General features: G+C 71.7%; 41 protein-coding genes, 6 tRNA genes, 1 pseudogene and 1 riboswitch (1 of these 49 running past the window's edge). Of the genes and pseudogenes, 21 read left to right on the plus strand and 27 right to left on the minus strand.

Annotated features, from left to right (window positions below; all coding sequences use genetic code 11):
• Positions 1–444 precede the first annotated feature (444 nt).
• Positions 445–993 carry a MarR family winged helix-turn-helix transcriptional regulator gene (locus tag ACFVYR_RS13585; protein ID WP_384256139.1) on the minus strand — a complete coding sequence of 183 codons (549 nt, stop codon included), beginning with the start codon at positions 991–993 and terminating at the stop codon, positions 445–447.
• A 122-nt stretch (positions 994–1,115) separates the two neighbouring features.
• Here ACFVYR_RS13585 and ACFVYR_RS13590 point away from each other — a divergent pair, with 122 nt between their 5' ends.
• Positions 1,116–2,402: an MFS transporter gene (locus tag ACFVYR_RS13590; RefSeq protein ID WP_384256137.1), complete on the plus strand. Its 1,287-nt coding sequence runs from the start codon at positions 1,116–1,118 to the stop codon at positions 2,400–2,402.
• A 59-nt stretch (positions 2,403–2,461) separates the two neighbouring features.
• On the opposite strand, the gene ACFVYR_RS13595 is transcribed toward ACFVYR_RS13590, so the two are convergent.
• Positions 2,462–4,174, minus strand: a complete 1,713-nt coding sequence (locus ACFVYR_RS13595; RefSeq protein WP_384256134.1) for a SpoIIE family protein phosphatase — start codon at positions 4,172–4,174, stop codon at positions 2,462–2,464.
• 182 nt (positions 4,175–4,356) lie between these two features.
• Positions 4,357–5,751: an NAD(P)/FAD-dependent oxidoreductase gene (locus ACFVYR_RS13600; RefSeq protein ID WP_384256132.1), complete on the minus strand. Its 1,395-nt coding sequence runs from the start codon at positions 5,749–5,751 to the stop codon at positions 4,357–4,359.
• 372 nt (positions 5,752–6,123) lie between these two features.
• Between ACFVYR_RS13600 and ACFVYR_RS13605 the strand changes: the two genes are divergently transcribed.
• Both ACFVYR_RS13605 and ACFVYR_RS13610 read left to right on the plus strand, forming a co-directional pair.
• The gene (locus tag ACFVYR_RS13605) at positions 6,124–6,891 is read left to right on the plus strand and encodes a TetR/AcrR family transcriptional regulator (protein WP_384256130.1); all 768 of its coding nucleotides are present in this window, start codon (positions 6,124–6,126) and stop codon (positions 6,889–6,891) included.
• A gap of 220 nt (positions 6,892–7,111) precedes the next feature.
• Positions 7,112–9,079 (plus strand): sigma-70 family RNA polymerase sigma factor, encoded by a 1,968-nt coding sequence (locus ACFVYR_RS13610; RefSeq protein WP_384256127.1) that lies wholly within the window; start codon positions 7,112–7,114, stop codon positions 9,077–9,079.
• A gap of 10 nt (positions 9,080–9,089) precedes the next feature.
• Here ACFVYR_RS13610 and ACFVYR_RS13615 read toward each other — a convergent pair whose 3' ends face one another.
• Together ACFVYR_RS13615 and ACFVYR_RS13620 are read right to left on the minus strand one after the other, a co-directional pair.
• Positions 9,090–12,665: a BTAD domain-containing putative transcriptional regulator gene (locus tag ACFVYR_RS13615; protein WP_384256125.1), complete on the minus strand. Its 3,576-nt coding sequence runs from the start codon at positions 12,663–12,665 to the stop codon at positions 9,090–9,092.
• Positions 12,666–12,871: 206 nt separating this feature from the next.
• Positions 12,872–14,983: an asparagine synthase-related protein gene (locus tag ACFVYR_RS13620; RefSeq protein ID WP_384256123.1), complete on the minus strand. Its 2,112-nt coding sequence runs from the start codon at positions 14,981–14,983 to the stop codon at positions 12,872–12,874.
• A gap of 999 nt (positions 14,984–15,982) precedes the next feature.
• On the opposite strand from ACFVYR_RS13620, the gene ACFVYR_RS13625 reads away from it, so the two are divergent.
• The 4 genes from ACFVYR_RS13625 to ACFVYR_RS13640 all read left to right on the plus strand — a co-directional run bounded on the left by ACFVYR_RS13625 (position 15,983) and on the right by ACFVYR_RS13640 (position 21,223).
• Positions 15,983–17,425: an MFS transporter gene (locus tag ACFVYR_RS13625; protein WP_384256120.1), complete on the plus strand. Its 1,443-nt coding sequence runs from the start codon at positions 15,983–15,985 to the stop codon at positions 17,423–17,425.
• Between the two features lie 192 nt (positions 17,426–17,617).
• On the plus strand, positions 17,618–18,835 hold the full coding sequence (gene lhgO, locus ACFVYR_RS13630; protein ID WP_384256118.1) for an L-2-hydroxyglutarate oxidase: 1,218 nt from the start codon (positions 17,618–17,620) through the stop codon (positions 18,833–18,835).
• 143 nt (positions 18,836–18,978) lie between these two features.
• Positions 18,979–19,812 carry a tRNA (guanosine(46)-N7)-methyltransferase TrmB gene (gene trmB, locus ACFVYR_RS13635; protein WP_384256116.1) on the plus strand — a complete coding sequence of 278 codons (834 nt, stop codon included), beginning with the start codon at positions 18,979–18,981 and terminating at the stop codon, positions 19,810–19,812.
• Between the two features lie 43 nt (positions 19,813–19,855).
• Positions 19,856–21,223, plus strand: coding sequence for a PrsW family intramembrane metalloprotease (locus ACFVYR_RS13640; RefSeq protein ID WP_384256113.1), 1,368 nt, complete (start codon positions 19,856–19,858; stop codon positions 21,221–21,223).
• A 3-nt stretch (positions 21,224–21,226) separates the two neighbouring features.
• On the opposite strand, the gene ACFVYR_RS13645 is transcribed toward ACFVYR_RS13640, so the two are convergent.
• From ACFVYR_RS13645 to ACFVYR_RS13675, 7 genes are all read right to left on the minus strand, one after another.
• Entirely contained in the window at positions 21,227–22,171 is a 945-nt protein-coding gene (locus ACFVYR_RS13645) for an aldo/keto reductase (RefSeq protein ID WP_384256111.1), read from the minus strand.
• Between the two features lie 54 nt (positions 22,172–22,225).
• Positions 22,226–23,305, minus strand: a complete 1,080-nt coding sequence (locus ACFVYR_RS13650) for a M23 family metallopeptidase (protein WP_384256109.1) — start codon at positions 23,303–23,305, stop codon at positions 22,226–22,228.
• Positions 23,306–23,316: 11 nt separating this feature from the next.
• Positions 23,317–23,479: riboswitch (cyclic di-AMP (ydaO/yuaA leader) on the minus strand.
• Positions 23,480–23,710: 231 nt separating this feature from the next.
• Complete coding sequence (locus tag ACFVYR_RS13655) at positions 23,711–24,868, minus strand: PP2C family protein-serine/threonine phosphatase (RefSeq protein ID WP_384256106.1); 1,158 nt, start codon at positions 24,866–24,868, stop codon at positions 23,711–23,713.
• 207 nt (positions 24,869–25,075) lie between these two features.
• A tRNA-Met gene (locus ACFVYR_RS13660) sits at positions 25,076–25,149 on the minus strand.
• Between the two features lie 47 nt (positions 25,150–25,196).
• On the minus strand, positions 25,197–26,423 hold the full coding sequence (locus ACFVYR_RS13665; protein ID WP_384256104.1) for an alginate lyase family protein: 1,227 nt from the start codon (positions 26,421–26,423) through the stop codon (positions 25,197–25,199).
• Positions 26,424–26,654: 231 nt separating this feature from the next.
• Positions 26,655–27,503 (minus strand): glycosyltransferase family 2 protein, encoded by an 849-nt coding sequence (locus ACFVYR_RS13670; RefSeq protein ID WP_384256149.1) that lies wholly within the window; start codon positions 27,501–27,503, stop codon positions 26,655–26,657.
• 205 nt (positions 27,504–27,708) lie between these two features.
• On the minus strand, positions 27,709–29,265 hold the full coding sequence (locus ACFVYR_RS13675; RefSeq protein ID WP_384256101.1) for an MFS transporter: 1,557 nt from the start codon (positions 29,263–29,265) through the stop codon (positions 27,709–27,711).
• Positions 29,266–29,493: 228 nt separating this feature from the next.
• Here ACFVYR_RS13675 and ACFVYR_RS13680 point away from each other — a divergent pair, with 228 nt between their 5' ends.
• Positions 29,494–30,039 (plus strand): YceI family protein, encoded by a 546-nt coding sequence (locus tag ACFVYR_RS13680; RefSeq protein WP_384256099.1) that lies wholly within the window; start codon positions 29,494–29,496, stop codon positions 30,037–30,039.
• Positions 30,040–30,257: 218 nt separating this feature from the next.
• Here the strand turns inward: ACFVYR_RS13680 and ACFVYR_RS13685 are convergent.
• The 3 genes and pseudogenes from ACFVYR_RS13685 to ACFVYR_RS13695 all read right to left on the minus strand — a co-directional run.
• Positions 30,258–30,464 (minus strand): annotated as a pseudogene (locus ACFVYR_RS13685) (antitermination regulator); the annotation flags it as partial.
• 118 nt (positions 30,465–30,582) lie between these two features.
• Entirely contained in the window at positions 30,583–31,509 is a 927-nt protein-coding gene (locus ACFVYR_RS13690) for an XRE family transcriptional regulator (protein ID WP_384256097.1), read from the minus strand.
• A 96-nt stretch (positions 31,510–31,605) separates the two neighbouring features.
• Positions 31,606–31,679: transfer RNA gene (locus ACFVYR_RS13695), tRNA-Lys, on the minus strand.
• A gap of 461 nt (positions 31,680–32,140) precedes the next feature.
• Between ACFVYR_RS13695 and ACFVYR_RS13700 the strand changes: the two genes are divergently transcribed.
• Positions 32,141–33,757 carry an MFS transporter gene (locus tag ACFVYR_RS13700; protein WP_384256094.1) on the plus strand — a complete coding sequence of 539 codons (1,617 nt, stop codon included), beginning with the start codon at positions 32,141–32,143 and terminating at the stop codon, positions 33,755–33,757.
• A 51-nt stretch (positions 33,758–33,808) separates the two neighbouring features.
• Here the strand turns inward: ACFVYR_RS13700 and ACFVYR_RS13705 are convergent, their stop codons facing one another.
• Both ACFVYR_RS13705 and ACFVYR_RS13710 read right to left on the minus strand, forming a co-directional pair.
• Complete coding sequence (locus ACFVYR_RS13705) at positions 33,809–35,341, minus strand: amino acid permease (RefSeq protein WP_384256147.1); 1,533 nt, start codon at positions 35,339–35,341, stop codon at positions 33,809–33,811.
• 198 nt (positions 35,342–35,539) lie between these two features.
• Positions 35,540–37,678, minus strand: a complete 2,139-nt coding sequence (locus tag ACFVYR_RS13710) for a DEAD/DEAH box helicase (protein WP_384256092.1) — start codon at positions 37,676–37,678, stop codon at positions 35,540–35,542.
• A 368-nt stretch (positions 37,679–38,046) separates the two neighbouring features.
• Here ACFVYR_RS13710 and ACFVYR_RS13715 point away from each other — a divergent pair, with 368 nt between their 5' ends.
• Positions 38,047–38,535, plus strand: a complete 489-nt coding sequence (locus ACFVYR_RS13715) for a hypothetical protein (RefSeq protein WP_384256090.1) — start codon at positions 38,047–38,049, stop codon at positions 38,533–38,535.
• Positions 38,536–38,654: 119 nt separating this feature from the next.
• Here the strand turns inward: ACFVYR_RS13715 and ACFVYR_RS13720 are convergent, their stop codons facing one another.
• A complete protein-coding gene (locus tag ACFVYR_RS13720) occupies positions 38,655–39,005 on the minus strand; it encodes a metallopeptidase family protein (protein ID WP_384256087.1) in 351 nt (116 codons plus the stop codon).
• A 71-nt stretch (positions 39,006–39,076) separates the two neighbouring features.
• On the opposite strand from ACFVYR_RS13720, the gene ACFVYR_RS13725 reads away from it, so the two are divergent.
• From ACFVYR_RS13725 to ACFVYR_RS13740, 4 genes are all read left to right on the plus strand, one after another.
• Positions 39,077–40,627, plus strand: a complete 1,551-nt coding sequence (locus ACFVYR_RS13725) for a metallophosphoesterase (RefSeq protein WP_384256085.1) — start codon at positions 39,077–39,079, stop codon at positions 40,625–40,627.
• An 82-nt stretch (positions 40,628–40,709) separates the two neighbouring features.
• A tRNA-Glu gene (locus ACFVYR_RS13730) sits at positions 40,710–40,782 on the plus strand.
• A gap of 39 nt (positions 40,783–40,821) precedes the next feature.
• Positions 40,822–40,896 (plus strand) — tRNA-Asp (locus ACFVYR_RS13735).
• 24 nt (positions 40,897–40,920) lie between these two features.
• A tRNA-Phe gene (locus tag ACFVYR_RS13740) sits at positions 40,921–40,994 on the plus strand.
• Positions 40,995–41,045: 51 nt separating this feature from the next.
• Here the strand turns inward: ACFVYR_RS13740 and ACFVYR_RS13745 are convergent.
• The 4 genes from ACFVYR_RS13745 to ACFVYR_RS13760 all read right to left on the minus strand — a co-directional run bounded on the left by ACFVYR_RS13745 (position 41,046) and on the right by ACFVYR_RS13760 (position 44,339).
• Positions 41,046–42,176, minus strand: coding sequence for an ABC transporter permease (locus tag ACFVYR_RS13745; protein WP_384256083.1), 1,131 nt, complete (start codon positions 42,174–42,176; stop codon positions 41,046–41,048).
• Positions 42,177–42,209: 33 nt separating this feature from the next.
• Complete coding sequence (locus ACFVYR_RS13750; protein WP_384256080.1) at positions 42,210–43,097, minus strand: cytochrome c biogenesis CcdA family protein; 888 nt, start codon at positions 43,095–43,097, stop codon at positions 42,210–42,212.
• Positions 43,094–43,897 carry a DsbA family protein gene (locus tag ACFVYR_RS13755; protein ID WP_384256078.1) on the minus strand — a complete coding sequence of 268 codons (804 nt, stop codon included), beginning with the start codon at positions 43,895–43,897 and terminating at the stop codon, positions 43,094–43,096. Before ACFVYR_RS13755 ends, ACFVYR_RS13750 begins: the two co-directional genes overlap by 4 nt.
• A 64-nt stretch (positions 43,898–43,961) precedes the next feature.
• Positions 43,962–44,339, minus strand: a complete 378-nt coding sequence (locus ACFVYR_RS13760; RefSeq protein WP_384256076.1) for a hypothetical protein — start codon at positions 44,337–44,339, stop codon at positions 43,962–43,964.
• An 83-nt stretch (positions 44,340–44,422) separates the two neighbouring features.
• Between ACFVYR_RS13760 and hrpA the strand changes: the two genes are divergently transcribed.
• From hrpA to ACFVYR_RS13775, 3 genes are all read left to right on the plus strand, one after another.
• Positions 44,423–48,409, plus strand: a complete 3,987-nt coding sequence (gene hrpA, locus ACFVYR_RS13765) for an ATP-dependent RNA helicase HrpA (protein ID WP_384256074.1) — start codon at positions 44,423–44,425, stop codon at positions 48,407–48,409.
• Between the two features lie 120 nt (positions 48,410–48,529).
• A tRNA-Asp gene (locus tag ACFVYR_RS13770) sits at positions 48,530–48,604 on the plus strand.
• Between the two features lie 127 nt (positions 48,605–48,731).
• Positions 48,732–49,010, plus strand: coding sequence for a DUF6274 family protein (locus ACFVYR_RS13775; protein WP_384256071.1), 279 nt, complete (start codon positions 48,732–48,734; stop codon positions 49,008–49,010).
• A 502-nt stretch (positions 49,011–49,512) separates the two neighbouring features.
• On the opposite strand, the gene bldC is transcribed toward ACFVYR_RS13775, so the two are convergent.
• Both bldC and ACFVYR_RS13785 read right to left on the minus strand, forming a co-directional pair.
• A complete protein-coding gene (bldC, locus tag ACFVYR_RS13780) occupies positions 49,513–49,719 on the minus strand; it encodes a developmental transcriptional regulator BldC (RefSeq protein ID WP_003949541.1) in 207 nt (68 codons plus the stop codon).
• Between the two features lie 520 nt (positions 49,720–50,239).
• Positions 50,240–51,097, minus strand: a complete 858-nt coding sequence (locus tag ACFVYR_RS13785; RefSeq protein ID WP_384256069.1) for a hypothetical protein — start codon at positions 51,095–51,097, stop codon at positions 50,240–50,242.
• Positions 51,098–51,318: 221 nt separating this feature from the next.
• Between ACFVYR_RS13785 and ACFVYR_RS13790 the strand changes: the two genes are divergently transcribed.
• Complete coding sequence (locus ACFVYR_RS13790; protein ID WP_384256067.1) at positions 51,319–52,413, plus strand: Leu/Phe/Val dehydrogenase; 1,095 nt, start codon at positions 51,319–51,321, stop codon at positions 52,411–52,413.
• Between the two features lie 300 nt (positions 52,414–52,713).
• Positions 52,714–52,968, plus strand: a complete 255-nt coding sequence (locus tag ACFVYR_RS13795) for a DUF3073 domain-containing protein (RefSeq protein WP_055568369.1) — start codon at positions 52,714–52,716, stop codon at positions 52,966–52,968.
• A gap of 152 nt (positions 52,969–53,120) precedes the next feature.
• Here ACFVYR_RS13795 and purM read toward each other — a convergent pair whose 3' ends face one another.
• Positions 53,121–54,194 carry a phosphoribosylformylglycinamidine cyclo-ligase gene (gene purM, locus ACFVYR_RS13800; protein WP_384256064.1) on the minus strand — a complete coding sequence of 358 codons (1,074 nt, stop codon included), beginning with the start codon at positions 54,192–54,194 and terminating at the stop codon, positions 53,121–53,123.
• A 37-nt stretch (positions 54,195–54,231) separates the two neighbouring features.
• Complete coding sequence (gene purF, locus ACFVYR_RS13805) at positions 54,232–55,758, minus strand: amidophosphoribosyltransferase (protein WP_384256062.1); 1,527 nt, start codon at positions 55,756–55,758, stop codon at positions 54,232–54,234.
• Positions 55,759–55,923: 165 nt separating this feature from the next.
• Here purF and ACFVYR_RS13810 point away from each other — a divergent pair, with 165 nt between their 5' ends.
• Together ACFVYR_RS13810 and ACFVYR_RS13815 are read left to right on the plus strand one after the other, a co-directional pair.
• Positions 55,924–56,019 (plus strand): putative leader peptide, encoded by a 96-nt coding sequence (locus ACFVYR_RS13810; RefSeq protein WP_384256059.1) that lies wholly within the window; start codon positions 55,924–55,926, stop codon positions 56,017–56,019.
• A 72-nt stretch (positions 56,020–56,091) separates the two neighbouring features.
• Entirely contained in the window at positions 56,092–57,549 is a 1,458-nt protein-coding gene (locus tag ACFVYR_RS13815) for a sulfatase (protein WP_384256056.1), read from the plus strand.
• 91 nt (positions 57,550–57,640) lie between these two features.
• On the opposite strand, the gene ACFVYR_RS13820 is transcribed toward ACFVYR_RS13815, so the two are convergent.
• Positions 57,641–57,671, minus strand: partial view of an META domain-containing protein gene (locus tag ACFVYR_RS13820; protein ID WP_384256054.1) — the 3' portion only. 818 nt of this gene lie beyond the right edge of the window; the window shows 31 of its 849 coding nt (coding positions 819–849); its start codon lies beyond the right edge, outside the window; the stop codon is at positions 57,641–57,643.

Genomic DNA, 57,671 nt, shown 5'->3' on the forward strand with positions numbered 1-57,671 from the left:
CTTCGGTGTTTCTTTTTGTTCTTCGTTCTTGCGTTTCCGACTCTATCAGACTCTTTCGTGTCCGACTTCCTCGGTGCCTTTCCGGTTCCCGCTCCGGCCTTTCGGCTTTCGCGTTTCCCTTTCCGGCGGTTCCGACTCTATCAGATCCTTTCGGGCCTGACTCCCAGTCGAAGTGGGGTTGTCTTCCCGGCTGTTGGGCCGTTCCGACGTCTCAAACTCTAGCGGGTTTTCCCGGCGACTCATAATCGAGTCTTGGAATTGAATTCGGGCATGCCGAATGCGTTCCGTTGGGAGGTTGTGCAGAGTTTGGTTTGCCGCTTCGACAGCGGCGGAAGGTGCCGCCGCAGAACCGTTACGGCTCCGTGGCAACCCGAAGAACTCTACGGATCGGGCAGGTGGCTGTCAACCCCGCCCCGCGCGGCCCGACCGGTCCGCCGGCCACCGTCAGTCCAGGTCGCTGAGGCGGCCGCCGGCGTCCGGCTGGGCGTGCTCCACACGGCGTAGAAGACGAGTCAGTACCTCGCCCAGGACACCTCGCTCGTCCTGCGACAGATCCTGGAGGAGATCCTCCTCGAAGACCGTGGCCAGGCGCATCGCCTCCAGCCACTTCTCGCGGCCCTCAGCGGTCAGCTCGACGATCACGCGGACGCGGTTGGTCTCGTCGCGGTCCCGGGTGACCAGGCCCTCCGCCACCATGCGGTCGATGCGGTGGGTCATGGCGGCCGGGGTGAGGCCGAGTCCCTTGGCCAGCTCGCCGGGGCCCATTTGGTACGGGGCGCCGGAGAGGACGAGGGCTTTGAGGACCTCCCACTCGGCGTTGCTGATGCCGAGGGTCGCGGTCTGGCGCCCGTAGGCGACGTTCATGCGGCGGTTCAGGCGGCCGAGGGCCGAGACGATCTGCTCGACCTGGGGGTCGAGGTCCTGGAACTCCCGCTGATACGCGGCGATCTGTTCTTCAAGTGTCGGCTCGCTCGGGCCGGGGGTGTCACCCATGGCCGCAGTATGGCACGCCCCTACTTGGCATTGAAGTCCTTCAGTGTGTACTGTTTAGATCCTAACTTTAGCTTCGAAGTCTTCAGACCTCACTCCTAAGGCAGGTGAAAGTGACCAGGGCGATGGGCGCAGCGATGCGTCGTATTCAGGCAGGCAGCGCGCTGAGCGCGTTCGGCATCGGGTTCACGGTTCCGTTCCTCTACGTCTATGTGGCGCAGGTGAGGGATCTCGGGGCCAGTGCGGCGGGCATCGTGCTCGCCGCCTTCGCCATGGCCGCTCTGATCGTCCTGCCAGTCACCGGCCGCGTCATCGACCGGCGCGGCCCGCTGCCGGTGCTCGTCGGCGCGGCGGTCGTCGCCTCCGTGGGTGCGGTCGCGCTCGGTGTCGCGAGCAGCGAGCCGACGGCGATCCTCTCCGCGGCGCTGCTCGGCGCGGGCACGGCGGTCATGCAGCCTGCGCTGGCGACGATGATCGTCTGGTCGTCGACGCCGGCCACCCGGACGCGGTCCTTCGCGACGCAGTTCTTCCTGCAGAACCTGGGCCTCGGTATCGGTGGTCTCATCGGCGGCCAGATCGTCGACGAGAGCCGGGTCGGCAGCTTCACGCTGCTGTTCTCCATCGAGTCCGTGATGTTCCTGGTGCTCGCGGCCATCGCGCTGACCGTGCGGCTTCCGCACGCGCCGTCCTTCCAGGACTCGATGCCCAAGGACGCCTCCGCTCCCCGGGGCGGCATGCGGGCGCTCCTGCGGCACAAGGCCATGGTGCAGCTGTGCGTGCTCGGCTTCGTGATCTTCTTCGCCTGCTACGGGCAGTTCGAGTCGGGGCTCTCCGCGTACGGCGTGGAGGCCGCGGGCATCTCGGCCTCGACGCTCGGTATCGCGCTCGCCGCCAACACGGCCATGATCGTGATCGCGCAGTTCGCCGTCCTGAAGTGGGTCGAGCGCCGCAAGCGTTCCCGTGTGATCGCGTCCGTCGGTCTGATCTGGGCCTTCGCGTGGCTCCTCGCCGGGTACGCCGGGGTCGGGCACGGCAGCCAGGCGATGGCGACCGCCGCGTTCATCTCGACGTACGCGCTCTTCGGGCTCGGTGAGGCGATGCTGTCGCCGACCGTCGCGCCGCTGGTCGCGGATCTGGCGCCGGGCGGCATGGTCGGTCAGTACAACTCGGCCTTCGCCCTGGTGAAGCAGCTGGCCCTCGCGGTCGGTCCGGCCGTGGGCGGGCCGATGGGCGCCGCGCTGCACGTCCCGTACATCGTGACGTTCGTGCTCTTCTCGCTGGGCATCACGGTGCTCGCGGTGCGGCTCGGGCGCCGGCTCACCCCGGTGCAGAACCAGCCCTCGCTGGCCAAGAGCCCGGTGGTGGCGCAGGGCGGCCCGGCCGCCACCGCGCCCGCCACGGCCGACGCGTAGGCGTCACCGGTACGGCCGACGCTCTCAGAGCCTGTGTCACAGGGATATGACACAGGCTCTCAGTGCTGCTTCGGCAGCGCGAACTCGCACCAGACGGCCTTGCCGCCGCCCGGTGTGCGGCGCGAGCCCCAGTTCGACGCGATGGTGGCGACGATGGCGATGCCGCGTCCCGCCTCGTCGGCCGGTTCGGCGCGGCGGCGGCGCGGCAGGTGGTCGTCGCCGTCGGTCACCTCGATGATCAGCCGACGGTCGGTGCGGCGCAGTCGCAGGCGCATCGGCGGGGTGCCGTGCTGGAGGGAGTTGGCGACCAGTTCGCTGGCCGCGAGGACGCCCAGGTCGTGCAGTTCCGGTGAGAAGCGCCAGCTGGCGAGGACACCGGTGGCGAAGGCACGCGCGCGTGGAGCCGCTTCCACGCCGCCCAGCAGCTCCAGGGCGGCGTTTCTGAAGAGCTCGGCGTCCGAGCCGGTGCGGGCGGGGTGCTGGACGACCATGACGGCGACGTCGTCGTCGTGGTCGGCCGCCACCCCGAGGGCTCGGATCAGGCGGTCGCACACGACTTGGGGCGTGCCGGTGGCGCCTGCGAGGGCGCGCTCCAGGGAGGCCACTCCCTCGTCGATGTCCTCGCTGCGCCGCTCGACCAGGCCGTCCGTATAGAGGACGGCGGTGGAGCCGGGGCCGAGCGGGACGGAGCCCGAGGTGTGCAGCCAGCCGCCGGTGCCGAGCGGCGGGCCCGTGGGCTCCTCGGCGCGGTGGATCGTGCCGTTCTCGTCGCGTACGAGGATGGGCAGGTGGCCGGCCGATGCGTAGACCAGGCTTCCTTCGTTCGGGTCGTGCACCGCGTAGACACAGGTGGCGATCTGGCTGGCGTCGATCTCGGCGGCCAGGCCGTCCAGGAGCTGCAGGACCTCGTGCGGGGGCAGGTCGAGGCGGGCGTAGGCGCGTACGGCCGTGCGGAGCTGGCCCATGACGGCCGCCGCGCGTACGCCACGGCCCATCACGTCGCCGATGACGAGGGCGGTGCGGCCGCCGCCGAGGGTGATCACGTCGTACCAGTCGCCGCCGACCGCCGCCTCGGTGCCGCCCGGCTGGTAGGTGGCGGCGATGCGCAGGTCGTCGGGCTGCTCGAGCTCCTGGGGCAGGAGGGACTTCTGCAGGGTGACGGCCGTCTCGCGCTGGGCCCGCTCGCTGGTGCGCAGGCGCTCGGCGGCCTCGGCGTGGTCGGTGACGTCGGCGGCGAAGACGAGGACGCCGCCGCCTTCTTCGGGGCCCGCCGCGGAGCCGCCGAGCGGCAGTGTCACGGGGGTGCAGGTGAACGTGTACGAGCGGCCCGAGGGTGCCTTGCGGGACTTGACGGTGCGCGGCTTGGCGCTGCGCAGGACCTGGTCCAGGAGCGGCAGCAGGCTCAGCTCGTCCAGTTCGGGCAGGGCCACGCGCGCGGGCTCGCCGACGGGCCGGGGGCCAAAGGCGGTCACGTACGCGTCGTTGACGTATGCGATGCGGTGGTCGGCGCCGTGCACGAGGGCGACGAGGGCGGGGATGCGGTCGAGCACCTCGCGGGCCGGCAGTTCGTCGAGGCCGGCGAGGCCCGCGATGCCGGTGACGCCGTCGGCGCCGTCCGGGGTGCGTGTCTCCGCTTCGTCGGAGGGCCGCTCGGCGCGGGCGGCGGGGACGGAGCCGTCCCCGCGCGGTGCGGCGGCGACCGCCTGTTCGGTCCGCGCTGCTGCGCGGCGCTGCGTTCCGGGGAGCCGGGCGCTCCAGCGCGTGAAGTTCACTGCGGTAGGCCTCGTGGTGTCGCTTCTGGATCGGGAACGCTTCTGGATCGGGAACACAGCATGTCGAGAGCGGACGTCCCTGGTGTCGGCCTGACGGCCTGCCCATGGTCACACGAACAGTCTGACCGAGGGGACTGACATCCGTCAGACGCCGGTCCTGTGCGGTGAGTTCCTGATGTGGATCAGGGGGACCCCTTCGGGCGTTCGCCACCGGCCGCGAGTTCGAACTCCGCACGGGGGTGTTCGAGCGATCCGAGGGAGACGATCTCGCGTTTGAACAGGCCGGACAGGGTCCATTCGGCGAGCACACGGGACTTGCGGTTGACGGTCGGCACTCTGCTCAAGTGGTAGACGCGGTGCATGAACCAGGCAGGGTAGCCCTTCAGCTTGCGTCCGTAGACGTGCGCGACACCTTTGTGCAGTCCCAGGGAGGCCACGGAGCCCGCGTATTTGTGTGCGTACTCCTGGAGCGGCTTTCCGCGGAGGGACGCGGTGATGTTGTCGCCGAGGGTCCTGGCCTGGCGTACCGCGTGCTGGGCGTTGGGCGCGCACTCCTTGCCGGGTTCGCCGGCGGTGACGTCGGGGACGGCGGCCGCGTCTCCCGCCGCCCACGCGTGCGTGGCGCCGTCCACGGTCAGCTCCGCGGTGCACATGAGGCGGCCGCGTTCGTTCAGTGGCAGGTCCGACGCGGCGAGGACGGGGTGGGGTTTGACGCCGGCGGTCCACACGACGGTGCGGGTGGGGAAGCGGGAGCCGTCGCTGAGGACGGCCACCCGGTCCTCGCAGGAGTCGAGGCGGGTCTCCAGGCGTACGTCGATATTGCGCCGTCGCAGTTCGCGCACCGTGTAGCGGCCCATCTCCTCGCCGACTTCGGGCAGGATCCGGCCCGCCGCCTCGACGAGGATCCACTTCATGTCCTCGGCCTTGATGTTGCGGTAGTAGCGGGTGGCGTAGCGCGCCATGTCCTCCAGTTCGCCGAGCGCCTCGACTCCCGCGTAGCCGCCTCCTACGAAGACGAATGTCAGGGCGGCGTCGCGGATGGCGGGGTCGCGGGTGGAGGAGGCGATGTCCATCTGCTCGATGACGTGGTTGCGCAGGCCGATGGCCTCTTCGACGGTCTTGAAGCCGATGGCGTACTCGGCGAGGCCGGGGATGGGCAGCGTGCGCGCGATGGAGCCGGGGGCCAGCACGAGTTCGTCGTACGTGATCCGGGCGGCCCCGGTGCCTTCCTCCTCGGTGGCGAGGGTGGTGAAGGACGCGGTGCGCTTGGCGTGCTCGATGGACTCGACCTCGCCGATGACGATGCGGCACTTGTCGAGGACGCGGCGCAGCGGGACGACGACGTGGCGCGGTGAGATGTTCCCGGCCGCCGCTTCGGGCAGGAACGGCTGATACGTCATGTACGGGTCGGGGCTGATCACGACGATCTCGACCTCGCCCCGTGCGAGCTCCCGCTTCAGCTTTCTCTGGAGTCTCAGCGCGGTGTACATGCCGACGTAGCCGCCGCCGACGACGAGAATGCGCACACAGTCCGTGGAGGCGGGGTGGGTCCCGCCGGAGATCGCAGCCTTCACCATCCCATGACGCACCCGGCTTTGGAGTTTGTCCACAGGCCCGGCAATTTGTGTGACCGGGCAAGGTCTGTGCGAACGGCTCGGCGCGTGGCCGCCGGGCGGGGAAGGTGTGCAGGTCAGCGGAGGGGAGTTGGGTTCGGGGGTGGGCCGCGACAAGGCCGGAAAAGGCGCGTACTCCGATCGGGGGGCGTGCTGTGCGGAACCCGCCTCTTCTGAATTGACCCCCGCTCAACTATGTTCGTGGGACGTCGGGGTGTCGGGGGATGCGCTCGCCGGGCCGGAATTCCGGTTCGTGGAAGCGCCCGCCCCTCACACGTCGGTAGTCAATGACGGGGAGTGTCTCCGGGGGGAGACGTCATTACCGGGGGAACGTGTATGAGCATTCAGGAGACTCACTGGACTTCCGCCGGCATGACGGCAGCAGCCGTCGGCCCGGGTGGGAACGGACGTGACATGGGGGAAGGAGCGCGCACGACACCGCTGCGTGTCGACGCACAGCGCAATCTCGAGCATGTGCTCAGGGCGGCACGCGAAGTCTTCGGCGAGCTGGGCTACGGCGCGCCGATGGAGGACGTGGCGCGGCGCGCGCGGGTCGGCGTCGGCACTGTCTACCGACGCTTCCCGAGCAAGGACGTGCTGGTCAGGCGCATAGCCGAGGAGGAGACCTCTCGGCTGACCGACCAGGCGCGTGCGGCGCTCGGGCAGGAGGACGAGCCGTGGTCGGCGCTGTCGCGCTTCCTGCGGACGTCCGTGGCGTCGGGGGCGGGCCGGCTGCTGCCGCCGCAGGTGCTGCGGGTGAGCGTCGAGGACGGCGCGGCGGACGACGAGGCGCGGGTGCCGCAGCAGCGGCAGTCGGTCCCGGACTCTCCCGAGCTGCGTCTCGTGGAGCAGCGCCAGGCGCCGGCCGAGGAGTCGGTGTCGCTGGCTGACGACGCGGGGGCGGCGACGCTGCTCGACGTCGTCGGCCGGCTCGTGGAGCGGGCCCGTGCGGCGGGCGCGCTGCGGGCGGACGTGACGGTGTCGGACGTGCTGCTGGTGATAGCCACGGCGGCGCCCTCGCTGCCGGACGCGGCGCAGCAGGCGGCGGCCTCCTCGCGGCTGCTCGACATCCTGCTCGAAGGGCTGCGGTCGCGGCCCGCGTGACCGGACGGGCCGCGTCGGCGCTGCTCCCGTACGGCGGAAGGCTCAATACCGTGCTCGGGCGCGGTCGTTGAGCCTTCCCCGAATGGGTGAACGGTAGTGCTCCATTGCGGGGAATCACCCCGGACGGGTGGTTGCCTGTCATGACCGTCGGCCGTGGCGCGCCCCTGTGGCACTCTTTCCCGGTGGTCGGGTCTGAGTGTGCAACCGGGGGCGTTCCGCGATGAGTGTTGACGGTCGGGACGAGTCGTCCGGCGGCCTGGGCGAGGAGGCTCCCCCGGGCGGCTCCTCTACGGAGACCGGTGCGCCGCCCTCCCGGCAGGTGCCGCCCCAGGGCGGCCCTGGCGGTGGTACGGAGGCTTCGGCCGACGTGGACGGAGGTCCGGCGGGCGCCCCGGCCGAGCCCAGTGTGCCGCCGCAGCGTACGGGCGGGGCGGGCGCTCCGGTGCCCGGCTCCGGTGAGGGGGCGGTGGCCGACGCCGACCTGATCACCCGGATGCGCGGCGGCGACGACTCCGCGTACGAGGAGCTCTACCGCCGGCATGCCGAAGCCGTGCGCCGCTATGCCCGTACCTGCTGCCGTGACGCGCACACGGCCGACGACCTCACCGCCGAGGTGTTCGCCCGCATGCTGCAGGCGGTGCGGGGCGGCAGCGGGCCCGAGCACGCCGTCCGCGCGTACCTCCTGACCACGGTGCGCCGGGTCGCGGCGGGCTGGACGAAGTCGGCGAAGCGCGAGCAACTCGTCGATGACTTCGCGGTGTTCGCGGCGCAGGCGGCGCGCGGTGCCGAGGTGGCCGACGACGACACGCTGGACCTGGGCGCGGACGTCCGGGCGATGCACGAGGCCGAGCAGTCGATGGCCATGCAGGCCTTCCGGAGCCTGCCGGAACGCTGGCAGGCCGTGCTGTGGCACACGGAGGTCGAGGAGGAGTCCCCGAGCGACGTCGCCACGCTCTTCGGACTCGACGCGAACGGCACGCGCGTGCTCGCGAGCCGCGCCCGCGAGGGGCTGAAACAGGCCTATTTGCAGGCGCATGTGAGCGCGACGCTCACCGAGAGCGAGGAGTGTGCGCGCTACGCCGACCGGCTCGGCGCCTACGCCCGCGGCGGCCTGCGCACCCGTGCCGAGCGCGGGCTGCGCAAGCACCTGGAGGAGTGCGCCAAGTGCCGGCTGGCCGCGGGCCAGATCGAGGACGTCGCCAGCGGCATCCCCGCGGTGGTGCCGATCGCCGTCATCGGCTGGTTCGGTGCCGCCGGGTACGCGAAGGCCGTGGCGCTCATCGGCGGCGGTACCGCGGGAGCGGGCGCGGCGGGGGCCGCCGGTGCGGCTGCCGCGGGCGGTTCGTCCGGTGGTTCCGCCGCGGGTGGGGCCGCCGCGTCCGAGGGGCTCGGCGCGCCGGCGAAGGCCGGGATCGCGGCGAGTGTCGTCGTGGCGGCCGCGGTCGCCGCGGCGATCGCCCTGACCGGCGGGAGCGGCAAGCCGAAGGAGGATCCGCCGCCGAAGGCCAAGGAGCCCGCGGTGTCCGAGTCGATCGTGCCGCAGAAGCCGCCGCCCCCGAAGGCGAAGCCGATCCCGCCGCCCCCCGCGCCGAAGCCGAAGCCGAAACCCACGCCCACCCACGCTCCCCCGCCGAAGCCGGAGCCTCCCGCCAAGGAGAAGCCCGAGCCGGAGCCGCCCCCGCCACCGGCCCCGAAGCCCACGCCGAAACCACCGAAGCCGACCCCGAAGCCGCCGCCCCCACCACCCCCGGCCCCCCGGGTCTACCAGTGGAACGAGCTGAAGTACGGCCTCGTGGGCGACGGCACCAAGCCCGAGATGCGGCTCGCCGGGAGCAGCTGGGTGTGGCAGCGCTGGGGCCTCGCGGTCGGCGGCAAGCGGTACTCCCACGGCGTGACCGTGCACGGCAGGTCCTCCGTCACGATCGACCTGAACCGCAGCTGCTCCACGTACGACGCGGTCGTCGGTGTCGACGACATGACGATGGGCCTCGGCAAGGTGCGCTTCTCCGTGTACGGGGACGGGGCGCGGCTGTGGCAGTCCCCGCTGGTCAAGGGTGGTGACCCGGCGGTGCCCCTGCATGTGGGCATCGCCGGACGCAAGACGGTCAGGCTCGTCGTCGACCCGTACACGCCATTCGACGCGACGGCCCTCGCGGACTGGGCGCAGTCGCGGATGACCTGCCGCTAGATGTATTGGCCTAGGCGTCTGTCGGGCCCATTGTCTCCGCGAGCGCCTCGGCCGCCACGGCGAGTACGTCCTCGGGCGTCAGCATGCTGCCCGCGGCGCGCTCCCGCTCGTACCCTTCCGGGCCGAGCGCGGCGAGGGCCTCGCGCTCCGCGCGCTCGGCCTCCGCGGCCTCCGGCATGGCGCGGGCGAGTCCGTTGCGCAGGGACATGGCGGCGGCGAGCACCCGGGCCGCACACGCGTGGTGGCCGAGGTCGCCGAGGAACACGGCGGTGCTGTCGATCAAGGAGGCGAGGATCGACTCGGAGCAGCGTGCCGTCAGGGCCGCGCCCAGCGCCTCGGTGAGCAGCGGCAGTGCCTCGGCCGGTCCCGACTCGGCCGCGACGATGCCGGCCCGCAGCCCCCCGAGGGCGGCTTCGAACTGCGGGGGCGGTGAGCCGTACGCGGACTCGCGACGCGCCTCCTCCCACAAGGCCCTGGCCCCGGCGGTGTTCCCCTCGTCCAGCAGCATCATCGCCCGCAGCAGCCGTACGAAGGCGCGCGAATCCGTCACTCCGGACCGGTCGGCCTCCCGGCTCGCCTCGTCGAGCACCTTGGACGCGACGGCCCGGTCGCCCTGGCGGTAGGAGATCTCGGCGACCCGGGCGAGCAGGAACGGCGCCTCGGCGTACGCCCCCACCTCGTAGGCCAGGCGCAGCGCCTCCTCGTACTCGGCGCGGGCGTCCTCGTAGTTGCTGCGGGCCATGGCCGCCTCGCCCGCCGCGCTGCACACCTGCGCGCGCATCCAGCGGTCGCCGACGCGGCGGCTCAGCTCCCGCAGCTCGGCCAGGTCCTCGTCGACACCCGAGAGGTTGCCGGGCATGTCGACGGCCATGTGGGTGCGGAACATGAGGATGACGCCGAGGTCCCAGTCGCCGCCGTACCTGCGGCAGTTCTCGACCGTCCGGTTCAGCGGGACCTTGGCGTCCTCGTGGGTGCCGCCGGTGAAGAAGATCGAGAACGGCCAGATGAGGCCGGGGAAGCGGGCGGACTCGGGGCCCGGCCGCATGAACGCGCTGCGCAGCGCGGTGATGTACTCGTCGTCGCCCCAGCCGGCGTCCTGGCCCGGCCCCTCGGGCCCCCGCACGGGCCTGGACTCCGCGACCAGGAACAGGTGGAGTATCCGGAGGTTCATCCACGGCCAGTAGAGCGGATCGTCCTCGTCGGGCAGGCCGTCCGGGGCGAGTGCCACGACGCGGCCCATCCAGTCGGCGCCCTCGCCGCGGTAGTTGCGCAGCCACCAGAACCAGCCCGTGTGCAGCACCATCCTGATCGCAGCCGCCGCGTCACCGGACTCGATGAGACGCTGCAGGGCCGCCCGGATGTTGTCGAGCTCGGTCTCCAGGCGGGTGATCCACGGCAGTTGCTCGGCCGAGCGGATCAGGGGGTCGGCCCGTGCGACGAGGTCGGCGAAGAACGCCGAGTGGCGGTCGGTGGCCGCGGCGAGCAGCTCCGGGGTCTCGGCGGAGCGCTCACTGGCGTACTCGTGGATGGTCTCCAGGAGGCGGTAGCGCATACCGGTGTCGCCGGGTCCCGCGGCCGGGACGGCCACGACCAGGGACTTGTCGACCAGGGCGCCGATCAGGTCGGTGGCCGGTGCGGTGCAGACCGCTTCCGCCGCCTGAAGGTCCCAGCTGCCGGCGAAGACGGACACCTCGCGCAGCACGGTCCGCTCGGCCTCGTCGAGGAGTTCCCAGGACCAGTCGACGACGGCCCGCAGGGTCTGCTGGCGGGGCAGTACCGTGCGGCTGCCGCTGGTCAGGAGGCGGAAGCGGTCGTCGAGACGGTCGGCGATCTGGCGCGGGGTGAGCAACCTGAGGCGGGCGGCGGCCAGTTCGATGGCGAGCGGCAGGCCGTCCAGACGGCGGCAGATCTCCGCGACGGCCGCCGCGTCCTCCTCGGGGTCGAAGCCGGCCCGCACCGCCGCGGCCCGCTCGGCGAACAGGCGGTGCGCCGGGTCGGGCGGGAGCGGCTCCACGGGGCGCACCGATTCGCCCGGCACGCCCAGGGGTTCGCGGCTGGTGGCGAGGATGGTGAGGCCCGGGCAGTGCGTGAGGAGGGTCTCGGCGAGCTCGGCGGCGGCGCCGATGACGTGTTCGCAGTTGTCAAGGAGCAGGAGCAGGCTGCGCGAGGCGCAGTACTCGACGAGCAGGGCGACCGGGTCGTCCTGCGGCGCGGTCAGTTCGCTGGTCATCAGTACGGTCTCGCGCAGGTCGAGCGCACTGACGACAGCGCCGGGCACCGCCTTGGGATGGTCGAGCGGGGCGAGCTCGGCCAGCCATGCCTGTGGATGCCCGGCGGCGGCTTCCTCGGCGAGGCGGGTCTTGCCGGAGCCGCCCGGTCCGGTGAGGGTGACGAGGCGGGCCCTGCGCAAGTCCGAACGGATGGCGGCGAGTTCTGGTTCCCGGCCGACGAAGGACGTCAAGCGGGCGCGGATGTTCCCGTTCCGCTCGGCGGGGGCGGAGCGGTCGGGGTGCGGGGAGCGGCCGGGTTGCGGGGAGGGCTCGATGGGCGTCGGCTGACCGGCGCGGCTTGGCGGTTCGGCGGGGGCGGTCGGGTCGGCGGGGGACGGCTGCTCCGTGCGGGGCAGTTGCGCGTGGTGTGCCGCTGGACCGCCGGTGGCGGCCGATCGTTCGCCGGAGGCTGCCTGGCCGATGCGGCCCGCTTGGCCGATGGAGCCTGCCGGGCTGGTGCGGTCCGCTGGGCCGGTGCGGTCCGCTGGGCCGGTGCGGTCCGCTGGGCCCGTGCGGTCCGCTGGACCCGCACCAGAACCAGAACCAGAACCGGGACCGGGACCGGGACCGGGACCGGGACCGGGACCGGGACCGGGACCAGAACCGGCGAGCAACTGCGCGTGCAGCGCCCGGAGTTCCGGGCCGGGGTCGGTGCCGAGGCCGTCGGCGAGCGCGCGGCGCGCCTCCTCGTAGGCGGCGAGCGCGTCGGCCCCGCGTCCGGTATCGCGCAGGGCGCGGATCAGCAGGGCGCGCAAGGTTTCGTCGTACGGCTGGACGGCGGTCAGCTCCCGCAGTTCCGGTACGACGTCGGGGGCGCGGCCGAGGAGCAGGTCCGCCTCGATCCGCGCGCGGACGGCCTCGGCGCGCAGGGCCTCGGGGCGTGCCGAGGCGCTGTGGTCGGAGAGATCGGCGAGGGCGGGGCCGCGCCACAGGGCGAGCGCTTCGCGCAGGGTGCGGGCGGCGGACGCCGGGTCGTCGCGGTCCAGGGCCGCCCTGCCCTCGCGCGCGAGCCGCTCGAAACGGTGCAGGTCCACGTCCTCGGGGGCGACAGCGAGGCGGTAGCCACCGGGGGCCGACACGACGGCGTCCTTGCCGAGGGCGCGGCGCAGGCGCCCGACGAGTGCCTGGAGGGCGGCGGGGGCGTCGGCCGGCGGGTCGTCCGCCCAGACCTCGTCGATGAGGGTGGCGACGGCGGCCGTGCGGTTCGCGTGGAGCGCGAGGGCCGCGAGCAGGGCGCGCAGGCGCTGGCCCCCTACAGGCAGGGGGGCGCCTTGGTCGTCGTACGCCTCGGTGGCGCCCAGAATTCTGTACCGCACCTCGTCATTCTCCCCGGTGGAGTGCGCGGGGGCGCGGGCTTTCTTCCGGGTGCGCGTCACCGGGGACGGCGGCGGCTTCCGGAGTGTGGCGCTCCGGTGGCGGCGTACGTCCCCTCCACCCCGCCGCCCGCTCTCTCCGACCCGCCGGGCCCGCTCTCTCCGACCCGCCCGTCCGACCTACCCGGTCGACCCGGCCGAGGCCCCGTTCAGAGCGCCGACGCCCCGCTGGACGGCCGACGCCCCGCCCCTAGAGCACCCCGCTGCGGAACCACGCTCCCCGTAGGGACGGCTCGTTGCCGTGCTGGAGTGCCGGTCCAGCACGTTCCTCTTCGCGACAGCAGCCGCCGCAGCCACAGTTCGGTGGATACCAGGTCGGCGAGGCCGTCCAGCGGAAGTGGTTCTCCTTCGGCTGCCGAGCGCAGGGCCTTGCGGACGACGCGGGCCTCGACCAGGCCGGCTTGAGCGAGCAGCGGGGTGTCGAAGAGGGCGATCAGGTCGTCCACCGCCACGCGGAGGCCGGTGCGGACGGCGGCCTCCTTCGACGCGTGGGACGGCGCGCCCCAGCCGGGCGGCAGTTCGGTGACCCCGGCGCCCTCCAGGACGGTGCGCAGGATCGCGGCCCGCGCCCCGGGCCGGACCCGCAGGGCTTCGGGGAGGGCGCGGCAGGCGCGGACGACCTGGTTGTCCAGGAAGGGCGCGTGCAGGCGCTGGAAGCGCACCTCTGCGGCCTGTTCCAGGACGCGCAGGTCCGCCGCGTGCCGGGCGAGGGACGCCCGCGCGCGGAACTCGCCCGGGCGCTGGCCGGGCCCGCCCCCGCGCAGCGTCGTGTCGTGGAGGCGAACCGATACTTCAGCGAGGGCCTCACCGGTCAGCCAGCGCGCGGCGGGGCCCGGCCTTGCCCACGCGAGAGCGGCGAGCGACGCCCCCACGGCCCCGCCCGGTTCGTCGAAGCGGCGGCGCAGCAGCTGGTCGGCGAGCGACTCGACGCCCGCGCGGTGCGGCATGCGGGCCAGCTTGCGCGCGGCGCCGTACACGCGCGCGGGGACCAGCACCGAGCCGTCGGCCTTCGCGAGGGCCGCCACGGGGCGCACGAGGTGGCGCCGCTTGCGGTCCATCAGGAGGTCGGCGAGGCGGGCCGGGTGGGCGTCGAGGACCTGCCGGGCGCCGTGGCCCGTGAAGTGGTCGGCGCTGCCCGATGAGAGCCGCGCGCGGTGGCGCTGGGCGGAGACGAGGACGGCGCTCGGCTCGTCCGTCAGGGGGCCGTCGAGGTCGGCGTAGGGCAGGGCGTCCTCGCCCGCGGCGACGACGACGTGGTGCAGGCGGGGGTTGGCGGCGATGGCGCCGGCCCGCTCCAGTTCGGCCTCGCGGCCGTTGACGGCCAGGTCGTTGAAGGTGACGGCGAGCAGCCGCTCCCCCGCGCCCGTGCCGTGCCCGAGGACGGTGCCGGGCATCCCGGGCAGGCCGGCGGCGAGGAGGGCGAGGGTTCCCGATGCAGGTCCTCCGGAGAGGTCGGCTCCGATGCCGGGCACCGGCATGCCGCGGGCCGCGCGCCGTTCGGCGGGCCCCATGCCGGGCACGGGGCCGGGGTCGACGCCCGTGCCGGGTACGTGGCGCGGGGCGGTGAGGCGGGTGCGTACCGCCTCGACGAGGGCGTCCCTGACGCCGTCCACCGCACTGTCGGGGTCGCCGGGGGGAGTCGCGACGGCCAGCGAGGCCACGGGTTCGTACCCGGCGATCTCCCGTGCGCCCGCGCGCAGGATCAGCGCGTGCCCCGGTGGCACGCGCCGCACACCCTGGTACGGGGTGGAGTCGTGCAGCGCCTCGGGGACGTCGGGGGCGGCGAGCAGCGCCGCGAGGTGGCCGATGTCCAGGTGGGCCTCGATGAGGTCGGCCAGCGGCAGCGCGGCCGTCGCATAGGCCGTCCCCCCTGCCCAGGGGGTGTAGAAGACGGGGCGGGCGCCCGCGAGGTCACCCGCGATCATGACGCGGCGGCCGACCTGGACGACCGCCGTGTAACTGCCGGGCCAGGCCGTCAGGTGACGCAGGGCGCCGCCGCGGGCGGCGAGGAGACCGACCCGCAGTTCGTCGTCGTCGGCTCCGCAGGTGCCGAGCACCGCGATGCGGGCCTGCTCGTCGACGGTCACTGTGCGTACTTCGTCGGCGCGCCAGTCGCCCACCGCCCAGAGCGGGTCCGGGTCGCCCCACAGGAGCTGGGAGCCGACCGGGTGCACGGTCTCGCCGTCCGCGCCGGTGGCACCGGCAGAGCCCAGGGCCGAGGACCTCGCGGTGGTACTGCTCCACCCCACCAACCACCGCATCGCTGCCTCCACAGGCTGTGGACGAACCGTCGGCGTATCGCCGTCGGCACGGCCGACCGAGCGCACCGAAGAACTACCGGAGAACTGGGGACCCATGCTGCCACGAAGGAGGCGCGCGGGAAGGGCTGCGGAGGCCCTCTCGGGCCAGTGAATGCACCTTGGGCGTGCGGTAGTTGAAGGGCCGAACGACAGCATGCTTCTTACGAGGACGCCGGGGAGACCTCGGGCAGGCCCCGGGGAGACCTCGTACAGGACCCGTGGGGAGACCTCGTACAGGACCCGGGAAGACCTCGGTCCGGCCCCGGCGCGCCGCGCGAAGGCCTCGCGCCCGTGGCGCGTGTGACGGGCGCGAGCGCACCCCGCAGCCCGCCCGTGGGCAAAATGCCCGTTTGCATACACGGGCGCTTTTCGGCCAAATCGGCCTGGGATGCGCCCGGAACGGAACCGTTCGACGGCAATCCACAGCCCGGGAGGCGGCGTTCGCCCCCCGGACCGGTCCGCCGCCCGCGGGGATGAAGGCGGCGGTGTCCCCCAGCCCACTGACTCCAGCGCAGCGGGCCGACCCACGCACCGCCAATGGAAGCGCTCCCCCAGTGGCCGGAGAAGAGCGCACACACGGGCGCACGGCCACACAACCGGAGCACGCCGAGGCATGGACGCACTTCCGTACGGGCAACAATCTCGCCATCCGGAACTGCGCCTCTTAACGCTTGGGATGCGGCGAACTACGCTGTGTGTGCTGATGTTTTCGCGGAGGCATATACCTGGAGGATCGGCCAAACGCTCTTGCGGCCGCCATTCCGGCCACTGCGCGCGGGGCCCGGGGCGCGACCGCCCGGACCGCGGTGCGCGGAGGGTCCGGCCATGGCGCACGTGGCGCATGCCACGGCGCTCACGGCCGGTTCACGGCCACGGGTGCCACTGCCCCCGGGGGAACCCAGCACGAATGCCGTGCGGTCCAGCCACCGCCCGGCAGCCGTCTGTGTCGAGGGGTGGCGCATGTCCAGGGAGCAACGCGGGCCGAACGAAAAGCTCGGCACCGTTCTCGCCCTCGCGGGAATCAGCAATGCGGGACTCGCCCGCCGGGTCAACGACCTCGGCGCACAACGCGGGTTGACGCTCCGTTACGACAAGACATCGGTGGCCCGCTGGGTGTCCAAGGGCATGGTGCCGCAGGGCGCCGCGCCCCACCTGATCGCGGCGGCCATCGGACAGAAGCTCGGCCGCCCGGTGCCGCTGCACGAGATCGGCCTCGCGGACGCCGACCCCGCGCCCGAGGTGGGCCTCGCCTTCCCGCGCGACGTGGGGGCGGCGGTGAAGTCCGCGACCGAGCTGTACCGCCTCGATCTGGCGGGCCGCAGGGCGGGCGGCGGCATCTGGCAGTCGCTGGCCGGCTCCTTCGCCGTCAGCGCCTACGCGACGCCCGCGTCGCGCTGGCTGATAACCCCGGCCGACAGCTCCGTCGCCCGCGACGTGTCGCCCGAGGTGGCACGCGACGTCGCGCACCCCGAGGACGGCGCGCCGATGAAGGTCGGTCACAGCGACGTACTGAAGCTGCGGGAGGCCGCCGAGGACGCGCGCCGCTGGGACTCCAAGTACGGGGGCGGCGACTGGCGTTCCTCGATGGTCCCCGAGTGCCTGCGGGTCGAGGCGGCGCCACTGCTGCTCGGCTCGTACTCCGACGAGGTCGGCCGCGCGCTCTTCGGGGCGTCGGCCGAGCTGACGCGCCTGGCCGGCTGGATGGCCTTCGACACGGGCCAGCAGGAGGCGGCCCAGCGCTACTACATCCAGGCGCTGCGGCTCGCCCGCGCGGCGGCGGACGTACCCCTTGGGGGGTACGTCCTTGCTTCCATGTCCCTCCAGGCGACGTACCGCGGCTTCGGGGACGAGGGCGTCGACCTCGCACAGGCCGCCCTGGAGCGGAACAGGGGCCTTGCCACCGCCCGCACCATGAGCTTCTTCCGCCTCGTCGAGGCGCGGGCCCACGCGCGTGCCAACGACGCGCAGGCCGCGGGGGCGGCGCTGCGGGCCGCCGAGGGGTGGCTGGAGCGGTCCCGGGACGGCGACCACGACCCCAGCTGGCTCGGCTTCTACTCCTACGACCGCTTCGCCGCCGACGCCGCCGAGTGCTACCGCGACCTGAAGGCGCCGCGGCAGGTCCGGCGCTTCACCGAGCAGGCGCTGTCCCGCCCCACCGAGGAGTTCGTGCGCTCGCACGGATTACGCCTCGTGGTGTCGGCGGTCGCCGAGCTGGAGTCCGGCAACCTCGACGCGGCGTGCGAGCAGGGCACGCGGGCGCTCGAGGTCGCCGGGCGGATCTCCTCCGCGCGGACCACGGAGTACGTGAAGGACCTGCTGCACCGTCTGGAGCCGTACGGGGACGAGCCACGGGTGGTGGAGCTCCGCGAGCGGGCACGGCCGCTGCTGATGGCTCCGGCGTAGCCGGCGGGCGGATTCCGGGGTGGCCCGGGGGGCGGCACCGTCGCGTCCGGCATCGTCATGGCGGGCGGGTGGGTGAACGCGGGGGTGGCCCCGTGTGAACCGCCGCGGAGCGGCGGAGAAGGATCCGGCGCCCGAGGTTTGGCGGCGTTGTCAGTGGCGCAGGGCAGTATCTGTGGTGGGAGGTGAGGCGCGGTGAAGAAGGTCGCGTACGACTGCGACGTACTGGTGATCGGCGGCGGGATCGTCGGTCTGGCGACGGCGTATGCCCTCACGCGCACCGCCCCCGGCACCAGGGTCACGGTCCTGGAGAAGGAGCACGGACCCGCCCGCCACCAGACGGGCCGCAACAGCGGCGTGATCCACAGCGGGATCTACTACCGTCCGGGCTCGCTCAAGGCGAGGTACGCGGTCCGCGGCGCCGCCGAGATGATCAAGTTCTGCGCGGAGTACGACATCGCGCACGAGGTCACCGGCAAGCTGATCGTCGCCACCGAGCGCGCGGAGCTCCCTCGCCTGCACGGCCTCGTCCAGCGCGGCAGGGAGAACGGCATTCCGGTCCGGGAGCTCGGCCCCGCCCAGATCGCCGAGTACGAACCGGAGGTCCGCGGCCTGGCCGCCATCCACGTGGGCACGACCGGGATCTGCGACTACAGCGCGGTGGCGGCGCACCTGGCGGACGCCTCCGGAGCCGACATCCGCTACGGCGCGGGCGGCGAGGTCACCCGCATCGACCGCCGCCCCGACCGCGGTGTGGCGGTCGCCACCGCCGACGGCACGGTCGTCCGCGGCAAGGTCCTGGTGAACTGCGCGGGACTGCACTGCGACGAGGTCGCGCGGCTCACCGGCGACGACCCGGGCATGCGGATCGTCCCGTTCCGCGGCGAGTACTTCGATCTCGTCCGCCCCGAGCTGGTGCGCGGCCTCGTCTACCCCGTGCCCGACCCGGCCTTCCCCTTCCTCGGCGTGCACCTCACCCGGGGCATCGGCGGCGGCGTCCACGTGGGACCGAACGCGGTCCCCGCGCTGGCCAGGGAGGGGTACGACTGGTCGGTCATCCACCCCCGCGAGCTCGCGGGGACCCTCGGCTGGCCCGGCTCCTGGCACATAGCGCGCCGCCACTGGCGGTACGGGGCGGGTGAGCTGCGCCGTTCGGCGTCCAAGTCCGCGTTCACCGAAGCGGTGCGCAGGCTGCTGCCCGCGGTGGGGCCGGACGATCTGGTGCCCGCGCCCGCCGGTGTCCGGGCCCAGGCGGTCCTGCGGGACGGCACGCTGGTCGACGACTTCCTGATACGCGAGGGCGCGCGCACGGTGCACGTACTGAACGCGCCGTCCCCCGCCGCCACCGCCTCCCTCCCCATCGGCAGGGAGGTCGCCCGCCGGGCGCTGGGCGCGTTGCGCGCCGCGGGCTGAGCGACCACCCTGGCCAGGCACAGGCAGCCGGGGAGCGGACAGGCAGCCGGGGAGCGGACCCGGCTCGTGCAGCGGCTCCCGCAGCCGCTCCCGCAACGGCTCGTGCGCCCCCGCCCTCCGCCACCCCGTAAAATCGCCGCACTGTGTCTGACTCACCCCACACCCCCGAAACCCCGTCGCCGGACGCTGTCCGTGCCCCGCACGCGGGTGGCCGTCCGCAGGCTCCGGCCCGGTTTCCCGGAGGGCCGTCGCCCGACCCCGCGGGGTCGCACCACGAGCGGCGGATCCGGAGTTTCCAGCCCCGGCGCAGCCGGGTGACCGCCAGCCAGGAGGACGCCCTGCGCCGGCTCTGGCCCACGTGGGGACTGGACATCGACGGCCTGCGCACGCTGGATCTCGCCGAGCTCTTCGGCGACGGCGAGACCCCCTCCGGCAAGCCCGTCGTCCTGGAGATCGGCTTCGGCATGGGCGAGGCCACCGCGAAGATGGCCGCCGCCGACCCGGACACCGGCATCCTCGCCGTCGACGTGCACACCCCCGGCCAGGGCAACCTCCTCGCCCTCGCCGAGCGGAACGGCCTGAGCAACGTCCGGGTGGCCAACGGCGACGCGATCATCCTGCTCCGCGAGATGCTCGCGCCCGCGTCCCTCGACGGCCTTCGCGTCTACTTCCCCGACCCCTGGCCCAAGGCCCGCCACCACAAGCGCCGCCTGATCCAGCCGGAGTTCCTGACGCTGGCCGCGCCCTCCCTCAAGCCCGGCGCGCTGCTGCACTGCGCGACCGACTGGGAGCCGTACGCCGAGCAGATGCTGGAGGTGCTCACCGCGCACCCCGACTTCGAGAACACCCAGGCCGACGGCGGGTACGCGCCGCGCCCCGCCTTCCGCCCCCTCACCCGCTTCGAGGGCCAGGGCCTCGACAAGGGCCACGTCGTCCACGACCTGCTGTTCCGCCGAGTCGCCCCGGCCCAGGGCTGAGGCACCGTCGCGGCCCGTCCCGTCCCTCGTTAGGGTCAACGGCGTGGCCACCGTTTCCCCGTATCCGATACCCCCCGAGGCGCCCGCCCCGGGGGCGCTGCGCCGCGTCCGCTGGTGGCAGCGGCGCGCGATACGCGTGGCCGCGCTCGTCACGCTGCTCGCCCTCTCGGGCCTGGTGATCCTCGCCCTGGTCAGGGAGCAGACCGGCACCGAGGGCTTCCTGGTCGGGCTCGGTCTCGCGACCGTGCCCGTGCCGCTGCTCGTCGCCGCCTTCCGCTGGCTGGACCGGGTGCAGCCGGGGCCCTGGCGGAACCTCCTCTTCTCCTTCTCCTGGGGAGCCTGCGCCGCCGCCCTCATAGCGATCGTCGCGAACAGCTTCGCGATCCGCTGGATAGCCACCGCCACCGCCGACCCCACCAGCGCCGACACCCTCGGCGCGACCGTCATCGCCCCGATCGTCGAGGAGAGCGCGAAGGCGGCGGCCGTCCTGCTCGTCTTCCTCTTCCGCAGACGCGACTTCACTGGGATCGTCGACGGCGTCGTCATAGCCGGGGTGACCGCGACCGGCTTCGCGTTCACCGAGAACATCCTCTATCTGGGCAACGCCTTCGTCACCGACCAGCTCAGCCGCGAAAGCGGCCTCGCCTCGGTGACGGCCGCGACCTTCTTCGTACGCGTCGTCATGTCGCCGTTCGCGCATCCGCTGTTCACGGTCCTGACCGGCATCGGCTTCGGCCTCGCCGCGTTCGCCGCCGAGCACCGGCGCCTGCGCCGCGCGCTGCTCCCGCTCGCCGGGCTGCTGCTCGCGATGGGCATGCACGCGCTGTGGAACGGCTCGGCGGTCTTCGGGCAGTACGGCTTCTTCACCGTGTACGCGGCCTTCATGCTCCCGGCGTTCGGGCTGCTGACCTGGCTGGCGATCTGGACCCGGCAGCGCGAACTGCGCACGATCCGGGCGGAGCTGCCCGGGTACGCCGCGGCCGGCTGGCTGACCCCGCCCGAGCCGTACGCGCTCGGCTCGATGCGCGCCCGCTCGCTGGCCCGCGACTACGCCTCGTACACCTGGGGCAAGGCCGCGGCCCGCACGGTCGCCGAGTACGAGACGTACGCGACGTCGCTCGCGCTCCTGCGCCACCGGGGCCGGCGCGGCCGGGCCGGGGCCGACTTCGTCGTACGCGAGCGTGAGCTGCTCGACAAGCTCTGGGAGCGCCGTGAGCCGGCCCGCCCCGCCCTCGCGTACGCGGCCCGCGCGACACTGCCGGTGCCGGTGATGCTCCCCGTGCCGTACGCGGCGTACGGGCACCTTCCGCCCGGCCTGCCCCCGTACCAGCCGCAGCCGCAGCCCTACCCGGCCTACGGCTACGGCTACGGCTACCCGACGGCGTACGACAATCCGTACCGCCGCCCCTGAGAGCTATGCGGAAGCCGCCGTGAGGCGCGCGACCTCCGCCTCCGTGAGCTGGAGGTCCGCCACCGCGAGCAGCGCGGGCAGCTGCTCGACCGTGCGGGCGGAGGCGATCGGCGCCGCGACGGTGGGCTGGGCCGCGAGCCAGGCGAGCGCCACGGTCGCGACCTCGGCGCCGCGCTCCGCGGCGATCTCGTCGAGCGCGGTCAGGACGCGGTCGCCGCGCTCGGTGCCCGCGTACTCCTGGACGCGCCCGCTGCGCGCGCTCTCCACCCGCGCACCCGGGCGGTACTTGCCGGTGAGGAAGCCGGACGCGAGTGCGTAGTAGGGCACGGCCGCGAGGCCGGAGCGGGATGCGACCTCCTGGAGCGGGCCCTCGTAGGTGTCGCGGGAGACGAGGTTGTAGTGCGGCTGGAGCGCGACGTAGCGCGCGAGGCCCTCGCGGTCGGAGAAGTCGAGGGACTCCTGAAGCCGTTCCGGGGTGATGTTGGAGGCCGCGATCGCCCGCACCTTGCCGTCCCGCACCAGCTCGTCGAGGGTGCCGATGATCTCCTCGACGGGGACCGACGGGTCGTCGTAGTGCGTGTAGTAGAGGTCGATGTAGTCGGTGCCGAGACGGCGCAGGGACGCGTCGATGCCGCCCTTGACCGTGGCCGGGGAGAGGCCCTTGAAGTCGGGGTGGGCGCCGACCTTCGTGGCGAGGACGACGTCGGAGCGGTTGCCGCGCTCGGCCAGCCACTCGCCGATGAGGGTCTCGGACTCGCCGCCCTTGTTGCCGTCGACCCAGGCCGAGTAGACGTCGGCGGTGTCGATGAAGTTGCCGCCTGCCGCGGTGTAGGCGTCGAGGACGGCGAAGGACGCCGCCCGGTCGGCGGTCCAGCCGAAGACGTTGCCGCCCAGGGCGAGCGGGGAGACCTCGAGTTCGGAAGCGCCGAGTGTACGGAGAGAAGTCATATGTCGCTCAACGTCCCCGACGGTATGCGAATTCCGTCAGGTACGAGCGGCCAATCAGGGGTTCAGGCCCTTGCCCTGCAGCCAGGTCAGCGGGTCGATGCCCGTGCCGTCCGGGGTGTGGACCTCCATGTGCAGGTGGGGCCCGGTGACGTTGCCGGTCGCGCCGACGCGGCCGATGACCTCGCCCGTGGTGACCTTCTGGCCCGCGCTGACATTGAGCGAGGACTGGTGGCAGTACCAGACCTCCGTGCCGTCCTCGAGTTCGAGCACGGTGCGGTAGCCGTACGCGCCCGCCCAGCCGGCCTCCTTGACGGTGCCGGTGTGCACGGCCTTGAGCGGGGTACCCGTGGGAGCGGCGAAGTCCAGTCCGGTGTGGTGGCCCGAGGACCACATGGCACCGGCGTCACCGAAGTGTGAGGTGAGGGTGTACGACGAGGTGGGGATGGCGTAGCTCTTGGCGAGCTTGGCCAGGCGTTCCGCCTCGGCCTTCGCCTTGCGGGCCTCCTCCGCCTTCTTCTTCTTGGCGGCGGCCTCGGCGTCGGCCTTCTTCTCGGCGGCCCGCTGCTGGCCGGCGGCCTGCCGGGCGGCCTGCCGGGCGGTCGCGTCCTCGGCCGCGGTCCGTACGGCGGTGTCGGCCTGGTGCTGCTGGTTCTCGGCCTGCCGCATGATGCGGGCGCGCAGTGCCTCGCCCGCGTCGGTGGTGCCCTGCTCGGCGTCGGCGGTGCTGACACCGGCCGCGGTGAGCGGAGCCGCCGCGGCGGCGTTCGCCGTGGTGTCCGGGGAGTCGTCGGCCAGCAACGAGCCGACGCCGGGCAGCGACTCGGCGTCCGGCAGCGAGTCGGCGACTGTGTCCATGCCCGGCAGGTCGGGCATGGATATGGAGACCGGCGGCCTGCCGTCCTGCGCGGTGGCGATGCCGCCCGCGCCGACGGCGGCGATGACGCCCACACCGAGGACGGTGGAGCTCCGGGCGAGCCCGCCACCGCTCTTCTTGTGCACACGGTGCCTGCCGCGGACGGGACGGACGGACTCCTCGGTGGGGTTCCACTCTTCGAAAGAGCCCTCGTCGTACGAGCCGAAGTCGTCGTCATTCGGTACGTACACGGCTTGGGGGGCAGGCCGGTTGGACGCCACTGGGGCGCGCTCCTTTCCTTCCTTCTCGCCTACCGGGTTAGCTGACGGGTTCGGAGCAGGAAGGTCTCCTACGAGCGTCTGGCGCGGGTGCACGGATGCACGAGGCGCAGAGGCCCGATTCACCCCAAGTTAGTGGTTCCCCGGCTCCCTTGCGGGATTAGGCGCGTGCGCGCGGAGCCGCCTCTAGTGACGGCTGGGACGACCGCGCTGCGTTATCGAACGTTAATAGACAGCGGGTCACTATTCCAAGCTGTTCCGATTGATCGTTAACGCTGTCCACCTGTACGTATGGGGACAGGAGTGGTCAGAACAGGGTGAGTTGACGACACTTCCTCACACCGGGCCGTGCACCGGAACTTCACACTCCCTTGACAACACGTCAGTTGTGATGCGGAGTGGCTCACTTCAATCACCGGCGGTGACGCCCGGATCGGTGACGTCCGGATCCCCCGCGACGGGCCGGCGCACCGCGAGCAGCGCCATGTCGTCGGTCATCCGGCCCCCGGTGTGCCGCCGCACCTCCTCCGCGAGCGCGGCGAGCAGGGCCTGCGGTCCTCCGCGTCCGGGGAAGATCCGCCCGCCGAGCCGGGCCGCCGGATCGTAGAACTCCCCCGTCACGTCGCGCGCCTCCGACAGGCCGTCAGTGTAGAAGAGCAGCATCGCGCCGGGCGGGAACTCCGATTCGTCCGCCCGGTCCGGCCAGACCCCCAGATCGCCCATGCCGAGCGGCAGCGCGGGCTCGCTCGCCGACATGACGCACAGCCGGCCGTCCCCGCGCAGCAGCAGCGGCGCCGGGTGCCCCCGGTTGATCAGCCGTACGCGGCCGTCGGCGTGCCGGATCTCGGCGAGGACGGCGGTGGTGAACCCCTCGAACGCGTCGAGCCCGTCGCGCCGGGTGCCCTCGCGCGCGAGCGCCCGCTCCAGGCGCTGGGCCACCGCCTCTAGGGTGGTCTCCTGCTCGGCGGCCTCCCGGAAGGCGCCGATGACGACGGCGACCGCCGCGACCGCGCCCATGCCCTTGCCCCGTACGTCACCGACGATGAGCCGCACGCCGTGCGGGGTGTCCTGCACCGCGTACAGATCGCCCCCGATGAACGCGTCGGCCTGCGCGGCCTCGTACCGCGCCGCGATGTCGAGCCCGCCGATGCGCGGGTCGGGCTCCGGCAGTACGGCGCGCTGGGTGGTCTCGGCGATGGAGCGGGCGTTGGCGAGCCGGTCGTTGCCGCGGCGGACGACGCGGTTGATGACGATGGCGAGGATTGCGACGGTCACCACGGTGATCACTTCGGTGACGGCCTCGACGCGGCTGTCGGCCCGGGCCCCGAAGTGCAGGAAGAGGACGGCGACGGTGGACGCGGCGCCGGTCAGGACGGTGCTGAGCAGCGAGTAGAAGGGGGCGGCGATCAGCGGGGCGGCCGTGTAGAGGGGGGCCGCGGTGAAGTCCGGCGGGGTCGCCGCGTCGTAGACCACGCCGACCAGCAGGAGCAGCAGCGGCAGGGCCCGGACGAACGCCCATTCGTGCGCGGAGGCACCCCTGTCGCCGGTTCCCGCTCGCTGCCCCACCGCTTGTCTCCCGCCGACTCCGCGCCCATCAACGCGCTCCACTCAGGGTTCCCCCGTCGGGGAGCGGGTGCGAGCCGGTGCGGTCCGACCGGGTTACGGAGGAGGGTCCCCGAGGCGCGCCCGGGGGAAGGGCCGGGAAAACACCTAGGACCCGGGAAAACACCTAGGACCCGGAACCATTGCTGGTTCCGGGCCCTAGGTCTTGAGTAGCGGGGACAGGATTTGAACCTGCGACCTCTGGGTTATGAGCCCAGCGAGCTACCGAGCTGCTCCACCCCGCGCCGTTGAATGCAACTCTACGCCATCCGGAGGGGTGCGTCGAACCACTTCAGGCGTTGCCCGCGTGGGTGAGCGTCTCCCAGGCCACGAAGAGACCGTCCGTCCCCTCCGGCCGCCGGGCCACCGTGTACTTCTCGGTGTACGGCATTTCCAGATGCAGCCGCCCCCGCAGGTGGTTCAGGCCGACCTCCGTGTCGGGTCCCATGTCGCGCCGCACCCTGCCGCCGCACAGCCAGGCGGGCGCCCGCGCGCCCAGCTGGTACTTGGCGTGGAACTCGAAGGCGGCCCGCAACCGGTCCCTGACCTCCCCGTACAGATCGACGCCCTGGTGCCGGGCGGTCTCCGCCATGTGCGAGGCGGCGGCGAGCGAGTAGCTCGCGTGCTTGAAGTTGCGGCAGGTCTCCTGGGAGATCCCGTCGGTGAACGTGCCCTGCCCGAACCAGTACCTCTTCAGCTCGCTCGCCGTGTCGATGCCGCTGCCCTCCGGCGAGACGGGCAGCTTCCCGTCCGACTCCAGGTAGAAGTAGGCGGGCACGCGCGTCCTGAAGTGGTGCACGGCCTTCTCGAACGTGGCGTGGTCGTCGAGGAAGACGGCCATCGACATGGTCGCGTCGGCCATCACCAGGTCCCAGTTGCCGTTGAAGTCGGCGGAACCGTTCCTGACCTGGGGCAGGTAGGCGTTGCGCAGCATCCGCTCGAAACGCAGCAGCGCGCCGTCGCTCCAGCCGTCGTACGTGTAGCGCACGATCTCGGCGGCACGGGCCCATGACGAGGCGGCCCAGGCGGTCTGCAGCCCGGCGTTGGCCTCGGTGTGCCCGGTGATCCGCTTCGACCAGGCGTCCATGATCTGCACGGCCTTCTCGGCGTGCGCGCGCTCACCGGTGACGCTCCAGAGCAGCGCCTGGGTGTACGCGGCCAGGGCGTCCTCGCGCTCCTCGACGCAGCCCTGACCGGGGCGGGTGTCGGGCGGACAGACCACGACGTCGTACGGCTTCGCCGTGTAGTCCGCCGCGGCGAACCTGCTGCTCCGCATCTGCTCGAACGCCGCGAGCCAGGGCTGCTCACGCGCTCCGACGTGGGCGCGGACCCGGTCGAGCTGCTCCTTGCCGACCAGGACGCCGGGGTGGTTGAAGGCGAGGTCGAGGGGGCGGGCCGCGGCCGTACGGGTGTCCGTGCCGCCGGAGCCGCCACCGCAGGCCGCGGCGAGGGCGAGGAGGAGAGGGGCCAGGAGGAGGGCCAGGGCGCGCCGCCCCGTGCCGCGTACGGCTGCCGCCATGCTGCACCTCCGGTTCGGGGCCGGCTCGGGCCCCACCGCTGCGGGCCTCATGCCCTGGCGTTCAGCCTGGCCCGGTGCGCGGGTCGGCGCACCGCCGGGCTGCTCCGTTCGGGCGGCTCGGCGCCGGAGGCGTGTGCCCTGTCCGGGTACGCCGTGTCCGGGTAAGCCATGTCCGGGTACGCCATGTCCGGGTGTGCCGTCCGCGCCCGGGTCCCGTCCTCCGTACGCCCGTCAGATGACCGGCGGCCGGCCGAGGCGGGTCAACCGCCAGGCCGTGCGCCAGCGCATGGGCCGGCGCTCGCCGCACGGTGTCCGCAGCCCTTCGACGAAGCCGGCGGCCCAGGCCTTCAGGCCGGGCAGGGAACGGGTGCGGGCGAGGGTGAGGAGGGTCCAGACGCCCAGGTGGACGGGGATCAGCGGGAGCGGGAGGCGGCGGCGGACCAGCCAGACGCGGTTGCGGGCGGTGTTGCGGTAGTAGACGGCGTGCCGGGCCGGGGAGGTCTTGGGGTGCTGGAGCAGCAGGGCCGGTTCGTAGAGGATCTGCCAGCCGTCGTCGACCGCCCGCCAGGCCAGGTCGGTCTCCTCATGCCCGAAGAAGAACTGGGCGGGCCAGGTGCCGGTGCGGGCCAGCATGGGCATGGAGAGGGCGTGCCCGCCGCCGAGGAAGGCGGTGACCAGGCCCCGCTTCATCGGGTCGGTGGCGCGCAGCCGGGGGATGTGGCGGCGCTGGGTCTCGCCCGTCTCGTCGGCGATGCGGAAGCCGACGATGCCGAGGCGCGGGTTGGCGGCGAACAGGTCGCGGATCCTGCGGAAGACGTCGTCGGCGACGAGCAGTCCGTCGTCGTCGAGCTCGATCACGACGTCCACGTCGCCGAAGTCCGCGAGGCGCTCGATGGCGACGTTCCGTCCGCCCGGGCAGCCGAGGTTCTCGTCCAGCTCGACGGCGGTCACCTTGCCGGGCAGGGAGGGGAGTTCGGGGAGGGGCGAGCCGTTGCCGACGACGACGACGCGGTCGGCGGGTACGTCCTGCATGGCGACGGACGCCAGCAGCGCGTCGAGCTCCCGGGGCCGGTTGCCCATCGTGATGACGGCGACGCCCAGGCGCGGTGGCGTCGGCTGTGGTGGAGTCACGGTGGTCCCTCCAGATGTGCGGCGGAGACCGGCCAGTCAACACCACGGCGCCCCGCGGGGCCGAAGCCGGGCGGGGCGCGGAAGGCGTATGAGGGGGGCGGCCGAGGAGGGACGGGCTGGTGGTCGGGCGGCCGGGCGAACGGCGGTCGGGCGGTCAGGCGGCCTTGGTCAGTTCACCGCTTCGGGTGGCCTCGCTGTCGGCCGGGGGCTGCTCGGTGTCGGCCGGAGCCTGCTCCCCCGCGGCGCCCTTGCCGCCGTCCCGGATGAGGACGAGGGCGAGGACCGCGGCGGCCAGGACGCCCGCGGCTCCGGCCCAGAAGCTGGCCGACATCGCCTCGGTGAAGGCCTCTCGGGCGGCGGTGGCGAGGGCGCTGTCGCCGGTGGTGGCGGCCAGGGCGAGCGCGTCCGGGACGGAGTGCCCTGCCCCTGCCGGGGCGGAGGCGGGCATGGCGTCGGTGTAGGTGCTGGAGAGGACCGTGCCGAGGACGGCGACGCCGAGGGCCGCGCCGGCCTGCTGGACGGTGTCGTTGAGGGCGGAGCCGACCCCGGCGTGCTCGGCGGGGACCGCGCTCATCAGGGCGGCGGTCGCCGCGGGCATCGCCAGGCCGCCGCCGACGCCAATCAGGACCATGGCCGCGGCGAGCATCCCGAACCCGGCGTCGGAGGGGAGCGAGGCGAGGGCGCCGAATCCCGCGGCGATGACGGCCAGGCCGACCGCGGTCATGGGCCGGTTGCCGATCCTGTTGCCGAGGGTGGCGCCGATGCCGTTGAAGACGAGGGTGGCGACGGCCATGGGGGCGAAGGCGAGGCCGGTCTTGGCGGGTGAGTAGCCGAGGACGAACTGCAGGTACTGGGTGAGGACCAGCATCAGGCCGCCGTTGGCGAAGGTCAGCAGGACGAGGGAGAAGCTGGCGCCGCTGAAGACGCGGTTGCGGAAGAGCGAGAGCGGCACCATCGGGGACGCGGTGCGGGTCTCCCAGATGCCGAAGGCCACCAGGGCGACGACGGCGAGGGCGAGCGAGGCCTGCGTACCCATGTCGTCGAGCCCGGTCTTGGCGGACTCGATGATCGTCCAGACGAGCGCGGTCATGCCGACCATGGACAGGGCCATGCCGAGCGGGTCGGCCTTGCGGGCGGGGCCCTTGGACTCGGGCATCAGGACGAGGGCGGCGACGATGGCGAGGCCGGCCACGGGGACGTTCATCAGGAAGACCGCGCCCCACCAGAAGTGGGCGATCAGCACGCCGCCGAGCACGGGCCCGCCGACCAGGCCGACCACGGCCACCGCGCTCCAGGCGCCGATGGCCTTGCGGCGCTCCTCGTCGTCGAAGACGGTGATGAGGATCGACAGGGTGCTCGGCATGATCAGGGCACCGCCGACGCCCATCAACACCCGCCCCGCGATGAGCTGTTCGGGGTTCTGGGCGACGGTGGCCAGGAGGGACGCCGCACCGAAGAGGGCGAGCCCCACGATCATCACGCGCCGCCGTCCGAACCGGTCGGAGAGGCTGCCCGCGGTGAGGAGCAGTCCGGCGAAGACGAGGATGTACGACTCGATGATCCACTGGATGTCCTGGGCGTCCGCGCCCAGATCCTCGGCGATGGGCGGGACCGAGACGGTCAGGACCATGTTGTCGACGACCAGGACGAGCGTGCTCAGGCAGAGCACGATCAGGATGAGCCAGCGGCGCGGATCGCGGCGTACTTCCATCGTGGGACCCCCAGGAAAGTGGGCGGCACGCTCGCCGAGTACGGCGTGCTCTCGTTGCGAACACTGTACGCACTGCGCACGGTGTGCGCAACAGGGGACGGCGTTCGCGTCCCGCAACTGTGCTTGACTCGGGGTGGTTTGACGCTGGAGCAGCCCGGAGGGACGCGGCCGACGGCGGTATCGTCAACGCCTCGTCCGCGATTCCCGCGATTCCGGGAGTGACCAAGCATGCCAACCATCACCGAGCTCAGTGAGCTGAGCGGCGAGTACGCCCTCGACGCCGACCGCACCCGGATCGGGTTCGTCGGCAAGCACTCCGTGGGGCCTCGAGTACGCGGCACGTTCGAGGAGTTCGAGGGCAGTGCTCACCTCGACGGCGACAACCCGGCGAAGTCCCACGTCCGGCTCACCCTGCGGGCGGCGAGCCTCCAGACCGGCAAGCGGATGCGCGACGACCCGTTGCGCGCCAAGTTCCTGGACGCGGCCAACCACCCCGTCATCACGTTCACCTCGACCGAGGTGAAGCAGGTGGACGGGGCCCGCTTCCGGGTCACCGGCGACCTGACGCTGCGCGGCACGACGAGGCCGCTCACCCTGGATGTCGAGTCGACCGGCGGCGAGAGCGACGCCGACGGCCGCCTCCTGGCCGGTTTCCGCGGCGGCGCCACGATCAACCGCAAGGACTGGGGCGCGACCGCCAACGCCGTGGACACGCTCATCGTCAGCTCGCAGGTGACGGTGGAGTTCGAGGTGGTGGCGGTACGGCAGCCGTGACGGCTCGGGCATCGGCGGCTCGGGCATCGGCGGCTTCTCGCCCTGCGGTCGACGGGTATGTGTGAGGTGTACAGGGATGGGGACCTGATGGTCAGGCCCGGGTTCAGCAGCGATCCTCTGGAGGGCTGACCGGGCCAGGTTCCTCCGGTTCAGCAAAGAGCCGGGGGAGCCGCGTGTATGGGCCGCTCACATCACGGCGCCCCGCTCACAGACCCGCCGCGCGACGTCCCGACGACGAGTTGTTCGGTGGCCGCCATCGTGACCACCTTCTTGCCGCGCAGGACGAGGATCCCGGCCGCGTCGCACCCGTCCACCAACTCGACGGCGGACGTGCTGATCTGCCGCAGCGTGGCGTCGACGGACTCCTGCGCCAGGAGGTCGCGCGCCATCGAAGCCATCTGCAACGCGAACCGACGCCAGTCCATGGCCAACCCCACCCCTGCCGTCCCCGGCCCACCGTCCCCGGCCTGCCGGCCCGCCCCGCAAGCCTGACACGACCGGAGCCGCCTGGACGGCTCTTCGCCGATCCGGGTGGCTCCGTCCCTATCGGCTCGTCGCCACTTCGCGCGCCAGGTCGGCCAGCCACGAGGGGCCGTCCCTGCCGATGACGCGCAAGCTCGTGCGCAGGCGCCCGCGATGGCGGGACGAGGTCACGTCGCGCAGCAAAGGCGGCAGCCGCGACAGCGGCTCTTCGGCCTCTCGCCAGGCCTTGAGCCGTACGAGTGCGTCCAGCTCGGCCGTGGCGTAGTACAGAGCTCCGCGTCCCGACGGATCGGCCGCCTCGACCAGCTCCCGGGCCCGCTCGAAGCGCGGTATCGCACGCGCGGGTTCACCCAGCGACAGGGCGACCTCCGCCTCGTGCCCGGTGACTTCCAGATCGTTCACCCACCACGACCACAGCGGATCACGGGGATCGAGGGAGTCCTCCAGGGCGCCGCGCGCCCTCCCGATCGCCTGCCGCGCCCGCGCGTGGTCACCGGCCGTGGCCAGGGCCCGACCGCGTCGAAGTTCGGTGAGCAGTGCCACACGCGGCGGCACTCCGCGACCGGCGATCTCCTCACAGAGAGACAGCGCCTCCCCCACCCGGCCGCTCTCGATCGCCTCCAGAGCCAGGAGATCCATGGCGAACCACTGCATGGAGCGGTCGCCCGCCCGCTGCGCCATGTCCAGGGACTCCGACCATGCGGCCCGGGCCTCCGCACGGCGTGCCGCGTCGAACAGCAACCAGCCCGCGATCTCCGCGAGTTCGGCGACAACGCTCAGCTGGGCCTTGTCATCCTCCGTGATCTTCGCGCGTTCGGAACGCCACACGCGGATCGCCGCGTCCGCCACATGGTCGCCACCATGCGCGTTGTCGTGGTCGAGCAGCCACCCGGCCCGCTCGAGGACCACGGCGTGCGGGTGATCGTCCCGCGGTTCATCGGCCTCCGCGCGGGCACGGGTGGCAGCGCGATCCAGATCTCCCTGCAAGAGGCCTCCCCCAGGCCGCGGGCCGGCGACCGATCGCCGGGACCCCCGAACACACTGAAGGCCCAGCCGGAGCGCTCTCCGGCTGGGCCTTCCACGTAGGCCGCGTGGGACTCGAACCCACAACCAACAGATTAAAAGTCTGCTGCTCTGACCAATTGAGCTAGCGGCCCGCCCGCCCAGCATAGCCGTACGGTCCGACGAGCCTCACAGCCTTATCCCCGCCGGGCGCGCCCGGCCCCAACTCGGCGTCCCAGCACGGCGGTGGCGGACGTTCCCCCACCCGGCGGCGGACCGTGGGGGCGGCGGGGCAGACATCCGGTCGCACCGCAAGGCGCCTGAACTGCGAATTCGGAATTGACAGGGGTGGAGCAATATGCCCCGCCCATTCCATTCATCGGCGGTTCAAGGCGGTTCACATGCGGAGAATTGCGCATTGACAGGCGCCCGGCGTCATGCCTCCGAATATCTCCGGGAAGCCGATTCCCGCGCACCGTTCAGAGAATTGACACGGGCCCCCCGCTATGCCCCGGCGACCTGCGAAAAAACAACAGTCCAAGCAATTGACAGGGGGATACGGAATTGCTTACGTTCCTCCTCGTCAGTTTTCACCGACCCGACCCCTAGGGAATTCGTGACCACATCCCCTTCGCTGTCGAAGTCCAGGCAGCAGTTGATCCTCGCCGCTCTCATGGTGTGCTCGCTCCTGATCTGGCTGGACAACACCGTCCTGAGCACCGCCCTGGAGACCCTCGCCGACCCGGCCCGCGGCCTCGACGCCGGGCCTGCCGCGCTCCAGTGGGCCACGGGCTCGTACACCCTGGCCTTCGCCACCCTGATGTTCACCGCGGGCGCGCTGGGCGACCGGTTCGGGCACCGGACCGTGCTCGTCAGTGGTCTCGTGGTTTTCGCCGCCTCTTCGGTGTGGGCGGCATATGCGGGCGACGCGAATCAATTGATCGCCGCTCGTGCAGCGATGGGTCTGGGCAGCGCGCTGATCATGCCCGCGAACCTCGCCATCCTCATGTGGACCTTCACCGGCCCCGCGCGCTCGACCGCGATCGCCATTTCCTCGACGTCCGCCGGTGTCGGAATGGCCGCGGGCCCGGTGCTCGCCGGGCTGCTCCTCGACCATTTCTGGTGGGGCTCGGTCTTTCTCGTCAATGTCCCGGTCGTAGTGCTCGCGCTGATCGGAATCACCACGCTGGTCCCGAATTTCCGCAGCCCCGTCCGGCGTCCCCTCGACCCGGCCGGCATGCTCCTCTCGATCACCGGGCTCGCGGCGCTGGCCTACGGTCTTATCCGGGCGGGGCAGGTGGCCGCCTGGGGCCGTACCGACGTCTGGGCGCCGGTCGCCGTCGGCCTCGTCCTGCTGACCGCCTTCGTCCTCGTCGAACTGCGCACCAGGATGCCGAGCTTCGACCCCCGCCTGCTCGCGCAGCGCACCTTCGGCGGCGGCAACGTCGCGCTCGGCCTGCTCCTCTTCGCCGTGACCGCCGTCACCTTCTACAACGCGTTCTACCTGCAGGGCGCCCGCGGCTACACGCCGACCGAGGCGGGCCTCGCCGGTCTCCCGACCGCGCTCGGCGCGATCCTGGGCGCGCCCGTCGGCGCCCGGCTCGTGCGCCGCTGGTCGCTGCGCGCCGTGTCCGTGCCCGCGCTCGTCGTGGCGGCGCTGACCATGGGCGCGTACGGGTTCTTCGGCCTTGGGACCCCGCTCGGCTGGATCGAGGCCCTGCTCCTCGTCCAGGGCCTCACGATCGGCATGGTGCTCGGTCCTGTGACGGCGGCGTTGATCAGCTCGCTGCCGCTGGAGCGGGCCGGTGCCGGATCGGCCGTCACCAACACCGTGCGGCAGACCGGCAGCGTGCTCGGCATCGCCGTCGGCGGCACGATCATGTCGATCGTGTACCGGCGCGCGATCGAACCGTCGCTGGGTGACGTACCCGCGTCGGTACGGGACCGGGCGGGTGTCTCCGCCGAGCAGGCCCGGCACGTCGCCGCCGAGACCCACCGGCCCGCTCTCGCGCACGCCGCCGATGACGCGTTCGTCCACGCCATGCACGTCGGCGCGGTCTGGATCATGCTCGTCGCGCTCTTCGGGGCGGCTGTGCTCGTACTTTCCCTGCGTCCGGCCGGGAAGACCGGGGCACCGGCCGGGAAGCCGGAGCAGGAACCGGCACCAGCACCAGCACCAGCACCGGCACCGGCACCGGAGCCGACCGGCTACGTCACGGAGCCCGCGAGCTGACCGGCCCATAAGCCGCCCGACCGCCGCGACCGTCCGGAGCACCTCCGCCCCTCACGGGTCGAGGGGCTCCGGGCGGCTCGCGCGCGCCGCGTCGCGGGCCCGCGTGCGGGCGTGGTCCGGGTTGAGGAACCAGTGCCTGGCCGACGCCAGCCACCAGGCCGCCGCGAATCCGAGAACGACGAGCACCGCGACCGGCGCGTAGTTGAAGGTCTCCCAGGTGACCGGCGACACCTGCGGCAGCATGAACAGGACGGTGATCACGCCGACCCACCCCACCGCGACGACACCGACCGGGCGGGACCAGCGCCCCAGGTGCCAGGGCCCGCGCTCGAAGGCGTCCCCCTTGCGCAGCCGCAGCAACGTCGGGACGACGTAGGCGATGTAGAGCCCGATGACGGCGATCGAGGTCACCGCCGCGTACGCCGTGACGTTGATCAGGTACGGCAGGCCGAGCACCAGCGCGCCGAGCGCGGCCAGCCACACCGCGGCCACCGGCGTCCTCGTCCGCGGGCTGACCGAGTGCCAGATGTGCGAGTACGGCAGCGCGCCGTCCCGCGAGAAGGCGTAGATCATGCGGGAGTTGGCGGTCACCGAGGCCATGCCGCAGAAGAGCTGGGCGCCGATCACGACGAGCAGGAGCAGCTTGCCCGCCGTCGCGCCGAGTGCGTCCAGGAGGATCTGGGCGGGCGGCGCGCCCGTCGCCGAGCCGCGGGCGCCCTCGTACGACTGGATGGCGAAGGTGAAGCCGAGGAGCAGGACGAAACCCGCTATCCAGGAGGTCCAGATGGCCCGGACGATGCCCTTGGGGCCCGCCGTCGAGGCGTCGTGGGTCTCCTCCGTCATGTGCGCGGAGGCGTCGTAGCCGGTGAAGGTGTACTGCGCCATGAGCAGCCCGATGAGGACGACGTAGAGGCCGCTGCCCCAGCCCGTGTTGTTCACGAACTCGGTGAAGACGAAGGACGCCGACCGGTGCGAGTCCGGCGAGAACGCGAGCGCGCCGACGATCACCGCCACCCCGGCCACGTGCCACCACACGCTGACGCTGTTGAGCAGCCCGACGATGCGCACGCCGAAGGTGTTGACCAGCCCGTGCAGCACGAGGATCGCGGCGAAGAGCAGGATCGTGCGCTCCTCGGTGACCGCGAAGTCGAACTGGAGGTTCAGGTACGCGCCGAGGAACGACGCCGCGCCGAAGTCGATCCCCGCGGTGACGGCGACCTGCCCGAGCACGTTGAACCAGCCCGTGAACCACGCCCACGCGGCGGCGGAGCGGGCGGGCGCGAGCCGGTGCGCCCAGAAGTAGAGCCCGGCGGACGTCGGGTACGCGGAGCAGATCTCGGCCATCGCGAGCCCCACGAAGAGCGTCATCAGGCCGACGCCGACCCAGCCCCAGGTGATCACGGCAGGGCCGCCGGTGTTCATCCCGAACAGGTACATGGTGAGGCACCCGGACAGGACCGAGATGATCGTGAACGAGACGGCGTAGTTGGAGAACGCGGACATGCGCCGCGCGAGGACCTGCGTGTAACCGAGCTGGGCGAGACGCTCCTCGTCGGAGCCGGGGGCGGGGGCGGAGGCGGACATGGGGGCGCGCGCGGTCGTGGGTGGTGGCTGTTTCCGTTCGCTCGGGTCACTTGTCATGCCCCCAGCGGTTCCCTCGCCGTGGGCGCGCCATGCGCGGGGCGGCCCGTGCGGGTACGACGAAGGGCCCGCACGGCGCGTACGCCGTGCGGGCCCTTCGTTTTCGGTTCAGCTAGGCCCGTCGGGCCGGGCGGTCACCGCTCAGCCGTTGCGCTTCCAGCGCGGCTTGTCGTCGCGGCGGCCGAAGGAGCCCGTGCCGGAGCCGGTGCGGTCGTCACGACGGTTGTGGGCCGGACGGTCGTGGCCACCGGAGCGGAAGCCGCCACCGGCGGGGCGGTCGTCGCGGCGGTCACGGTTGAACGGACGGTCGCTGCCGCGGTGGCCGCCGGAGGGGCGGTCGTCGCGGCGGAAACCGGCGCCGCCACCACGGTTGTCGTCACGGCGGTCACGGTTGAAGCCGCCACCGCGGTTGTCGTCGCGGCGGAAGCCACCACGCTCACCGCCACGGTCGTCACGACGCTCGAAAGAACGGCCACCACGGTCGCCACCACGCTCGTCGCGACGGAAGCCACCACCACGGTTGTCGCCGCCACGGTCGTCACGACGGTCACGGTTGAAGCCGCCACCACGGTTGTCGCGACGCTCCCGCTCGTAGTTGCCGCGCTCGTCGCGCTGCGGACGGCGGTTGTCGTACGAGGAGGAGCGCTCCTCGCGGACCGGGCGCTCGGCCACCTGCTGCTCGGCGACCGACGCGGCCTCGACGGCGGCCTCGGCGGCAGCGGCGGCCTCGGCCACCGCGGTCTCCGGGTCCTCGCCGCGCTCGCGGGCGGCACGCGCGGTGAGGCGGTCGGCCTCCTCGCGCAGCTCGGCGGCGCGGCGGGTGGCGCGCTCCAGCTCCTTGGTGAGGTCCTTGACCTCACGCTCGGCCTGGGTCGCGGCGTTGCCCGCGGAGTCGGCCTGCACCTCGGTCATGGAGCGGGCGCCGGTGATCTCGGCGACCTCCGGCTCGAAGGTGCCGCCGCCGTTGATGATGTGGCGGCTGGCGTCGACGCCGGCGTCCTCCATGAGGCGGAAGATCTGGCGGCGCTGGTGCGGCAGCGAGAGGGACACGACCGTGCCGGAGCGGCCCGCGCGGGCGGTACGGCCGGAACGGTGCAGGTAGTCCTTGTGGTCGCCGGCCGGGTCCACGTTCAGGACCAGGTCGATGCCGTCGACGTGGATGCCGCGGGCGGCGACGTCGGTGGCGACGAGCGCGTTGACGTAGCCCTTCTTGAAGTCCTCCAGGACGCGCGTACGGGCGCCCTGCGTCATGCCGCCGTGCAGCGCGTCGGCCTTCACGCCCGAGTCGCAGAGCTGCTCGGCGATGCGGTCGGCGCCCAGCTGGGTGCGGACGAAGATGATCGTGCGGCCCTTGCGCGCGGCGATGGCGGCCGTGACGGGCGCCTTGTCGCGGGGCTTCACGATGAGGATGTGGTGCGTCATGGTCGTGACGTTGCCCTGGGCGCTGTCGACCTCGTGCGTCACCGGGTTGTTCAGGTAGCGCTTGACCAGCGTGGAGATCTCGTTCTCCATGGTGGCCGAGAACAGCATGCGCTGGCCGCCGCCGGGAACCTGGTCGAGCAGCTCGGTGACCTCGGGCAGGAAGCCCAGGTCGGACATCTGGTCGGCCTCGTCGAGCACCGCGATCTGGGTGTTCTCGAGCGAGCAGGCGCCGCGGTTGATCAGGTCGCGCAGGCGGCCCGGGGTGGCGACGAGGATGTCGACGCCGCGCTCCAGGGCGTAGATCTGGTTGCTCATCGACGTACCGCCGCAGACGACCTTCATCTTCAGGCCGAGCACGTCGCCGTAGGGCTGGAGGGCGTCCGCGACCTGCATCGCGAGCTCACGGGTCGGCGTGAGGATGACGCCGCGGGGCTTCTTCTTCTCGGTGCGGCCCTCGGACGCCAGCGTCGCGAGCATCGGCAGACCGAAGGAGAGGGTCTTGCCGGAGCCGGTGCGGCCGCGGCCGAGGATGTCCTTGCCGGCCAGGGCGTCCGGGATGGTCGCGGCCTGGATCGGGAAGGGGGTGGTGACGCCGTTCTGCGCGAGCTTGCGGACGATGCCCTCGGGCAGACCGAGGTCGGTGAACGTGATCTCGGGCTCGGCGTCGGCCTCGGAGGCGTCGGCCTCGGGGGCTTCGGCGTCGGCTTCGGCGTCGGGGGTGACCTCGGTGACGTCCTGGGTCTCGACGACCGCGACCGGCTCGACGATCTCGGCGATGGCCTCTGTGGCCTCGCTCACGATGGTCTCGACGATCTCGTTCTCGGGCAGGACGGCGTGGTCAGAACTGAAAATGGACATGCGAAATGCGAAACCTTCCGGAGTCTCGGCACGCGCCCGTCAACTCCGTGATTTCGCAATGGACCGCCTCTGTGCGGTCAGCCACGGCAAGGGAGAGTACGCGCCACGCGGCGCTCTTCTGTGTCGGCGCCGGGCAAATGGGATCAAACGATCTACCACCATACGCACCCCCCACCCCAAATGGCAAACCGCCCTCTTTCGGAGCCGCCGATCGGCTGCCGGGGACCGGCCGGAACCGGGCGGCCGAGCTACCTGGGCCGCGCTACCTAGGCCCCGCTTCCGGCGACGGCTCCCGCGCCGGGACCTCCGCGTTCCGCCGCTGCAGCTGGGGGTCCTGTCCCGACCCCTCCGACGAGGACGGTTCCGGAGTGGTCGGGTCCGGCGTCGGGGTCGGGGTGGGCTTCGGCGGGTCGGGCGGGGCGCTGGTCCGGGTGGGGGTCGGCTTCGGCCGCGTCGGCGCCGGGCGGCCCGGACCGCCCGTCCCGGCCGGCTTCACGTCGGCCGTGGCGGCGGACGACTCACCGGGCCCGGCGCCGCCCGCCCCGGAGTGGCCCGAGCGCGACGCGGCGCCCTTCCCGCGCCCCGCACCCTTGCCGTCCCCCGACCCCTTGCCCTTCCCCTTCCCGCCGCCCTTCCCGCGCTCGCCCCCGCCCGCGAGATCACCGCCCCGCGTCACGGAATCACCGTCCGACGCGGCCGCCCCGCCGTGCCGCCCCGCGGACCGGCCGGGCCCCGGGGCGCCCCCGTCGTCACTGACGCTCATGCAGCCCGCGGTCGCCGCTACGGCCACCGCGACCGCGGCCCAACGGACGGGAACGTACAACTGGCGCACGGCCGAGCACCTCCTGAGGCGCTGAGAATCCAGACGCCCTGCCCAACTCCCACGGCCCGCAAGAAGACACGGAGGGCGCCCCGCCCGAGACCCCGTCCGCCCCTCGCCCGCACCCGCCCCGCGCACCGGCCCCGACGCCCTCGCTCACCCGTACCCGAGCGCGTGCAGCCGGGCGTCGTCGATCCCGAAGTGGTGGGCCACCTCGTGCACCACCGTGATCTCCGTCTCGGCGACCACCTCCTCGCGCGAGGAGCACATCCGGAGCGTCGGCCCCCGGTAGATGGTGATCCGGTCCGGCAGGACGCCCGCGTACCACTCGCCCCGGTCGGTCAGCGGAGTCCCCTCGTACAGCCCGAGCAGCTCGGGGTCGTCGGAGGGCGGCTCGTCCTCGACGAAGACGGCCACGTTGTCCATCAGCCGCGTCAATTCCGGCGGAATACGGTCGAGCGCCTCGCCGACCAGTTCCTCGAACTCCTCGCGCGTCATCTCCAGCACTCCCCCATTGTCGGCCACCGCACCGCCCCCGTCCCGGCATACCTGCCTCGCCAATTGGGCATACGGGACCAATGGCCCGCGACTTCACGGTCGTCCTGAAGGGCGTACGCGGGGTGGGCACCGCCCTCGTAGGCCACTACCGCGCTCGCCGCACCCACCCGACCCACGAGCTGATCAGCCCTCCGCACCCGTACGCGCGCGCCCTCGGCCTCGTCGCGGTCGTCCTCCTCGGCGCCTGGCTCGGCCTGCTCATCGTCGGCAGCGTCCGCGCGCCGGTCGGCCCGATGGACACCCGCATGACCCTGCGCCCGTCCGTGTCCGGCGGCACGAAGATCAACGTCTCCCCACTCGGCGCCCTGGAACTCCGCTCGCACACCGCGCCCCTGCGCCTGGACGTCGATGTGGACCGCCTCGATCCGGTGCGGGCCCAGGCCCTGGTCGACCACCCCGAGCGGCTCGCGGGACTCCAGGAGGAGGTCGCGCGCGACGTCGGGCACGGCACGCTCGACCTCGCCTTACGCTCCTGCGTCGCCGTCGTCTCCGGCGCCACGGCGCTCGGCCTCGCCGTCTACCGCCGCCCCCGGCGCGCACTCGCCGCGGGCGGCCTTGCCCTCGGCCTCCTCGCGGCCTCGGGCACGGCGGCGTACGCCACCTGGAACCCGAAGTCCGTCCTGGAGCCGAAGTTCTCCGGCCTGCTCAGCAGCGCCCCCTCGGTCGTCGGCAACGCCCGCAGCATCGTCAGCGAATTCGACGTCTACCAGCAGGAGTTGGCGCGCCTTGTCACCAACGTGACCAAGCTCTACGACGTGACGTCCACCCTCCCCGCGTACCAGCCGGACCCCACCACGATGCGCGTCCTGCATGTCTCGGACATCCACCTGAACCCGGCGAGCTGGAAGATCATCTCCTCCCTCGTCGACCAGTACGACATCGACGTCATCGTCGACTCGGGCGACACCATGGACCACGGCTCGGCCACCGAGAACGGCTTCCTGGACCCCGTCGAGGACCTCGGCACCCCCTACGTATGGGTCCGCGGCAACCACGACTCGCGCACCACCCAGCGCTACCTCGCGCGCTTCAAGAACGTCCACGTGCTCGACGACGGCAGGGCCGAGACCATCGCCGGCCTGCGCTTCGCCGGCATCGGCGACCCGCAGTACACCCCCGACCGCTCGGTCGAGGCCGAGGGTGACGCGGTCGAGCACATGGCGGGGATACGTCTCGCCTCCGCCCTGCGCGCCGAGCGGACGGCAGGCACCCCGGTCGACGTGGCGATCGCGCACAACCCGACGGCGGCGCGGGAGACGGACGGCGAGGTGCCGCTCGCCCTCGCGGGCCACGTGCACCACCAGGAGATGGACGTCATGGACGAGGGCACCCGGCTGCGCATCGAGGGCTCGACGGGCGGCAGCGGGCTGCGCGCGGTCGAGGGGAAGTACCCGGATCCGGTCGAGGCGTCGGTGCTCTACCTGGACCGTACGACCAAGCGGCTGCAGGCCTGGGACGAGATCAAACTGGGCGGTCTCGGCCTGACGAAGGCGGAGGTCAGCCGCCATCTCCCCAAGGAGAACCGCCCCGGCGCACCCACCTCGCCGGCCGCCCCCACCCCGTCCGGCTAAACCGTTTTGGCGATAGCTCCCCGCATCCCATATGCTTCTCACGTCCCCGACGCGCTGCAAGGCGCACACGGCGGGCCTCTTAGCCCTCATCGTCTAGTGGCCCAGGACGCCGCCCTTTCAAGGCGGTAGCACGGGTTCGAATCCCGTTGGGGGCACGCAACATCGTGTGCGAGACTAGTGCTCGCACAACGCTTGGTCCTGTGGAGCAGTTTGGAGTGCTCGCCACCCTGTCAAGGTGGAGGCCGCGGGTTCAAATCCCGTCAGGACCGCTTGCGATTCCACGCGGATCGCGTGGCTGGGTAGCTCAGTTGGTACGAGCGATCGCCTGAAAAGCGATAGGTCGCCGGTTCGATCCCGGCCCCAGCCACCTCTTCCAGAAGCCCCGCCACCGGCGGGGCTTCTGTCGTTCCCTGCCCCGTCACGCCCCCGCGTGGGCCGGCGCCGACACCCGGCCGCCCGGATGGCGGTGCCGCCACACCCAGAACACCGTCGAGGACACCAGCGCCCACGCGCCGAGCACCAGGAACGGGAAGGCGTGCTGGTGGCCGCCGAAGTAGACCGCCGTGTGCTGCGCGTTCACCGACGCCCCCGGCGGCAACCACTGCCCGATGTGCCCGAGCACGGACGGCAGCAGCGGCCACGACACCGCGCCACCGGACGACGGGTTGCCGAGGAGCACCATCAGGCCCCACGTCGGGAGCATCGCCCAGCGCCCGAACAGCGTGTTGAACATCGTGAAGACCATGCCCGACGCGAACATCGTCAGCGCCAGGATCAGCCAGGACTCGATGAAGGGAAGGTCCAGGGCGCCGAGCCACCAGTCCACGACCGCCGCGATGACGAACGCGCCGAGCAGCGCGTACAGGACGGTGAACCCGATCCGCTCGGCCGGGTTCAGGCCGCGCGCGTGGACGCTCAGCTGGATCGCCCCCACGAAGCCGATGATCACGGCGGCGAGGGAGATGTAGAAGATGGCGAGGCCCCGCGGGTCGCCCTCCTGGAGCGGCTTGACGTCCTTCACCGTGACGGGGACGCCGACCTTCTCGCCGACCTTCGGCGCGGTCTCCGCGAGGACCTGCGCGACGGAGGCACCGGACGCCCCGGAGACGTCCAGCGTGACCTTGTCGCCGCCGCGGGCCACGTCCAGGATCGCGAAGACCTTCTGCTCCTCCACGTCCAGCCGCGCCGCTTCACGGGTGTCGTACCTGCGCACCTCCAGGGAGGCGTTCAGTGCCTTCTCCATGCCGTCGAGGAAGGCCTTGCCGCGGGCGGAGTCGCCCTTGTCCTTGGCGTCGACCACCGCGGTGGGGATGTGGTGCGGGGTCGGTTTCGCCATGGAGAACGTGTACGAACCGGCGAAGAGCCCGGCGGCGGCCGCCAGGATGAACACCAGCACGATCGCGGGCAGGAAGGGCGACTGCTTGAACGCGTCCCACCGCTCGCCCCGGGTGGGAACGCGCCCGTGCGCGCCGTGCTGGTGTGCACCGTCGTGGTGTGCACCGTCGAGGTGTGCACCGTCCTGGTGAGGCTCCGGCTCATGATCAGGCATACGAATACGCTAAACCACGCATACGCATCCTTCTCACTTGATAACGGGCGAATCCTCGGTAATGGGCGAATCCTCGGTAACGGGCGAATCCGGCCTGTCGCTCTCGCGCCTGCGCCACCCGCGTACCCCGAGCACGGCCCCCACCAGCACCACGACCCCCACGAGCAGCACCGAGTCCGGCACCGCCCTGCCGAGGTCCCCCGCCCACTGCTCCACCGCGAAGGAGTCGTCGACGTCCAGGAGGCCGGGCAGCGCCGTCGTCCCGTCGTAGGCGAGGAACAGCGTCCCGAGCCCGACGAAGAACAGCCCCGAGAGCAGCGACGTCGTGTGCAGCTCGAACCGGCCGAGCCGGAACGTCCGCCCCCGAAGCCACCTGCGCCGCCCCAGGTCGAACCGCTCCCACAGCAGCGCGAGCAGGAAGAGCGGCACGGCCATCCCCAGCGCGTACACGGCGAGCAGCAGCCCTCCGTAGACCGGGCTCCCGCTCACCGCGGCCACCGTCAGGACGCTGCCGAGGATCGGCCCCGCGCAGAACCCGGCGAGCCCGTACACCGCCCCCAGCGCGTACACGGAGAGGGCGGTCGTCGGCCGGATCCGGCCCGAGAGCTCCGCCATCCTGCGCGAGGCGAACCCCATGCCGAGGATCTGCAGCACGCCGAGCCCGATGATCAGCCACCCGGCGGCGAGCACCAGCTGGTCGCGGTGGCCGAAGAAGAACCGCCCGGCGTAGGACCCGGCCGCGCCGAGCGGCACCAGCGTGGTCGCGAGCCCGGCGTAGAAGATTCCGGTGCGTGCGACGAGGCGCGAGGCCGAGTCGATCGAGTAGGCGAAGAAGGCCGGGAGCAGCAGTGCGCTGCACGGGCTGACGAGGGCGAGGAGACCGCCCAGGAACGCGGCGAAGTACCCGACGTCGGCGGTCACTTCTTCTTCCCCCCGCCCTGGGCCGAGGGCTTCGCGTTCTTCGCGGCCGTCTCGATCGCCTGGTGGAAGACATGGTCCGGCTGGGCGCCCGAGACGGGCCGCCCGTTGATCAGGAAGGACGGCGTCGACGCGGCCCCGAGGCCGTACGCCTCCTCCTGGTCCTTGCGCACGGCGTCGCCCGCCGCGTCGCTCCCCGCGTCGGTGACGAACCGGCCGACGTCCTTGACGCCCGCCTCCTGGGCGAGCTCCTTCAGGCGGTCGTCGCCGAAGCCCTTCTCCTTGGACCCCTCGGCGTACGCGGCCTCGTGGAACTGCCAGAAGCGGCCCTGGCGCCCGGCCGCCCACGCGCCGCGCGCGGCCCGCTCGGAGTCCTTGCCGAAGATCGGGAAGTTGCGCCATTCGATGCGCAGGGTGCCGTCGTCGACGTACTTCTTCACGAGGCCGGGCTCGGTGTCGCGGGCGAACTTCCCGCAGAAGCCGCACTTGAAGTCGGCGTACTCGACCATCACGACGGGCGCGTCGGCGCGCCCGCGCGCGAGCGGGTCCTTGGCGTCACGCCGCGCGAGCTTCTCCAGCTCGGGATAGACGCCCGCCTGCGTCTCGGTGGAGGGCGTGGCGCCCGCGGCCTCCTCCTGGACGGTGGCGTCGCCGGAGTCCTCCGGCTTGGTCGCCGTGTACGAGGCGACGCCGAGCAGCAGCGCGGCGACGGCGACGCCCGCGCCGATGGCGATGTTGCGGCTCTTCCGGCGGTCGGCCCTGCCGCCGTTCGTGTTGCGGTTCTTGATGTCGTTCTTGGGCATCGATGCGGTCTCTCTTGTCCTGTTGTACGTCTGCGTTGGGGCCCCTGGTCCGGACAGGGGCCTCCTACACGCGCAGGACCGAGAGATCGACGGGGGACGGCGCCACCAGCTCCGGCGGGCCACGCACCGGGGTCAGGTCGAGGACGGCCCGGTCGGCGCCCCACGAGCCGTCGGCGCCATGCGCCTCGTACAGCGCCGGCAGCAGTTCGTACGCGGAGCTGGAGCGCGGCGGCGACGCGGGGTGCTCCCCGCCGTCCTGCCGCCCGCCCTTGCCGCAGCCCGGCGGCGTGTCCTGTCCCGTCGCCGGGTGCGCCGCCACGGGCTGTGCGGCGGCCACCGCGGGCACGGAGCGCGCCGCCACCACCGGCGCGCAGAACATCCCGACCAGTACGAGCAGCGCCCCGAGCAGGAGGCACCACGGCGTACGGGTACGGGACAACATGCCCGGAATCGTACGTGCCGGGGCGGCCCCGGGGAGAAATCGGTTCGCCACTGCCGAGCCGCGGGTGAGATCCTGGACCCCGTATGTCTACGCAGCCCGTCCTCACCCTCGACGCCCTCGCCCCCCGCCTGACCGAGCTCTCGCTGCGCGACGAGCACCGGATCGGCCGGCGGCTGGAGGGTGCCCGCCGGATCCGCAAGCCCGAGGCCCGCGCCGCCGTCCTCGCCGAGATCGCGGCGGACGTGGAGAAGGCCGGGGCGCGGATGGCCGAGCGCGGCTCCCGCGTGCCCGCGATCACGTATCCGGAGCAGCTGCCGGTCAGCCAGAAGAAGGACGAGATCGCCGAGGCGATCCGCGACCACCAGGTCGTGATCGTCGCGGGCGAGACCGGCTCGGGCAAGACCACGCAGATCCCCAAGATCTGCATGGAGCTCGGCCGGGGCGTGCGCGGCATGATCGGGCACACGCAGCCCCGCCGCATCGCGGCCCGTACGGTCGCCGAGCGCGTCGCCGAGGAGCTGAACACCCCGCTCGGCGAGGCCGTCGGCTGGAAGGTCCGCTTCACCGACCAGGTCGGCGCGGACACGTACGTGAAGCTGATGACGGACGGCATCCTGCTGGCCGAGATCCAGACGGACCGCGAGCTGCGCGCGTACGACACGATCATCATCGACGAGGCCCACGAGCGCTCGCTCAACATCGACTTCCTCCTGGGCTACCTCGCCCAGCTCCTGCCCAGGCGCCCGGACCTGAAGGTCGTGATCACCTCCGCGACCATCGACCCCGAGCGGTTCTCGCGGCACTTCGGGGACGCCCCGATCGTCGAGGTCTCCGGGCGGACGTATCCGGTCGAGGTCCGCTACCGCCCCCTCCTCGAAGAGGAGGGGGACGATTCCGACCGCGACCAGATCACGGCGATCACCGACGCCGTCGAGGAGCTCCAGGCCGAGGGCAAGGGCGACATCCTCGTCTTCCTCTCCGGGGAGCGCGAGATCCGGGACACGGCGGACGCGCTGAACAAGAAGAACTACCGGTTCACCGAGGTCCTGCCGCTCTACGCCCGGCTCTCGCACGCCGAGCAGCACCGCGTCTTCCAGCCCCACACGGGCAGACGGATCGTCCTCGCGACGAACGTCGCCGAGACGTCCCTGACGGTCCCCGGCATCAAGTACGTGATCGACCCGGGCACGGCCCGCATCTCCCGCTACAGCCACCGCACGAAGGTGCAGCGCCTGCCCATCGAGGCGATCAGCCAGGCCAGCGCCAACCAGCGCAAGGGCCGCTGCGGCCGTACGTCGGACGGCATCTGCATCCGGCTGTACAGCGAGGACGACTTTCTCTCGCGCCCCGAGTTCACGGACGCGGAGATCCTGCGCACCAACCTCGCCTCCGTCATCCTCCAGATGACCGCCGCCGGTCTCGGCGACATCGAGAAGTTCCCCTTCATCGACCCGCCGGACCACCGCAACATCCGCGACGGCGTACAGCTCCTCCAGGAGCTCGGCGCGCTGGACCCGGGCCAGAAGGACCCGAAGAAGCGGCTCACCGAGCAGGGCCGCAAGCTCAGCCAGCTGCCCGTCGACCCCCGGCTCGCCCGGATGGTCCTGGAGGCCGACAAGAACGGCTGCGTGCGCGAGGTCATGGTGATCGCCGCCGCACTCTCCATCCAGGACCCGCGCGAGCGCCCCGCCGAGAAGCAGGCGCAGGCCGACCAGCAGCACGCCCGCTTCAAGGACGAGACGAGCGACTTCCTCGCCTACCTGAACCTCTGGCGGTACGTCCGCGAGCAGCAGAAGGAGCGCGGCTCGTCATCCTTCCGGCGCATGTGCAAGGCGGAGTACCTGAACTTCCTGCGCATCCGCGAGTGGCAGGACATCTACACGCAGTTGCGGACGGTCGCCAAGCAGATGGGCATCCATCTCAACGAGGACGACGCCCCCGAGCAGCACGTCCACATCTCCCTCCTCGCCGGCCTGCTCTCCCACATCGGGATGAAGGACGTGAAGGAGTCGAAGGAGAGCAGGGCCGCCAAGGAGAACGACCCGAAGCAGCGCGGCGGGCGCAACGAGTACATCGGCGCCCGCAACGCCAAGTTCGCGATCTTCCCCGGTTCGGCCCTCTTCAAGAAGCCCCCTCGCTTCATCATGTCGGCCGAGCTCGTCGAGACCTCCCGCCTCTGGGCCCGGGTCAACGCGCGCATCGAGCCGGAGTGGGTCGAGCCGCTCGCCCAGCACCTCGTGAAGCGCACGTACAGCGAGCCGCACTGGGAGAAGGACCAGGCGGCGGTCATGGCGGTCGAGAAGGTCACGCTGTACGGCGTCCCGATCGTCACCGACCGCAAGGTGAACTACGGCCGCGTCGACCCCGAGGTCTCCCGCGACCTGTTCATCCGCAACGCGCTGGTCGAGGGCGACTGGCGCACGCACCACAAGTTCTTCGCCGCCAACCGCAAGCTGCTCACCGAGGTCGAGGAGCTGGAGCACCGCGCGCGGCGCCGCGACATCCTCGTCGACGACGAGACGCTCTTCGACTTCTACGACCAGCGGGTGCCCGCGGACGTCGTGTCCGGCGCGCACTTCGACTCCTGGTGGAAGAAGAAGCAGCGCGAGGAGCCCGAACTGCTCGACTTCGAGCGGTCGATGCTCATCAACGAGCGGGCGGGTGACGTCTCCAAGGACGACTACCCCGACTCGTGGCGCCAGGGGCAGCTCAAGTTCAGGGTGACGTACCAGTTCGAGCCGGGCGCGGACGCGGACGGCGTCACGGTCCACATACCGCTCCAGGTCCTGAACCAGGTGACGGACGACGGCTTCGACTGGCAGATTCCTGGCCTGCGCGAGGAGGTCGTGATCGAACTGATCCGCTCCCTGCCGAAGCCGATCCGCCGCAACTACGTCCCCGCGCCCAACTTCGCCAAGGCGTTCCTTGAGCGTGCGGTCCCGCTCCAGGAGCCGCTGCACGTGACGCTGGCGCGGGAGCTCCAGCGGATGGTCGGGGTGCCGGTCTCCCCGGACGACTTCGACCTCACGCGCGTACCGGACCATCTGAAGATCACGTTCCGGATCACCGACGAGCGGCGCAGGAAGCTCGCCGAGGACAAGGACCTGGAAGCGCTGAAGCTGCGGCTGAAGCCGAAGGCCCGCAAGGCGCTCTCGCAGGCGGCCGCGGCGACGGCGGAGCGCACGGGCTCCTCCGCGGTCGAGCGGACCGGTCTGACCGACTGGACCCTCGGCACGCTCTCGCGCGTCTTCGAGACCCGCCGGGCCGGCCAGCCCGTGAAGGCGTACCCGGCGCTCGTGGACGACGGCGACACCGTCTCCGTACGCCTCTTCGACACCGAGGCGGAGCAGCAGCAGGCGATGTGGCGCGGCACCCGGCGCCTCATCCTGCGCAACATCCCGGTGAATCCGGCCAAGTTCGCCTCGGACAAGCTGACCAACGTCCAGAAGATCGCCCTGTCCGCGAACCCGCACGGCTCCGTCCAGGCCCTCTTCGACGACTGCGCGACGGCCGCGGCCGACAAGCTGATCGCGGACTTCGGCGGGCCGGTCTGGGACGAGGAGTCCTACCGCAAGCTCTTCGACAAGGTGCGCGCCGGGATCGTCGACACGACGGTGCGCGCGGTCGGCCAGGTCCAGCAGGTCCTCGCCGCCTGGCAGGCCTGCGAGGGCCGCCTGAAGTCGACGAGGAGCGCGGTGCTGCTCGCCAATCTCGCGGACGTGCGGGAGCAGTTGAACTCCCTGATCAAACCGGGCTTCGTGACGGAGACGGGGCTGCGTCGGCTGCCGGACCTGATGCGGTACATGGTGGCGGCGGACCGGCGGCTCCAGCAGATGCCGACCAGCGTCCAGCGGGACACCAGCCGCATGGAGAAGGTCCACGAGATGCGCGACGAGTACCTGTGGCTGCTCGAACAGCTGCCCAAGGGCAGGCCCGTTCCGCAGGAGGTCCTGGAGATCCGCTGGATGATCGAGGAGCTCCGCGTCAGCTACTTCGCGCACGCGCTCGGCACGGCGTACCCGGTCTCGGACAAGCGGATCGTGAAGGCGATCGACGCTGCCGCACCGTGACGGACAGGGCGCACAGAGTGAGTTCGACCGCCGGGCCTGCACTGCTGTAGAGTCCTGTCTCGCAGCGCAACGCAGCACCGGGTCAATATCCGACTCCGTGGCGCGGGCGCTGCGAAGCAAGGTCCTGTGGAGCAGTTTGGAGTGCTCGCCACCCTGTCAAGGTGGAGGCCGCGGGTTCAAATCCCGTCAGGACCGCAGCAGGACAACGGGCCGCATCCCTTGAGGATGCGGCCCGTTGTCGTACCCGCGACCTTGACTGCGTCACATTCCACCGGTACCCCGGAGAACAGGGGGCCGGCGGGAAGCCCCCAGGAGGTGACGCATGTCTGCTTCTCCGACGTCCGCACGGCACGAGACGCGCGCCCTGCTGCGCGCACACCTCGCAGCGGCCACCAGCTACCGCCATCTGACCCGGCACTGCCCGATCTGCCACCGGCTGCTGAGGCTCGCCCTGGAGCCCTCTCAGCCGGTCCAGGACGAACGCCGGGCGCCCGAGGCCGCCTTCGTGGCGGAGAACGCCCCAGAGGGCGTCTCCGGCACCAACTCCGGCCCTCCGCCCGCCACCCGGCCCACCGAGGACGAAAGTCCCCCCAACGCATGACCAAAGACGCGGCGCCACCCACCCCCGCCAGTGGGAGGCTGAGAGCGGAAGGCCTTCGAGAACCACCGCGGCCCCTTTAGCGCAGTGGTGTCGTGCGCAACAAGCTTCACGACGTGTGACGGGTGTCACCGAAACGGTTTGAAGAACCCCGGAACTTACACCCTTCCTACAACGAGCCAATTTAATATGTGCAATTGCACCACCCCCCGGGCGGCGCCCCTGGCCACTCCCAGCCGCCCTCCGAAGACTCCCCAGAGACCAACAGGTGCGCTCACGGACCCGCTCACCAGCGCATCCTCGGCGCACAAAAAAGATCGCGCTGGACCCGGCGGAGTCCAGCGCGATCGAACGACGCACCCAGGTGGTGTCAGGCGTGGCTCCCGTTGGGGCGGGACCCGCGTCGCGTGTAGCCATATGTCGGACGTACGACCAGGTTGGGGGACCCGGCAGTAGTGGTGCTCTTCGCCCGAGTTGTGCGAGTTACTGCTGGTTGAGCGGTACTTCAGGCCTCGCTGCGCTGCTGCGGAATACCCGCGAGCAGTGCGCGGACCTCAGCCTCGCGGTAACGGCGGTGTCCGCCGAGCGTGCGGATCGACGTGAGCTTGCCAGCCTTCGCCCAGCGCGTGACCGTCTTCGGGTCGACGCGGAACATCGTGGCGACCTCAGCCGGGGTCAGCAGCGGCTCGGCATCAGGGGTGCGAGCGGTCATGAGCGGCCTCCTCGGGAGAACCGAACCTTCTCGGTTCATTCCTCTAAATTCTGCACCTTGACCCGCGTTGCCCGAAATGGCGGACGCGAGTCGAGTCGGTTATAGGACGAACGGCTTGTCCTCGGCACTACAACTACACCATCCGTCCAGCCGCGTCGGCCAAACCGATGGAATTGCCCTCCCAGGTGTTCATCACCGACGGAAGCCGATGGACCATGCCATAGCGGACAGTCACGCCACAGTGACGATCAGTCACAGAGCGATCAGGAGTCAACAGGACCCCCCATAGAGTGCATTGCCGAGCATTCCGCCCATAGTTGGGCGGAAGGAGCCCTCTCCGGACTCCTTGTCCTATTTTGGCATGAGGAGGGGTGATCGGCGCAAGAGCCCCGTAAGTGCCGTCCATCACGCTTGAGGCAAAGGCCCGGATCGGGACCTACGTCCCGACGGAGGAGACGCCGGGCTCCGACAGGGGGAAACACCGGGCTCCGGCAGGGGGAACACCGGGCTCCGGCAGACCTCAGTTCGCGAACTGGAGGTCCCGGACCGCCCGCCATCGCTCCACGAGCCTCGCATACGCCTCGCCGGCCGCCTCGCCGTCACCGTCGCGCAGCGCCTCGATCCCCTCGGCCACGTCCGCCGCCGAGTGGTCCTCGTCGAGCTCGTCCGCCGCGACCGCGTGCACGAGCCCGCCGTAGTCGAGCTCGACCAGGGACCGCGGGTGGAACTCCTCCAGCCACCGCCCCACATCCATGAGCCCGTCGATGAGCGGCCCCTCGTCCAGCGCCTCCCGCAGCACCTTCAGGCCCCGCGCGACCCGGCGCCGGGCCTGCACCATCGGGGTGCGGTACCGCAGGACGGGCACGGCGCCCTCCCCCTTCTGCTCCTTCTCGCGGCTCTCACGGCTCCGCTCCTCGTCGGAGAAGAGCACGAACCAGTGCAGCGGCACCTGCCAGGTGGACGTGCGGATCCAGGGGCGGGCGTCGGGGTTGCGGGCCAGCCACCGCTCGTAGTCCGCGGCCGTCTGGCGGCGCAGCACCGGCGGCAGGACCGCGTCGAGCACCGGCATCGGCAGCTGCCCGGTCAGCTCCCCCATGGCCTGCCAGCCGCGCAGCCGGGTCCGCCAAGGGCAGACGCACAGCACCCCGTCGACCTCCACCACGAAGGCGTCGCCGCTCTCGTGCACCGGCACGGGCACCGGCGGCGTGGGCAGCAGGTCGGCCAGCGAGCGGCGCAGTTCGTCCTGGTAGGAGGGGAGTTCTTGGCGGCGGGCGTAGCGCGCCCAGTGGCCGCGCTCCGGCTCGGGGAAGGCGGCAAGCGGCTCGTACACACGCAGGTAGGCCGCATACGGGACCGATACCGATGACACCTTGGGCACGGCAGCTCTCTCCCCCACGTACCGGCTGGAAAACACTGCACAGCGTGCCATGGCCGGACTCCGCCGCGCCCGCTCCCGCTCCGCCGGTACTCCGGGAGAGGGTGATCCTCGGCACCGGGCGGTCAAGGGCGGTGGACAACCTTTAGTCTCATGCCCATCGGGCCCCCGCCACCCGTACGGGAGCCCGTCCGACCGCCGCCACTTGACCGGGAGTCACCACAGTGACCGAAGCAGACAACGGCGTCCTGCACACCCTGTTCCACTCGGAGCAGGGGGGCCACGAGCAAGTAGTGCTCTGCCAGGACCGAGCCAGCGGCCTCAAGGCCGTCATCGCCATCCACAGCACCGCCCTGGGCCCCGCCCTCGGCGGGACCCGCTTCTATCCGTACGCGACCGAGGAAGAGGCCGTCGCCGACGTCCTGAACCTGTCGCGCGGGATGTCGTACAAGAACGCCATGGCCGGCCTCGACCACGGCGGCGGCAAGGCCGTGATCATCGGCGATCCCGAGCGGATCAAGACCGAGGAGCTGCTCCTCGCCTTCGGCCGCTGTGTCGCCTCGCTCGGCGGCCGGTACGTGACGGCCTGCGACGTCGGCACGTACGTCGCCGACATGGACGTGGTGGCCCGCGAGTGCCGCTGGACCACCGGGCGCTCCCCCGAGAACGGCGGCGCGGGCGACTCCTCCGTACTCACCGCCTTCGGTGTCTTCCAGGGCATGCGGGCCAGCGCGCAGCACCTGTGGGGCGACCCGACGCTGCGCGGGCGCAAGGTCGGCGTCGCGGGCGTGGGCAAGGTCGGCCACCACCTGGTGGAGCACCTGCTGCGGGACGGCGCCGAGGTCGTGATCACCGACGTGCGCGAGGAGTCGGTGAACCGGATCGTTCAGAAGCACCCTTCGGTGACCGCGGTGGCGGACACCGACGCGCTGATCCGGACCGAGGGCCTCGACATCTACGCGCCGTGCGCGCTCGGCGGCGCGCTCGACGACGACACGGTGCCCGTCCTCACCGCGAAGGTGGTGTGCGGCGCCGCCAACAACCAGCTCGCGCACCCCGGTGTGGAGAAGGACCTCGCCGACCGGTCGATCCTCTACGCGCCGGACTACGTGGTGAACGCGGGCGGCGTGATCCAGGTCGCCGACGAGCTGCACGGCTTCGACTTCGACCGGTGCAAGGCAAAGGCGTCGAAGATCTTCGACACCACGCTCGCCATATTCGCTCGGGCAAAGGAAGACGGCATTCCGCCGGCCGCCGCGGCCGACAGGATCGCCGAGCAGCGGATCTCCGACGCACGCGCGGAGGCATCCGGAATGTGAGGTTCCGCCCCCTCATGAGGCTTTGACAGGGCCCCGTCGACACCCGGGGAGAGACAAGACTCACCCCCGTCGGCGGGTCGCCCGGCAAGAAGAGGTTAAAATCGCAGTTGACCAGCGAGGACGGGGCTCCTCGCGGGTTCTGCGCCGAGGCGCGTCCTGCGGGCGACGTACCGTATGGCCGCAGGAGCAGGTACCGTGGAAGCCCTACGGACCGGTCTCTCCACGGAGAGTCCGTTCCAGATCATGAACGCGTGTCAAGACTCTGGGGCCGTCGAGCCCCGTATCCGAGGGGGTCGAGCCATGGGGCGCGGCCGGGCAAAGGCCAAGCAGACGAAGGTCGCCCGCCAGCTGAAGTACAGCAGCGGCGGGACTGACCTCTCGCGTCTGGCCAATGAGCTGGGCGCTTCGACTTCGCAACAGCCGCCTAATGGCGAGCCGTTCGAGGACGACGACGAGGAAGACGACCCGTACGCCCAGTACGCGGATCTGTATAACGACGACGAGGACGAGGACTCCGACGAGTCCGGTCCGTCGTCGCAGCGCCGCGGCGCTTGACCTCGTTGCATACGCAGCATCTGGCGTTGTCTACGCGGCCTTCGCAGTTCGCGTAGCAACCGCACTTCACCCGGTCCGGGGTGGTCACCACCCCGGACCGGGTTTTGTGCTGCCTCGGGGCCGCCCGCTTGCACAAGGGGCCCGCCAGGGGGCTACTTCGCGTAGTCGCCGATGAGCTCGGCGCCCGTCGCGTGGTCACCGCGGTCGGTGATCTCGCCCGCGACCCAGGCGTCCACGCCGCGGTCCGCGAGGGTGGTGAGCGCCGCGTCCGCCGACTCCTCGGGGACGATCGCCATCATGCCGACGCCCATGTTCAGCGTCTTCTCCAGCTCCAGGCGCTCGACCCGGCCGGCCGCGCCCACCACGTCGAAGACCGCGCCCGGCGCCCAGGTCCCGCGGTCCACGATCGCGTGCAGGCCGTCCGGGACGACCCGGGCGAGGTTCGCCGCGAGGCCGCCGCCGGTGATGTGGCTGAAGGCGTGCACGTCCGTGGTGCGGGTGAGCGCCAGACAGTCGAGCGAGTAGATCTTGGTGGGCTCCAGGAGCTCCTCGCCGAGCGTGCGCCCGAACTCCTCGACCCGGCGGTCCAGGGCCCAGCCCGCGCGGTCGAAGACCACGTGCCGGACGAGCGAGTACCCGTTCGAGTGAAGACCGGAGGACGCCATCGCGATCACCGCGTCACCCTTACGGATGCGATCGGCGCCGAGGAGGCGGTCGGCCTCGACGGCACCCGTGCCGGCGCCCGCGACATCGAAGTCGTCCGGGCCGAGCAGGCCCGGGTGCTCCGCGGTCTCGCCGCCGACCAGCGAGCACCCGGCGAGGACACAGCCCTCGGCGATGCCCTTCACGATGGCGGCGACGCGCTCGGGGTGGACCTTGCCGACGCAGATGTAGTCGGTCATGAAGAGCGGCTCGGCGCCGCACACGACGATGTCGTCCATGACCATCGCGACGAGGTCGTGGCCGATGGTGTCGTAGACGCCCATCTGACGCGCGATGTCGACCTTGGTGCCGACGCCGTCGGTCGCCGAGGCGAGGAGGGGGCGCTCGAAGCGCTTGAGGGCGGAGGCGTCGAAGAGGCCGGCGAAACCGCCGAGGCCGCCGAGGCCCGCGACCTCGGGCCGCTGGGTCTTCCTGACCCACTCCTTCATCAGCTCGACGGCGCGGTCGCCCGCCTCGATGTCTACGCCTGCGGCTGCGTAGCTGGCACCAGTGGTCTCGGGCATGGTGATTGAGAGCTTTCGTGTCGTCACTACGTGAGGCTTACGGGCGACGGATCGCGTCGGCCGCTGCCGTGGAAGCCGGTCCCGCGGCGAGCTCCGTCTCCAGGAGCTGCTTGCCGAGCAGTTCGGGGTCGGGCAGGTCCATCGGGTACTCGCCGTCGAAGCAGGCGCGGCAGAGGTTCGGCTTGTCGATGGTCGTGGCCTCGATCATGCCGTCGATGGAGATGTACGAGAGGGAGTCGGCGCCCATCGAGGTACCGATCTCCTCGATGGTCATGCCGTTGGCGATGAGCTCCGCGCGGGTCGCGAAGTCGATGCCGAAGAAGCAGGGCCACTTCACGGGCGGCGAGGAGATCCGGATGTGGATCTCGGCGGCGCCCGCCTCGCGGAGCATCTTGACCAGGGCGCGCTGGGTGTTGCCGCGGACGATCGAGTCGTCGACGACGACCAGTCGCTTGCCCTTGATGACTTCCTTGAGGGGGTTCAGCTTGAGGCGGATGCCGAGCTGCCGGATCGTCTGCGAGGGCTGGATGAAGGTCCTGCCGACGTAGGCGTTCTTGACCAGGCCCGCGCCGAAGGGGATGCCGGACGCCTCCGCGTACCCGATCGCGGCAGGGGTGCCGGATTCGGGCGTCGCTATGACGAGGTCCGCCTCGACGGGGGCTTCCTTGGCGAGTTTCCGGCCCATCTCGACGCGCGAGAGGTAGACGTTCCGGCCCGCGATGTCCGTGTCGGGGCGCGCCAGATAGACGTACTCGAAGACACAGCCCTTGGGCTTCGCTTCTGCGAATCTAGACGTTCGCAGTCCGTTCTCGTCGATCGCGACGAACTCGCCGGGCTCGATCTCGCGGACGAAGCTCGCGCCGCAGATGTCGAGCGCCGCGGACTCCGAGGCGACGACCCAGCCGCGCTCCAGGCGGCCGAGGACCAGCGGGCGGATGCCCTGCGGGTCGCGGGCCGCGTACAGCGTGTGCTCGTTCATGAAGACGAGGGAGAAGGCGCCCTGCACGTCCGGGAGGACCTTGATGGCCGCTTCCTCGATCGTCAGCGGCTTGCCGTCGTCGTCCACCTGGCCCGCGAGGAGAGCCGTCACCAGGTCGGTGTCGTTGGTCGCGGCGACCTGGGTCGCGCGGCCGTTCTCCTTCGGGAGTTCGGCGACCAGCTCGGCGAGCTGGGCCGTGTTGACGAGGTTGCCGTTGTGCCCGAGCGCGATGGAGCCGTGCGCGGTGGCACGGAACGTCGGCTGGGCGTTCTCCCAGACGGAGGCGCCAGTGGTCGAGTAGCGGGCGTGACCGACCGCGATATGACCCTGGAGCGAGCCGAGAGAGGTTTCGTCGAAGACCTGGGAAACGAGGCCCATGTCCTTGAAGACGAGGATCTGGGAGCCGTTGCTGACCGCGATTCCTGCGGATTCCTGGCCCCGATGCTGGAGGGCGTAGAGCCCGAAGTAAGTGAGCTTTGCGACCTCTTCGCCCGGAGCCCAGACACCGAAGACGCCACAAGCGTCCTGGGGGCCTTTCTCGCCGGGGAGCAGATCGTGATTGAGTCGACCGTCACCACGTGGCACGTCTTCGAGTGTAGGCGAGATCGACCACTGGTCCGAATTGGGGATACGAGCCCTGCACGGACGGTAGCCGTGGCGCGGTCCCGGCCCCGGCCGAGTGCGAAGTCCACGTGAACAGACGGGCCCTTTCGTTGACACCTACAAGCGCACTCGGACAGGCTCCGGCGCATGCCGCCCACCACTGACCCGACGGTCCTGCTCGTGGCGCGCCGCCACGTGGACCTGGTCCGTGTGGCGAGCGCGATCTGTCGCAGCACCACCTGAACGCACCCCTTTCCCCACCCTTCTCCGGGCATGTGACGCCGTGCTGCGCCGTGCCCCGTTCAGGAGCGCGCTGTGTCTTCCTACAACCCTGGATCGGCTGCCGAAAGCCTTCGGTCCAAGCTGTCCCGACGTGCCTTCGGCGGTGTCGTCGGCGCCTCCGCGACCGCCGCCGCGGTCGGTCTTCCCGCCACCGGGGCGCGGGCCGACGCCGCCCACGAGGAGCGGCCTTTCCGGGCCGCCGCGCACCGGCAGGCCAAGCGGCCGAACATCCTCTTCATCCTCGGCGACGACCTCGGCTGGGCCGACCTGTCCTCGTACGGCTCGCCGCACATCAGGACGCCGAACCTGGACCGCCTCGCCCGCCAGGGCGTGCGGTTCACGGACGCCTACTCCGGCTCCGCGACCTGCTCGCCCACCCGCTTCAGCCTGTACACCGGCCGCTTCCCCGGGCGTACGAAGGGCGGCCTCGCGGAACCGATAGCCGACAAGTCCGTGGGCCTCGCCCCGACCCACCCGACGCTCGCCTCGCTGCTGCGCGACTCCGGGTACGCGACCGCGCTGATCGGGAAGTGGCACTGCGGCTACCTGCCGGACTACTCGCCCACCAAGTCGGGCTGGGACGAGTTCTTCGGGAACTTCGGCGGCGCCCTGGAGTACTACTCGAAACTGGGACTCGGCGGGGAGTACGACCTGTACGAGGGCGATGTCCGCGAGGGCGACGCCGAGTACAAGGACCTGCGGTACTACACGCGGATCCTGACCGAGCGCGCGAGCGCCTACGTACGGCGCGATCACGGCGGCACCCCCTGGCTGCTCAACCTCAACTTCACCACCCCGCACTGGCCGTGGATCGCGGACGGCGACGAGGAGGAGAGCGCCGAGATCGTCCGCAGGATCAAGGCGGGCGAGCAGGGAGCGCTGTGGCATCAGGACGGCGGCTCCGTGGCGAAGTACACCGAGATGGTCCAGGACCTGGACCGGTCGGTCGGTGAGGTGCTGCGCGCGCTGAAGGCGTCCGGGCAGGAGCGCGACACCCTGGTCTTCTTCGCCTCCGACAACGGCGGCGAGCGCTTCTCGTACAACTGGCCGCTGTCCGGCAACAAGGGCTCGCTCAAGGAGGGCGGCATCCGGGTGCCGACCATCGTGCGGTGGCCCGCGCGGCTCGACGGCGGGCAGGTCAGCCACGAGCCCGTGTACACGCCGGACTGGACGGCGACCCTCCTGGAGATCGCCGGGGCCCGGCCGGACCGCGCGTATCCGCTGGACGGCACGAGCCTCGCCCCCTACCTGCTGAGGGGCGAGAAGATCGCCGAACGCGAGCTGTTCTGGCGGGTGCGCGGGGAGCGGGCGCTGCGGCGGGGCAACTGGAAGTACTACCGGGGCAAGGGCGGGGCGGACCAGCTGTACGACCTCGCGGCCGACCGGCGCGAGCAGGCGGACCGCGCCGCCGCGGAACCGAAGCTGCTGGCCGAGCTGAAGGGGGCCTGGGAGCGGACGGACAAGGGGTTGCTGCCGTATCCGGGGGCGTAGGGGGGCGTAGGGGGCGCGGGGGACGCGGAGTGTGAGGGCTGTGGGCTTGTGGGCTTGTGGGCGGACTTCGCCGCGCCCCGTCCCCTCCCCGCTACTCCTTCGCGTCCTTCCGGTCCGCCTCC

The sequence above is a fragment of the Streptomyces sp. NPDC058284 genome (assembly GCF_042881135.1).
Lineage (GTDB): Bacteria > Actinomycetota > Actinomycetes > Streptomycetales > Streptomycetaceae > Streptomyces.

What these genes read in the sequence shown, in the direction of transcription:
- ACFVYR_RS13795 (WP_055568369.1), top strand. Translation starts at nt 52,714, where the DNA reads ATGGGGCGCGGCCGGGCAAAGGCCAAGCAGACGAAGGTCGCCCGCCAG.
- ACFVYR_RS13675 (WP_384256101.1), bottom strand. Translation starts at nt 29,265, where the DNA reads ATGGAAGTACGCCGCGATCCGCGCCGCTGGCTCATCCTGATCGTGCTC.
- ACFVYR_RS13620 (WP_384256123.1), bottom strand. Translation starts at nt 14,983, where the DNA reads ATGCGGTGGTTGGTGGGGTGGAGCAGTACCACCGCGAGGTCCTCGGCC.
- purM (WP_384256064.1), bottom strand. Translation starts at nt 54,194, where the DNA reads ATGCCCGAGACCACTGGTGCCAGCTACGCAGCCGCAGGCGTAGACATC.
- ACFVYR_RS13625 (WP_384256120.1), top strand. Translation starts at nt 15,983, where the DNA reads ATGTCCAGGGAGCAACGCGGGCCGAACGAAAAGCTCGGCACCGTTCTC.
- hrpA (WP_384256074.1), top strand. Translation starts at nt 44,423, where the DNA reads ATGTCTACGCAGCCCGTCCTCACCCTCGACGCCCTCGCCCCCCGCCTG.
- ACFVYR_RS13645 (WP_384256111.1), bottom strand. Translation starts at nt 22,171, where the DNA reads ATGACTTCTCTCCGTACACTCGGCGCTTCCGAACTCGAGGTCTCCCCG.
- ACFVYR_RS13665 (WP_384256104.1), bottom strand. Translation starts at nt 26,423, where the DNA reads ATGGCGGCAGCCGTACGCGGCACGGGGCGGCGCGCCCTGGCCCTCCTC.
- ACFVYR_RS13670 (WP_384256149.1), bottom strand. Translation starts at nt 27,503, where the DNA reads ATGGGCAACCGGCCCCGGGAGCTCGACGCGCTGCTGGCGTCCGTCGCC.
- ACFVYR_RS13775 (WP_384256071.1), top strand. Translation starts at nt 48,732, where the DNA reads ATGTCTGCTTCTCCGACGTCCGCACGGCACGAGACGCGCGCCCTGCTG.
- ACFVYR_RS13710 (WP_384256092.1), bottom strand. Translation starts at nt 37,678, where the DNA reads ATGTCCATTTTCAGTTCTGACCACGCCGTCCTGCCCGAGAACGAGATC.
- bldC (WP_003949541.1), bottom strand. Translation starts at nt 49,719, where the DNA reads ATGACCGCTCGCACCCCTGATGCCGAGCCGCTGCTGACCCCGGCTGAG.
- ACFVYR_RS13680 (WP_384256099.1), top strand. Translation starts at nt 29,494, where the DNA reads ATGCCAACCATCACCGAGCTCAGTGAGCTGAGCGGCGAGTACGCCCTC.
- ACFVYR_RS13610 (WP_384256127.1), top strand. Translation starts at nt 7,112, where the DNA reads ATGAGTGTTGACGGTCGGGACGAGTCGTCCGGCGGCCTGGGCGAGGAG.
- ACFVYR_RS13585 (WP_384256139.1), bottom strand. Translation starts at nt 993, where the DNA reads ATGGGTGACACCCCCGGCCCGAGCGAGCCGACACTTGAAGAACAGATC.
- ACFVYR_RS13600 (WP_384256132.1), bottom strand. Translation starts at nt 5,751, where the DNA reads ATGGTGAAGGCTGCGATCTCCGGCGGGACCCACCCCGCCTCCACGGAC.
- ACFVYR_RS13725 (WP_384256085.1), top strand. Translation starts at nt 39,077, where the DNA reads ATGGCCCGCGACTTCACGGTCGTCCTGAAGGGCGTACGCGGGGTGGGC.
- ACFVYR_RS13810 (WP_384256059.1), top strand. Translation starts at nt 55,924, where the DNA reads ATGCCGCCCACCACTGACCCGACGGTCCTGCTCGTGGCGCGCCGCCAC.
- ACFVYR_RS13605 (WP_384256130.1), top strand. Translation starts at nt 6,124, where the DNA reads ATGAGCATTCAGGAGACTCACTGGACTTCCGCCGGCATGACGGCAGCA.
- ACFVYR_RS13705 (WP_384256147.1), bottom strand. Translation starts at nt 35,341, where the DNA reads ATGTCCGCCTCCGCCCCCGCCCCCGGCTCCGACGAGGAGCGTCTCGCC.
- ACFVYR_RS13590 (WP_384256137.1), top strand. Translation starts at nt 1,116, where the DNA reads ATGGGCGCAGCGATGCGTCGTATTCAGGCAGGCAGCGCGCTGAGCGCG.
- ACFVYR_RS13745 (WP_384256083.1), bottom strand. Translation starts at nt 42,176, where the DNA reads ATGCCTGATCATGAGCCGGAGCCTCACCAGGACGGTGCACACCTCGAC.
- ACFVYR_RS13760 (WP_384256076.1), bottom strand. Translation starts at nt 44,339, where the DNA reads ATGTTGTCCCGTACCCGTACGCCGTGGTGCCTCCTGCTCGGGGCGCTG.
- ACFVYR_RS13755 (WP_384256078.1), bottom strand. Translation starts at nt 43,897, where the DNA reads ATGCCCAAGAACGACATCAAGAACCGCAACACGAACGGCGGCAGGGCC.